Source organism: Amycolatopsis sp. NPDC051371, assembly GCF_040682155.1.
In the GTDB taxonomy this organism is placed as follows: Bacteria; Actinomycetota; Actinomycetes; order Mycobacteriales; family Pseudonocardiaceae; genus Amycolatopsis.
The window spans coordinates 145,487-189,175 of record NZ_JBFBAG010000015.1 but is presented as its reverse complement, the minus strand read 5'-3'; the positions used below and the strand labels follow the sequence as shown (position 1 = coordinate 189,175).

The window sequence follows — 43,689 nt, the reverse complement described above, 5'->3', positions numbered from 1 at the left end:
CGTTCGTCCTGAGCCAGGATCAAACTCTCCAACAATGAATAGTTTGATCGAGACTATGTACTCAATCATTCTCAAAGGAACCTCATACGAGGTTAAATTCAAGCTCTACTGGCTTAGTTCACTAGCACACTGTTGAGTTCTCAAGCAACACACTCTGGACTCGCCGCCTCATCAGCGGCTATATCCTCGGCAGTTGTTCCAAGCGATATTTAAAGCTTTTGGTCGAGCATGCCTCAGCCTACGGTGTTAGTCGTAGGGATTCGGCGGCCGCTCGTGGGCCGACGCTGAACATTACCCGGTCCGATCCGCGGTGTCAACCCGCTCGGCCCGGCCGGATCTTCGGGGCTTGCGGCCCCGGGGCGACCCGGCGTTCCTGGCGACGAAGAGAAGATTACATGCCCTGGAACCGGTCCCGAACAGGGGGGTCACTTAACGCCATTGCCGCAGGTCAGAGCGTATCCGAGCCCTACGACGGCAACGTCGCCAAGTAGCGCGGCGGGACCCGGGCCGGCGCGACCCGTTCGAAGTCGGCCGCGAGCGCGAGCATCCGGGCGTCCGACCACCGGGCGCCCATGAACGAGATGCCCACCGGGAGCGGTCCGGCGAACCCGGCCGGCACGGTCACATCCGGGTAGCCGGCGACCGCGGCCGGCGTCGACGACGGGATCACGTCGTCGTCCCCCACCGCGCAGTCGGTCTTCCACGCGGGCGGGTTCGTCGGCGACGCGATCGCGTCCAGGTGGTACTTCGCGAGTGTCTCGTCCAGGGACCGGCGGGCGAGGTCCGAGAGCTCGGCGCGCCCGGCGAGGTAACCCGGGTCGGTCGGCGGCGGCGCGGCCAGCGCCTGCTCGAACAGCTCCTGACCGGCGAAGCAGGTCTGCTCCAGCGGGTCGGCGCGGTTGTAGGCGATCAGCTCGGCCAGGTTCCGCGGGCCGCGGGGGCGGGTCGCGAGGTAGGCGTCGATGTCGCGGTGGAACTCCGTGAGCAGCGCCGGGAACTCCAGCTCGCCGAGCCGCGCCTGGTACGGCGGGGTCACTTCGACCACCGTCGCGCCGGCCTTGACCAGGGAGTCACGCGCGGAAGTCATGACCGCGTCCGTCGACGGGCCGAGCACCGGCAGCCGCCACAGCCCGATCCGCGCCCCGCGCAGCACACCCGGCCGAAGGAGCTTCGCGTAGTCCGTGGGCTGGGAGTTCGGGTACTGCGACGTGGCCGGGTCCGAGGGGTCCCTCCCCTGCAGGACCGACAGCGTCAGCGCGACGTCGACGACGTTGCGGGCGATCGGGCCGGCGGTGTCCTGCTCGGCGGAGATCGGCACGACGCCCGTGCGGCTGACCAGGCCGAGACTCGGTTTGTGCCCGACCGTCGCCGTCATCCCCGCGGGGCAGACGATCGAGCCGTCGGTCTCGCTGCCGATCGCCACCTGGGCCAGCGACGCGGCGACGCCGGCCGCGGACCCGGCGGACGACCCGCACGGGTTGCGGTCCAGCACGTACGGGTTGTTCGTCTGCCCGCCCACGCCCGACCAGCCGGACGTCGGCTTCGCGGCGCGGAAGTTCGCCCATTCGGAGAGGTTCGCCTTGCCGAGGATCACCGCGCCGGCCGCGCGAAGCCGCGTGATCAGCGTCGCGTCCTTCGCCGGGTAGCTCCGCAGCGCACGAGACCCCGCCGTCGTCCACTGGTCGCGCGTGTCGACGTTGTCCTTGACCAGCACCGGGATGCCGTCGAGAGGCCCGCGCAGGTGGTGCGCGCGCCGCCGGGCGTCACTCTCCCGGGCCTGCCCCAGCGCCGAAGGGTTGAGCGCCAGGACGGCGTTGACCTTGCCGTCGATCCGGTGGATCCGCTCGAGATAAGTGCTGGTCAGGCCCACGGCGGTGAGCCGGCCGGACGTCATCCGCGCCTGCAGCGCCGGGATGTCGGCGGAGTCGAGGTCGAACTTCGACGGAGGAGACGCCGATGCAGCCGGTGCCGTGGGGACGAGCACGAGTGCGGCGGCCAGGATCGCGAGGAACACCGGCCGCCGCCCCATCAGAGCACCGGCAGGAGGGTTCGGAGCTCGTACGGGGTGACCGCGCTGCGGTAGTTGTCCCACTCCACCCGTTTGTTCCGGAGGAAGAAGTCGTAGACGTGCTCGCCGAGCGCTTCCGGCAGGAGCTCGGACTTCTCCATCTCGGCCAGCGCCTCTCCCAGGTTCTGGGGCAGCTGCGCGTACCCGGCGGCGCGCCGTTCGGAGTCGCTCAGCTGCCAGATGTTGTCCTCGGCGGGTGGCGGCAGCTCGTAGCCCTTCTCGATCCCCTTGAGCCCGGCGGCCAGGATGACCGAGTACGCCAGGTACGGGTTGCACGCCGAGTCCAGGGTACGGATCTCCACCCGTCGGGATGACGCCTTTCCGGGTGAATACATCGGGACGCGGACGAGCGCGGAGCGGTTCGCCCGGCCCCACGAGACCGTCGTCGGCGCTTCACTGCCGCTGATCAGGCGTTTGTAGGAGTTCACCCACTGGTTGGTGACCGCGGAGATCTCCTTGGCGTGGTGCAGCAGGCCGGCGACGAACGCCTTGCCGGTCTCCGACAGCTCGTGCGGGTCCTCGGCGTCGTAGAAGGCGTTGCGATCGCCTTCGAACAGGCTGATGTGGGTGTGCATCCCGGAACCCGGCTGGTCCGTGAACGGCTTCGGCATGAACGACGCGCGCACGCCCTGGGTCAGCGCGACCTCCTTGACGACGTAGCGGAACGTCATCACGTTGTCGGCCATCGTCAGCGCATCGGCGTAACGGAGGTCGATCTCCTGCTGACCCGGTGCCCCTTCGTGGTGGCTGAACTCGACCGAGATGCCCATCGCCTCGAGGGTCTCGATGGCGTGCCGGCGGAAGTGCGTCGCCGTGGCGTGGCTGGCCTGGTCGAAGTAGCCGCCGTTGTCCGCGGGCTCTGGTTCGCTGCCGTCGTCCGGCAGGGTCGAGAGCAGGAAGAACTCAATCTCGGGGTGCACGTAGCAGGTGAAGCCCGCTTCAGCGGCCTTCGACAGCTGACGCCGCAGGACGTGGCGCGGGTCGGCCCACGACGGCGAGCCGTCCGGCATCGCGATGTCGCAGAACATGCGGGCCGAGTACGGGCCGCCGTCCGGGGTCTCCCACGGCAGGACCTGGAAGGTGGCCGGGTCGGGTTTGGCGACCATGTCCGATTCGTAGACGCGGGCGAAGCCCTCGATGGCCGAACCGTCGAAGCCGATTCCCTCGGTGAAAGCGCCTTCGAGCTCCGCCGGCGCGACCGCGACGGACTTGAGGAACCCCAGCACATCGGTGAACCAGAGACGGACGAAACGGATGTCGCGCTCCTCGAGCGTGCGGAGCACGAATTCCTGCTGGCGATCCATGGCCGCACCCTAACGACAGCGTGTTAACGGGATGTTTCACGACGCGCCGAGGGTGACGAAGTCACGTCGCGAGCACCGGGGCCGGGGCGGTCGAGCCGCGGGCGGGGGTGGCGTCCTGAATGAGTCATTCAGGTCTTGGGAGGTCCTGAATGACTCATTCAAGACCTTTGGCGAGCCACGGGCACCCGGGCCGTGACGACTTCGCCCCTGGGTCCCGGGCGCGCCGAGGGTGACGAAGTCACGTCGCGAGCACCGGGACGGACTTCTTCGCCCGTGTGATGGCCAGGGACGCGATCGACGCGAACACCGCCAGGACCGCGGCCGAGTACCAGGCCAGGTTGTAGTTCCCGAGCTGGTCGCGGACCAGGCCGGCGGCCGACGCGGCGAACGCGGCGCCGAGCTGGTGGCAGGCGAAGACCCAGCCGAACACGATCGGGCCGGCGTCGCCGAACGCGCGGACGCAGAGCGCGACCGTCGGCGGGACCGTGGCCACCCAGTCGAGGCCGTAGAAGAGGATGAACGCCCACATGCTCGGCTGGACCGAGTTCGTGAACAGCTGCGGGAGCAGGGCCAGCGAGAGGCCGCGAAGCGCGTAGTAGACGCCGAGCAGGATCCGCGGGTCGACGCGATCGGTGAGCCAGCCGGAGAAGATCGTGCCGACGACGTCGAAGACGCCGACCAGCGCGAGCAGGCCCGCCGCCGTCGTCTGCGGCATGCCGTGGTCGTGCGCGGCGGGGACGAAGTGGGTGCCGACCAGGCCGTTCGTCGTCGCGCCGCAGATCGCGAAGCCGACCGCGAGCAGCCAGAACGTCCGAGTCTTCGCCGCCTGGCCGAGCACACCCAGCGCGCGGCGGGCCGAGCCGGTCTTCGACGCCGGGCGCGCGACCTCGGCGTCGGCGGGCGCGCCGTAAGCCGTGGTGCCGACGTCGGCGGGGTGGTCGCGGATGACCAGCAGGACAACCGGGACGACGGCCAGCGCGGCGATCGCGATCACCAGCGACGCCGTCCGCCAGCCCGAGCCGACGGCGAGGTTCGCGATCAGCGGGAGGAAGATCAGCTGGCCGGTGGCGCCCGCCGCGGTCAGGACGCCGGTGACGACGCCGCGGCTGCGGACGAACCACCGGGCCGCGACGGTCGCGGCGAAGCTCATCGCCATCGAGCCCGTGCCCGCGCCGATCAGCACGCCCCAGCACAGGACCAGCTGCCAGCTCGCGCTCATGAAGACCGTGCCGGCCGCGCCGAGGGCGATGACGAACAACGCCGTCGCCGAGACGCGGCGGATGCCGAACCGCTCCATCAACGCGGCCGCGAAGGGCGCGAAGAGGCCGTAGAGCACGAGGTTGACCGAGACGGCCGAGCTGATCGTGGCCGTGGACCAGCCGAACTCCTGGTGCAGCGGGTCGATGAGGACGCCGGGGGCCGAGCGGAAGCCGGCGGAGGCGAGCAGCGCGACGAAGGCGGCACCGGCGATCAGCCAGGCGCGGTGCAGCTTCGGGGCAGGGCGGGTCTCGACAGTCACCCCAGCAGTCTCATCGCGCGCGTGACGAGCCGAAAGTGGCTTGAAGGACATCGTCCGCAAGAATCGGGCCACGCCGTCGTGCTCAGTAGGCTCAAGGCATGTCCCGCTTCACCCTCCTGCTCGTGCTCCTGCTGACGGCCGGCTGCACCGGATCGCCGGACACGCGGGGGCCGTTCCCGGCCGGCGCCGAGCTGGTCCGCGACGCGGCGGCGTCGTTCGCCTCGGTGCGGAGCGTGCACTTCGCGGCCGGCGTCAACGGCGTGCTGCCGGGCTTCCCGCTCCGGCTCATCGAGGGCGACGCGACCCTCGACGACGGCGGGACCGCGACCGGCACGGCCGACCTCCAGTTCGGCGACGACCACACGAAGTTCCGCTTCACCGTCCAGGACGGCGAAGTCACCACGGACCCCGACGTCGCGCGCGGCCGGATCCCGCCGATGTACGACGTCGGCACGTTCCTCGGCCCGTCCGCCGGGCTGAAACGCCTGCTGGACGGGGTCACCGACGCGAAGACCGAAGGCAAGGAGAACGTCGACGGCGCCGCGGCCCTGCGTGTCGGCGGCCGGGTGCCCGCGGCCGTCGCGCACAGCGTGCTGCCGCAGGTCACCGACGACATCATCGTCAAGGTGTGGGTCTCCGCGGACGGGCCGCGGCGGTTCGCCCGGCTCTGGGTGCAGGTGCCCTCGGCCGGCGACCACCTCAGCCCCGTCATGTTCGAACTGTCGCTGACCAAGCAGAACGAGCCCGTGGACCTCGGTTAGCAGCGGGTGCCGGCGGCCGGCGACGTCCCGTCGACGAGGTACGCGATCCCGGCGCGGTCGACGCAGGCGTCGCCTTGCAGGAACACCGTGTGCTGCACGCCTTCGTAGGTCAGCAGGACGCCGCCGAGGTCCTTCGCCAGGTCGATGCCCTGCTGGTGAGGCGTCGCCGGGTCGTGCGTCGTCGAGACGACCAGGGTCTTCGGCAGCCCGGCCGGGTGCGGCGCGTGCTCGGCCGACGTCGGCGGGACCGGCCAGGTCGAGCAGATGTCCAGCTCGCTCGTGTCGGGCGTGCCGCCGGCCAGGAAGGGCGCGCCGGCCAGCATCTTTTCGTGGGCTCGGTCGATCGCGGCCCGGTCGGTGACGCGGGTGTGGTCGGCGCAGCGGACGGCGAAGTACCCGTCGATCGCGCCGCTGTACTTGCCGTCGCGGTCGCGCTGGTAGTAGTCGTCGGCGAACGCCAGCAGCGTGCGGCCGTTGCCCTGGGCGACCTGGGCGAGTGCGGCTTTCAGGGCGGGCCAGTCGCCGCGTGAATAGAGCCCGGCGAAAGTGCCCGTGATCGCGTCCTCGAACGACAGCTTCCGGGTCCCGGCCGGGATGGGCTTCGTGATCAGCGGACGCATGAGCCGCTGAAACGCCGGGGTGCTGCCGGCGAACGGGCACGCGCACCACTTGCCGAACTCGTTCAGCGCGTCCTGGAAGCCCGCGGCCTGTGTGACCAGCGAGTCCACCAGGCCCTGCGCGGGGTCGATGGCGCCGTCGAGCAGCAGCGCGCGGACGTTCCGCGGGTACGCCTCGGCGTAGGCCGCGCCGATCTGCGTCCCGTACGAGTAGCCGAGGTAGGTCAGCTTCTCGTCGCCGAGCGCGGCGCGAAGGACGTCGAGGTCGCGTACGACGTCTCGGGTGCCGACGTTCGCGAGAAGCGTCTTGCCGTACTTCGACGCTTCGGCGCACTTCGCGCCGTACGCGGTCGTCTCGGCGAGCTGCTTCTTCACCCCTTCGGGCGACATGTTGCTTTCGACGTCGGACGCGCGGTCGGCGTCCTGCTCGGCGTCGGTGCGGCAGGTGATCCGCGGCTCGCTCGTGCCGACCCCGCGCGGGTCGAAGCCGACCAGGTCGAAGCGGTCGAGCAGGGGCGCGGCGGCCGGCGTCTTCGCCAGCGCCGCCGCGGTCGAGGTGCCCCGGCCGCCGGGTCCGCCGGGGTTCACGACCAGCGAGCCGATCCGCTGTTTCGTGGCCTTGTGCCGCAGCAGGCCGACGGTGATCGCCGGCCCGTCCGGCGCGGCGTAGTCCAGCGGCACGCTCAGGTGCGCGCAGTCCAAAGCCTCCCCGCATGGGCTCCAGGCGAGCTTCTGCGTGGTGAATTTCCCCAGGTCAGGAGGGCGGGACGACGACGATGACACCGGCGGCGGCACGGGCGCCGGAGTACCCGTGCACGCCGCCAGCAGCACCGCGCACGCGGCGAGGCCTACTGCCCGGTGCACCGGGTCCCCTCCGGCGGCAGCGTGCCGTCGACGAGGTAGTCCGTGCCCGCCTGGTCCACGCACTTCACGCCCTGCAGGAACACCGTGTGCTGCGTGCCTTCGAAGGTGAGCAGCGAGCCCTTCAGGCCCTTCGCGAGGTTGACGCCGGCCTGGTACGGCGTCGCCGGGTCGTTCGTCGTCGAGATGACCAGCGTCTTCGCCAGGCCTTCGACGTTCGGGACGTGCGGCTCGGAGGTGTTCGGCACGGGCCAGAACGCGCAGGCGTCACGGGCCGCCGAAGCGGGGCGGCCGTCGTCGAGGAACGGCGCCACCTTCACGTACTCCTCCTGCGCCTTGAGGATCACGGCCGGGTCGGTGACGCGCGGGTCGTCGACGCAGCGGATCGCCGTGAACGCGTCCTGCGTGGTGCCGTAGCGGCCGTCGGAGTCGCGCTCGTTGTAGATGTCGGCGAGCTTCTCCAGCGTCACGCCGCGCTGCTGCCGCAGCTCGTTCAGGCCCGAGTTGAGCGTGTCCCAGAGGGTCTCCTGGTAGAGCGCCTGGATGACGCCGGTGGTCGCGTCCTCGTAGGAGAGCTTGCGGCCGTCGCCGACCGGCACCGGGAAGTCGATCAGCGGGCGGACGAGGTCCTGGAACGCCTTGACCGCGGTGTTCGCGTCCTGGCCGAGCGCGCAGTCCTGCTGGGCGGTGCACCACTTCGCGAACTGGTCGAACGCCGTCCCGAAGCCCTGGCCCTGGGCGACCAGCGACTCGACCGCGTCCTGCTCGGGGTCGACCGCGCCGTCGAGGATCATCGCGCGGACGTTCTTCGGGAACGCCTCGGCGTAGGCCGACCCGATCCGGGTGCCGTACGAGTAGCCCAGATAGGTGAGCTTTTCGTCGCCGATGACCGAGCGGAGGACGTCCAGGTCCTTCACGACGTCCCGCGTGCCGGCGTTGGCCAGCATCCCGGTGCCGTCGTCGGTGCGCTGGGCGCACTTCGCGGCGAAGTCCTTCTCCTGCGACTCCTGCTTGAGCACGCCCGCCGGCGAGCCGTCCGTTTCGCTGTCGTCCGCGCGGTCGGCGTCGCGCTCCTGGTCGGTGAGGCAGTGGATGGCCGGCTGGCTGGCGCCGATCCCCCGCGGGTCGAACCCGACCAGGTCGAAGCGCTTGGCGAGGCCGGTGCTCGTCGTCGGCTTGACCAGCCCGGCGGCCGCGACCATGCCCGACGCGCCCGGGCCGCCGGGGTTGACCACCAGCGACCCGATCCGGGAGCCCTGCTCCGTCGCCTGGTGCCGGAGCAGGCCCAGCGTGATCGTGTCGCCGGCCGGCTTGGCGTAGTCCAGCGGCACGGTCAGCCGGGCGCACTGGACGTCCTTCGCCTGGAACGCCGACCGCGCGTCTTCCGACGTCGCGTAAGGTGCGCAGTCGCCCCAGCTCAGGCTCTGGCCGTAGAACCGCTCCAGACCGGCGGGGACCGGCCCGGACGGCGGGTGCGACTCGGTCGTGGGCGCGACCGGTGCCGGCTTGCCGGTGGACGTGCAAGCGGCCAGCGAGGCCGCGATCAGCACGGATGTCGCAATTGCGGTGATCCGGCGACGACCGGACCTGGCGCTGGGATGAGGGAACACGGTTGGATCGTCCCATCCGGCCGCGGAACTCGAACGCACCACCGCCACGTTGGGTGGGGCAGGCCGGTCGAGCGAGAGAGAACGGGAGACCAGGGGTGGCAGCACTGATCAGCCGGGTGGGCAAGAAGCTCCGCCGGATCATCCAGCGGCCGGGCAGCGTCGAGCTGACCCGCTACGAAGCACTGCTGCCCGCGGTCGAGAAGCTCGAACCCGAGCTCGAGAAGCTCTCCGACGCGGAGCTGACCGAGCGGGCGGGCAAGCTCCGCGAGACGCTGAAGGACACCGCGTTCGGCGACAACCAGCTGATCGAGGTGTGCGCGCTGGGCCGTGAGGCCGCGCGGCGCGCCCTCGGCGAGCGCGCGTTCGACGTCCAGATCCTCGGCACGATGGGCCTGCTCAGCAAGCACGTCGTGCAGATGGAGACCGGTGAGGGCAAGACGCTCGCCGGTGCGCTGGCCGCGGCCGGGTACGCGCTGCGCGGCAAGCGTGCCCACGTCGTCACGGTCAACGACTACCTGGCGCGACGCGACGCCGAGTGGATGGGCCCGGTGTACGCCCTGCTCGGCGTGTCGGTCGGCTGGGTCGAGCCCGCGCACTCCCAGGCGGAGCGCAAGGAGGCCTACGCCAAGGACGTCACGTACGGCGCGGTCGCCGAAATCGGCTTCGACGTGCTGCGCGACCGTCTGGTCTCGAAGGTCGACGACCTGGTCCAGCCGGACCCCGAGGTGGCGATCGTCGACGAGGCGGACTCCGTGCTGGTCGACGAGGCCCGCGTCCCGCTGGTGATGGCCGGCTCGATCGACCACACCGACGCCGACGACGAGGTCGCGAAGGTCGTCCGGCGGCTGCGGCTCAACCTGCACTACGAGACCGACAGCGAGGGCCGCAACGCCTGGCTGACCGACGCCGGCGCGTCCGTCGTCGCGAAGTCGCTCGGCCTGGAGGTCGACGACCTCTACGACGAGACCGCGTCCGACCGGCTCCCCGCGGTGAACGTCGCGCTGCACGCGCACGCGCTGCTCACCCGCGACGTCGACTACCTCGTCCGCGACGGCAAGGTGCAGCTCATCAACGCCGCCCGCGGCCGCGTCGCCGAGCTGCAGCGCTGGCCGGACGGCCTGCAGGCTGCCGTCGAGGCGAAGGAGCAGGTCACCGCGACCGACCGCGGCGAGATCCTGGACTCGATCACCGTCCAGGCACTGCTCGCGCGCTACCCCGAGGTCGCCGGCATGACCGGTACCGCGGTCGCCGTCGCCGAGCAGCTGCGGGAGTTCTACGAGCTCGAGGTCGCGGTCATCCCGCCGAACACCCCGAACATCCGCGAAGACCAGGAAGACCGGGTCTTCGCGTCGCCGTCGCAGAAGCTGCGGGCGATCGAGGAGGAGATCCGCACGGTCCACGAGACCGGGCGGCCGATCCTCGTCGGCACCCAGGACGTCGCCGAGTCCGAGGAGCTGGCCGAGAAGCTGGCGAAGGTGGACCTCGAGTGCGTCGTCCTCAACGCGCGCAACGACGCCGAAGAGGCGTCGATCATCGCCGAAGCGGGCAAAAAGGGCGCGGTCACCGTGTCCACGCAGATGGCCGGCCGCGGTACCGACATCCGGCTGGGCGGCACCGACGGTGCGTCCCGCGACGAGGTCGTCGAGCTGGGCGGGCTGCACGTCATCGGCACCGCGCGGTACCCGTCGAGCCGGCTCGACGGCCAGCTGCGCGGCCGCTCCGGCCGCCAGGGCGACCCGGGCAGCGCGATCTTCTTCGCGAGCCTGAACGACGAGCTCGTGCTGTCGAACGCGCCGGACGTGCCCGAGGGCATCGTCGACGACGAAGAGACCGGCGAGATCACCGACAACGCGGCGTTGCGGCAGCTCAACCACGCCCAGCGCGTCGCCGAGGGTGTCGACCTGGAGATCCACCGCAACACCTGGCGCTACACGCGGCTGATCGAGCGGCAGCGGCGTGACCTGCTGGTGCACCGCGACAAGGTGCTTCGCACCGCGTACGCGGCGGAGCAGCTGGAGAAGGCGCACAAGGAGAAGTTCGGCGAGCTGAAGGAGAAGCTGGGCGACGACCAGGAGAAGCTGGAGCAGCTGTGCCGCGAGGTGCTGCTGTTCCACATCGACCAGCTCTGGTCCGACCACCTGGCGTTCCTGACCGACGTCCGCGAGAGCATCCACCTCCGGGCGCTGGCGCGGGAGACGCCGCTGGACGAGTTCCACCGCGCGGCGATCCCGGAGTTCCACAAGATCATCGCCGAGGCCGACTCCCGGGCGGCGAAGACGCTCGAAGAGGCCGAGCTGACCGACGACGGCATCGACCTCGGCGAGGCCGGCGTCCGGCGGGCGAACACGACGTGGACCTACCTGGTGCACGACAACCCGTTCGACTCGGACTTCGAGCAGACCATCAAGAAGGTCCGGAGCATGATCAAGCGGAAGTAGCTTCTTTCTCGGAAAACCCCCGTCCGGTTCGTCCGGGCGGGGGTTTTCTCGTTTGCGCCAGCCGGAAGAATCGGGGCATGCGCAAGATCCCGACTCTGTTCCGCCGCGACCCCGAAGACCTCCGGCGCGTCACCCGTGAAGTACACCCCGCGTGCCAGTGGGTGCTCGACGGCGAGGGCGTGCCCACCCGCAAGTACGACGGCACCTGCGTCCGGCTCGACGAGTCCGGGAACTGGTGGGCCCGGCGCGAGGTCAAGCCGGACAAGACGGCGCCGGCCGGGTTCGAGGCCGTGCAGACCGACCCGGAGACGGGGAAGACCGTCGGCTGGGAGCCGGTCGGGCAGTCGGCGTTCGCGAAGTTCTTCGAGGAGGCCCTCGATGGGCTTTTCGGTGCGGTGCCCGGCACCTACGAACTGTGCGGGCCAAAGGTCAACGGCAATCCGGAGAAGCTCGGCGCGCACCGGCTGGTCCCGCACGCCACCGCGCAGGAGTTCGCCGGCGTCCCGCGCGACTTCGACGGGCTGATGGCGTGGCTGCTCGCGCACCCGGAGTTCGAGGGCATCGTCTGGCACCGCCGGGACGGGCGGATGGCGAAGCTCAAGCACCGGGATGCGGTCGCGTCGACCTAGCGTGGCATTTCGCCCACATTCGCTCGGCTGCGCGGGTGGCCGTGGGACAGAATGGCGGTATGCCGCAACTGCGCATCGCGCTCGCCCAGGTCAACCCCACCGTCGGTGATCTCGACGGGAACGCCGACCTGCACGTCGCCTGGACCCGCCGGGCCGCCGAGGCCGGCGCCCACGTCGTGGTCTTCCCCGAGATGTCCCTGACCGGCTACCCCGTCGAGGACCTTTCGCTGCGCAAGACCTTCGCCGCCGCTTCCCGGCAGGCCGTCGAGTCGCTGGCGCGCCGCCTCGACGAAGCCGGCTGCGGCGAAGTGCTGACCTACGTCGGCTACCTAGACCTCGACGAGGTCGGCCCGCGCGACGCGGCGGCGGCGCTCTACCGCGGCGAGGTCGTCGCGCGGCAGTTCAAGCACCACCTCCCCAACTACGGCGTGTTCGACGAGCACCGCTGGTTCAAGCCGGGCACCACGCTCGACGTCGTCCGGTTCCACGGGCTCGACATCGGCATGGTCGTCTGCGAGGACATCTGGCAGGACGGCGGCCCGATCTCGGCGCTGGGCCGCGCCGGCGTCGACCTCGTGGTGGCGCCGAACGCGTCGCCGTACGAGCGGTCGAAGGACGAGCAGCGGCTGCCGCTCATCGCGCGCCGCGCCGCCGAAGCGGGCGCGCCGCTGGTCTACGCCAACCAGATCGGTGGCCAGGACGACCTCGTCTTCGACGGCGACTCGCTCGTCGTCGCCGCGGACGGCACGGTGCTGGCGCGCGCGCCGCAGTTCGTCGAGCACCTGCTCGTGCTGGACATGGACCTCACCGCGGGCGGGCACGCCGGCGACGGCGAACTCGAAGGCCTGCACGTCCGGCGGCGCGTGCTGAGTTCGGACCCGCTGCCCTCCTACGAGCCGACCGCCGAGGCGGTCATCAGCGAGCCGCTGTCGGACGAGGCCGAGGTGTGGCACGCGCTGGTCATCGGGCTGCGGGACTACGTGCACAAGAACGGTTTCTCTTCGGTCGTCTTCGGGTTCTCCGGCGGCATCGACTCGGCCGTCTGCGCGTCGCTGGCGGCCGACGCCTTGGGCGGCGACAACGTCTACGGCGTCTCGATGCCGTCGAAGTACTCGTCGGGTCACTCGAAGGACGACGCCGAAGACCTCGCGCGGCGGATCGGGGCGCACTACCGCGTCGAGCCGGTCGAGGACATGGTCCGGGTGTACGTCGAGCAGCTTTCGCTGACGGGTCTCGCCGAGGAGAACATCCAGGCGCGGACGCGGGGCATGCTCCTCATGGCACTGTCCAATCTGGACGGTCATCTGGTGCTGGCCACAGGCAACAAGACCGAGCTGGCCGTCGGGTACTCGACGATCTACGGGGACGCGGTCGGCGCGTTCGCGCCGATCAAGGACGTCTTCAAGACACACGTCTGGCAGCTGGCGCGGTGGCGCAACGCCGAAGCGGTGAAGCGGGGCGAGACGCCGCCGATCCCGGAGAACTCGATCTCGAAGCCGCCGTCGGCCGAGCTGCGGCCGGGCCAGGTCGACACGGACTCGCTGCCGGACTACGCGCTGCTCGACGACATCCTCGACGACTACGTCGAGGGCGACCGCGGCTACGCGGACCTGGTGTCCGCGGGGTTCGAGCCGGAGACGATCGACCGCGTCGTGCGGATGGTCGACAAGGCCGAGTACAAGCGGCGCCAGTACCCGCCGGGCACGAAGATCACGTTCAAGGCGTTCGGCCGTGACCGGCGGCTGCCGATGACCAACCTGTGGCGCGAGGGCAAGGCCTAGCTCAAGGCGACCTGACGGCCTTCTCTTGAACTGAGGGCCGCCGTCAGGCTGGCTTTGTCGGTGCGGCGGACCAGGAATTCCAGGCCGAGCGCGTCGGTGGCTTCACGCACCGATTCCGGGTCCGGGTGGGTGCCGGTGACCATCAGGAGCGGGATCGACGGCAGGCCGCGCGTGGTCGGGTGCGGGGTGCTGCCCCAGTCGATGAGGAACGGGCGGAGCGTGCCCGGGGCGCTCGGCGGGGTCAGGCGCCAGCGCAGGAGTTCGCCGTCGCCGGTCTCGCGGGACATCTCCCTGGCGTCGCCGGGATCGAAGCCGTGGGCTCTTGCCTGGGCGATGGTCGCGTCGAGGTCGGTGGTGCGGACCGCCCAGGCGACGAGCGCCGGCTCGGTCAGGTCGTCGATGCCGAAGGGGCGCGGGTTCGCGGGTTCCGGCTGCGCGGGGTCGGGGCCGATGACCTCCAGGTACATGCCGGCGCCGAGGTCGGCGAGGTGGTTGGCGGTGCCGAGGCCGACGTGGCTGCCGCCGGGAGCGGGCGTGACGCCGGTGAGCGCGGTGACGCGGGCGACGGCCTCGGCGAGGTCCGGGCCGGCGTAGACGAGGTGATCGAGCACGGGCCTATTTTGTCGTACCCCGGCCGTAGGCTGGCAAGATGACGATGGGGTTCACGGTGTTCGACACGGCGATCGGCGCGTGCGGGCTCGCGTGGCGCGAGGACGTCGTGGTCGGGGCGTCGCTGCCTTCGGCCGCTTTGCACGCGTGGTTCGCGCGGCAGTACCCGGAGGCGGTTCCCGGGACGCCGGGTCCGCGGGTGCGGGAGGCGATCGACGGGATCGTGGCGCTGCTGAGCGGCGAGCGGGTCGATCTGGCTTCGGTCCCGCTGGACTTCTCGGGCGTGCCTTCGTTCAACCGGCGCGCGTACGAGGTGGCGCGGACGATCCCGCCGGGCAAGACGCTGACGTACGGCGACATCGCGCACCGGCTGGGGATGCCGGGCTCGGCGCAGGCTGTCGGGCAGGCGATGGGGCACAACCCGTTCCCGCCGATCGTGCCGTGCCATCGGGTTTTGGCTGCCGGTGGGAAGGATGGCGGGTTTTCGGCTCGGGGTGGGGTCGAGACGAAGCGGCGGATGCTGGTGATCGAGGGGGCGCTGGCGGACGAGCCGACGTTGTTCTGACGGCCGTGGTGGGTTCGCGGCCTGCTCGCCGGGCGGCTGAGCGGGCTGCGAACGGACGACACACGTGCCTGGGCGTTCGGCTCACGTGCCTGGAGCGTCGGCTCGCGTGATTGCGGATTCGACACGGCCCGGCGGAAGGCCGCCGGGCCGTGAGGAGCCTCAGGCGGGTTGGCTTTCCGGGCTCCAGGGCTTCATCCATGGGGTCTCCGGCCAGCCTTCCGCCGCCGCCATCAGGGGGATCGCCGTGGCGCCGTCGACGTGCTCGCGGATGATGTCCGCGTGGCCCGCGTGGCGGGCCGTCTCCTCGATCAGGTGCAGGAGCACCCAGCGGACCGACCACGCCTCGACGTCCTGCGGGTACCACGGCACGCCCTTCGGCACCGGGACCGGCTGCCCGAGGTCCTCGATCCCCGCGATCACCTCCGCCGTGCGCGCGGCCACCTCGTCGTAGCGGGTCAGCACGCTCGCCAGCGTCTCCGAGGGTCCCAGGCTGTACGCCGCCTGGTACTCCGCCATCGCCTGGTCGAACGGCTTCTGGGGCAGCCGCAGCAGGATGTCGATCCAGCCGTCCTCCGTCGACACCACGTGCTTGACCAGGCCGCCCACCGACAGGGAGCTCTTCGTCGGCGTGAGCCGCGCCTGCTCGTCCGTCAGCCCGTGGGCCGCCACCTTCAGCACGTGCCGCTGCTGCTCCAGGTACCGCAGCAGCCCGTCACGCTCGTCGGCCACCGGGGGCACGTTTCCCGCCATCGAGATCAGCTCCTTCGCGTTCGTCCCCGGAATCGTGCCACCGACCACCGACATTTCCGGCACAAACGGCCACCAGCAGCGCCGCCGCGATCGCAAGCGCCCCGCGGTTGCCCGACCACGCCGCCAATGGGCCCGCCAGCGCCGTGCCCGCCGGGGTCAGCCCGAACCCGGCCAGCGACTGGTACGCCGAGACCCGCGACAGCCGGTCGTGCCGGACGTGCCGCTGCAGCAACGTCATCAGCCCGACGCCGAACACCTCGACCCCCACCCCGGCCAGCGCCGCCGCGAGGCACACCCCGAAGACCGGGGCGCCGAAAGTCATCGCGACCAGTGGCGCGGCTGTGAGCGCGCCGCCGCCGACCGCCCAGCGCCGGGACGGCGTCCAGGTCAGCAAAAGCATGCCGCCCAGCACCATCCCGGTGGCGTCGCACGCCATGATCAGCCCCCACGCGGCCGCGTCCGCCGCCACGACCGGCCCGAGCACCAGCTCGTACGCCCCGACCGCCAGCGCGTTGACCGCCGCGAACTGGACGATCATCGGCGCCAGCCAGCGGTGCGACCGGAACTCCGTCCACCCCTCGCGCAGCGAACGCCCGACTCCGGTCCGCGCGCTGAAGGTGCCTTCGATCCGGATCGCCAGCCCGAGGACGATCGCGACGACGAACGTCAGCGCGTCCGCCAGCAGGGTCCAGCCGGGCCCGGTGGCCGCGACCACCCAGCCGCCGAGGGACGCACCGCCGATCTGGGCCAGGTTCAGGGCAGCCGGAACGCGGCGAACGCGCGCGGCCCGTGTTCCCGGCCCAGGTCGCGCAGCAGCAGACCCTGCGCCGCCGGACGAGCGAACGCCGTCGCGACGCCGGTCAACGCGGCCGCGACGGCGACGTGCGCGAGCCGGGCCTGGCCGGTCAGGACGGAAACCCCGAGCCCGGCCTGGACCACCGCCGAGACGAGGCTCGTACCGACCAGCACGCGGTTGCGCGGCCACCGGTCGGCGACCACCCCGCCGGCCAGGAAGAACACCAGGGCCGGCACGAGCCCGCAGACGCCGACCACCCCGACGTCCCCCGCCGAGCCACCCATCCCCAGCACCGTGAACACGATCGCGACCTGGGCACCCGCGGTGCCCAGCGCCGAGATGGTCACCGACGTCGTGTGCAGCACGAACGTCCGATTCCGCCACAAGGACAAGACTTCCCCAGAGTTAGATGCAAGGTAGTTAGTGTCAATTTCGTATATATACTTTGCGGGTAGAGTCGCGGACGTGTCAACCGAAAACATCCCCACCGGGGCGGAGCTGGCCGACGCCCTGCGGCGCATCACGCACGTCCTGCGCCGGTACGCGGGGGCGCCCTACGCCAAGCGCGGCTGGCCGACGGCCCAGGTCCAGCTGCTGCTGATGGTCGACCTGCTCGGCGACCGGCCGCGGATGGGCGAGGTCAAGCGCCGCCTGGGCGTCACCGGCCGGGCGATCACTTCAGCCGTCGACGCGCTGGAGCGGGACGGGCTGCTGCGGCGCGAACCGGACCCGACCGACCGGCGCGCGAGCCTGCTGGCCGTCACCGAAGCCGGCCGCACGCGGCTCGCGGAGATCGAGGAGATCCAGCACGGGCACGCCGACGACACGTTCAGCGTGCTCGACCCGGCCGAGCGCAAGACGCTGCTGGAGCTGCTCAGCCGCCTCGAGGCGCATGTCGGGGCGCGGGCTTGATGAAGGCGTACGCCCCGCCGACGCCGTACAGGACGGCGCGCACCACCTGCTGAACCCGGCTGACCACACCTTCGGCGGTGTCCAGCTGCCGCGCGAGCACGAGGGCGGCCCAGGCGACCAGCACGACCACGAGCCCGGTGACGGCGAGCGCGCGCCAGCCCGGCGGCCACCAGAGGATCAGGCTGACCACTCCGACGACGAGCACGACGGTCGCCAGGAACGAGAGCACGCCGCTCTGCTCCGGGTACGCGGCCTGCAGGAGCGCGACCAAGCCGAACACGCTCACCGAGATCGAGCTGAGCCGCGCCGTCCAGTGAACCGGGCCGAGCCGGTGCAACGGGGGCCCGGCGAGCAGGAACGCGACCCCCGAGACGGCCAGCAGCACGCGAAACACCGGCGGACCGGTCAGCAGCGCCTCGACCGGGTCGTGCACCGGCGAGACGTCCGTCGGGAGGAAGAACTCCAGGAGCCATCCCGAATACGCGAGGACGGCCAGTCCCATGAGGAGGGCCGAGGCGATCCGAGCCGTGCGCACGAGGCACACATTAAGCGACCCCCGGCGCCACGGCCGCATCACCGTGATCACGTCGACCGAGTCGTTATGCCTGCGGACGGACGAAGGGGAAGAGGACCGTCTGGCGGATCGAGGCTCCGGTGAGCATCATGAGCAGCCGGTCAACGCCCAGGCCGAGCCCGCCGGTGGGCGGCATCCCGTGCTCCAGGGCCAGCAAAAAGTCGTCGTCCAGCTCCATCGCTTCGACGTCTCCGCTCGCCGCGCGCAGCGACTGCGCCTCCAACCGCCGCCGTTGTTCGATCGGGTCGGTCAGCTCGGTGTAGGCGGTGCCGACCTCGGAGCCGAACGCGATGAGGTCCCAGCGCTCGGCCAGCTGCGGGTCCTCGCGGTGCTGGCGGGTAAGCGGCGAGACGTCGGTCGGGTAGTCCGTGTAGAAGGTCGGCAGCACGGTCGCGCCCTCGACGAGGTGCTCGAACGCCTTGAGCACGAGGTCGCCGTGGCTCGGCTCCTCCCCCACCGGCACACCCGCGGCGAGGCACAGCCGGCGCAGGTCGGCCACCGACGTCCCCGAGTCGACCTGCTCCCCGAAGGCCGCCGAAACGGCGTCGTGCACGGTGATCACGGGCCAGTCGCCGGAGATGTCGTGGTCGACGACCTTGCCGTCGGCGCCGGGCCGGCGCACGACCTGAGCGCCGTACGCCGCCTCGGCCGCGTGCTGGACGAGCTCGCGCGTCAGCGTCCGCATCGTGTCGTAGTCGGCGTACGCCTGGTACGCCTCGAGCATCGTGAACTCGGGGTTGTGCGTCGCGTCGACGCCTTCGTTGCGGAAGTTCCGGTTCAGCTCGAAGACGCGCTCCACGCCGGCGACGCACAGCCGCTTGAGGTACAGCTCCGGCGCGATCCGCAGGTACATCCGCATGTCGTAGGCGTTGATGTGCGTGACGAACGGCCGGGCGTTGGCGCCGCCGTGGACCGTCTGCAGCATCGGCGTCTCGACCTCGAGGTAGTCGGCGTGGTGCAGCCGGTCGCGCACCGCGCGGACCACCGTGGACCGCAGGCGCAGCATGTTCGTCGAGTCCGGGTTGACCGCGAGGTCGAGGTAGCGCTGCCGCACCCGCGTCTCCGGGTCGGTGAGGCCCTTCCGCTTGTCCGGCAACGGGTGCAGGCACTTGGCGGTGACCGTCCACTCGTCGACGAGCACCGAGAGCTCACCGCGCTTCGATGTGACGACCTGGCCGCTGACGCCGACGTGGTCGCCGAGGTCGACGCCGGTCCGCCAGCCCGTGAGGTCGAGCTCGCCGGCCTCCAGCATCAGCTGGATCTCGCCGCTGAAGTCCTTGACGCGCGCGAAGCACAGCCCACCGAGCGTGCGCATCGCCAGCACGCGCCCGGCGATCCGGACGCGGTGGCCGGTGCCGCTGTCCGGTTGCAGGTCCCCGAACTTCTTCACGACGTCGCCGATGTGGTCGTCCCGGCGGAACCCGACCGGGTACGGGTCGATCCCGGCCTCGCGCAGCTTGGCGAGCTTGGCCATGCGGACGCGGACCTGTTCCGGCCGCCGGGCCGGCTTCGCCGCCGGGACCGCCGCGGACTCCTCGATCTCCCGGACGCGCGCGACGAACTCGTCGCTGACCGTCTCCAGCCGCAGCGCCCGCGACCGTCCGGTCGGGACGAATCCTTCGAGCGCGCCCGCGACGATGCCGACACGCGGGAGGCGCCGCGCCGAGGAGTAGCAGAGGAACCGCGGCTCCCAGTCCGGCCCGTACTTGGCGTTGGACCGGTACAGCGACTCCAGCTGGAAGAACCGTGACGCGAGGCTGAGGATCCCGCGCCACAACCGCAGCACCGGGCCGGCGCCGATCCGCTCGCCCTCGGAGAAGACCGCGCGGAACATCGCGAAGTTGAGCGAGATCCGCTGCGCGCCCAAGTGCTGCCCGGCCGCGACGACCTCGGCGATCATGTACTCGTTGAGGCCGTTCTCGGCGTCGCGGTCGCGGCGCATGAGGTCCAGCGAAAGGCCGCGCCGGCCCCACGGCACGAACGACAGCAGGCCGCGCAGGTCGCCGCGGGCGTCGTAGGCCTCGACCATGACGCTGCGGCCGTCGCTCGGGTCGCCGAGCCGGCCCAGGGCCATCGAGAACCCGCGTTCGGTCTCGGCGCCGCGCCAGGCCTGGGCGCGGGCGAGCAGCTCGACCATCTCGTCGTCGGGGATCTCGCCGTGGCGGCGCACGCGGGAGGTGTAGCCGGCACGCTCGATGCGTTTGACGGCTTGGCGCACCGAGCGCCGCTCCGGCCCGGCGAGGCTGAACTCGCGGATGTCGAGCACCGCTTCGTCGCCGATCTCCAGGGCGCGCAGGCCCGCGTCGGTGTACGCCTTCGCGCCGCGCTCGCTCGCCCCGAGCACGCCCGGCGTCCAGCCGTACGTCCGCGTCTCGTCGAGCCACGCGCGGACGGCGTCCGGCCACGCCTCGGGGTCGCCGATCGGGTCGGCGCTGGCGACGCTGGTGCCGCCGAGGACGCGGTAGGTCACGGCCGCGCGGCCGTTCGGCGCGAAGACGACGCTCTTGTCGCGCCGGGTGGCGAAGTAGCCGAGAGAGTCGTCCTCGCCGTGCTCGGCGAGCAGCCGGCGCACCCGAAGCTCCTCTTCGTCCGTGCGCAGGCGACGGCTGCGCACACCGCGGAACAGCATGTACAGCGCGGCGGTGGCGACGGCGGTCGCGCTCAGGTCGATGAGCACGTCCAGCCAGGCCGGCCCCTCGCCGACGCCGATCCGGCGCAGCTGCAGGTTCTCACCGGTGGCGTGGTTGACGACCCAGGCGAAGCGCTCCCACGAGTCGCCGAGGTGGCCGGGAAACGCTTCCGCCAGCCCCCAGCCGACCAGGATGACCGCGGCGAGCCCGCCGAAAAGCATGGTCAGGCCGTCGCGCCAAGCGCTCGGCGCGAGCCGGGCGGGGAACGCCCTGCGCAGCATGAGCAGGAAGCCGATCAGGGCGACCGACAGCACGTCGGCCGCGGTGAGGGCCCACAGCTGGACGGGGATGTGCCGGACCTGCTTCGACCCCAACGAGAGCAGTTCGGGCGACCACAGCAGCGTCGCCTGCAGGGCCAGGGTGAGCACCAGCCCGACGACCTGGAACAGCACGAGCGTGTACAGCGCGGCCTTCTTGCGGCGGCGCAGCGCGGCGCCCAGCACCACCAGCAGCAGCACCATCACCAGGCTCGCGCTGGTCGGCACGCTCAGGCTCGAGAACGCCATGTCGATGCCGTTGAGCAGGTGCCCGTGCGGGCCGTTCGTGAACAGGAGGAGCACCGAGAAGACCGCGGCCAGCTGGACCACGGTCGCGACGATGCCGCCCGCTCTCGCCTTCCAGGCGGGGAGGCGCGGGCGTGTGCTCGCGAGGGTTCCCATCGTTGCTTTCGTCGCCTTTCGCGGCCGATCGGTGCTCATGCCCTCTTCTTGACGTCAGTGAACCCGGGTTGGTTGTCCACGGACATCAACCTGAAGGCTGACGGCGAGTGGTCCCCGAGGGTGTGAAGCTTGTCGCACGCGGTTGGGGCCCGTCCGGGGGCGTGTCACGCTTTGAGACGCCTCTGCTCCACGACCCGGGGACCTCACCGAGGCCTCGAGGGAAGGACGGTCGACGACGATGTCTGCCACCGAGAACGGGCCCGCCGAAGAGGCGGCCCCCTACGGCACCGGATCCGCGCCCAAGCCGGCTTCGGGCCGGAAGGTCCGCGTCCACCACCTGCGCGAGCTCAAGGAACGCGGCGAGCCGTGGCCCATGCTCACCGCGTACGACATGTACACCGCCGCGCTGTTCGACGAGGCCGGGATCCCCGTGCTGCTCGTCGGCGACTCCGCGGCCAACAACGTCTTCGGTTACGACACGTCGCTGCCGGTGACGGTCGACGAGCTGCTGCCGCTGGTCCGGGCGGTCACCCGGTCGGTCAAGCGGGCTCTCGTCGTCGCCGACCTGCCGTTCGGCTCCTACCAGCTCTCGCCGCAGCAGGCGCTGGAGACGTCGGTGCGGTTCATGAAGGAGGGCCGCGCGCACGCCGTGAAGCTCGAAGGCGGGCGGCGGTTCGCCGCGCACGTCGAGGCCCTGACGTCGGCGGGCGTGCCGGTGATGGGCCACATCGGGTTCACCCCGCAGAGTGAGCACAACCTCGGCGGCTACCGGGTGCAGGGGCGCGGCGAAGCGGCGGACGTGCTGCTCGCCGACGCGCTGGCGCTGCAGGAGGCCGGGGCGTTCGCGGTGGTGATGGAGATGGTGCCCGCCGAAGCCGCGAAGCGCGTCACGGCGGAGCTGAAGATCCCGACAGTCGGCATCGGCGCGGGTCCGGACTGCGACGCGCAGGTGCTCGTCTGGCAGGACATGGCCGGGCTGCGGCGCGGGAAGGCACCGCGGTTCGTCAAGCGCTACGCCGACGTCGCGACGGTGCTGCAGAACGCGGCGACGGCGTTCGCGGAGGACGTCCGGCGCGGCGAGTTCCCGGCACCGGAGCACGCTTTCCACGACTAACCCCGCTCCCTGAACCGCTCGGCGAGCTCCGGGTCGTTCTCCCACCACAGCCCCGACGTCGATGCGGCGCCCGAAGCGGCTTCCTCGTCCAACTGGACGTCGATCTGCTTCGCGCGCCGCTCGTCGTCGCGGGCCCAGCGGATGAACAGCGCCACCACGAACGGCAGGCCGGCGACGTCACCGCCGATCCAGAGCACGCCCGCGCCGATGATCTGGTCGGTGCGGGGATCCGGCCCAAGCCCCGGGTGCGCGGCCGCGTAGTGCGCCGGCGCGAGCAGCGGCCCGAGCCACAGCACCAGGCCGAGCGCGCCGTCGAAGACGACCTCGGTGAACGCGATCCACACCGACACCAGGTGCGGGTCCGTGCGCGGGGTCGGGTCCAGTCCCAGCCGCGTCCAGAAGTACGTGAAGCCGGACAGGACGAGCGCGAGCCGGACCAGGCCGTCCGCCACCGGCGAGCGCAGCGTGAGGTCGTAGAGCGGGGTCAGGTAGAGCACCAGTACCGGCACGACCAGGGTGAGGGTGACGACCGGCGGGAACGTCAGCGCGCGGGCCACCTTGCCGCGGCCGTGCCGCCGCAGCCAGGTCGCGGGCCGCGTGTCCAGCAGGAGCCGGATCGGGGCGCCCAGGGCGAGCAGCAGTGGCGTGATCATCAGCAGCGTCGTGGTCTGGACCGCGCGGACCCAGAAGAACGTCGTGTCGTAGACGGCCAGCGGCGAGCAGGTGACGACCACGATGGTCCCGAGCCCGGCGAGGAACGCCGTCATCCGGCCCGGTGGCCACCCGCGGTGGCGGGCGGCGCGGAGGTAGAGCCCGCCCAGGGCGAGCACCAGGAGCACCGCGGGGACGTCGAAGGTCAGCGGCACCTCACACCGCGAAGAAGATCAGGCTGCCGATTCCGGCAACGACGCAGTAAATGGCGAACGGGGTCAGGGTGCGCGTTTCGAAGTAACCGGTGAGGAACCGGACAGAAATGTACGAAGCGACCCCGGCGATGACACTCCCGACGAGCGCCGGGCCGAGGGAGGCGTGGTTCTCCGGGGCGAACAACGTCGGCATCTTCAGCACGCCGGCGGCGAGGATCACCGGCGTGGCGAGCAGGAACGCGAAGCGCGCGGCGTCTTCGTGGCCCAGTCCGCGGCGCAGCCCCGCGACCATCGTGATGCCCGAGCGGCTGATGCCCGGCAGCAGCGCGAGGATCTGCGCCGCACCGATCAGGACGGCTTCGCCGACCCTCAGCTTCGCCAGCCGGACGTCGGTCCTCTCGTCGACCGTGACCGCCCGCATGACGAGGGTCTCCTCGGTCGAGAAGTCCACAGTGTCCGCTTCTTCGGCGGGCTTCCCCCGCGAGAACTTCTCGGCGGCGTAAAGGACTCCGCCGTTGAGCGCGAGGAAGATCGCCGACGGCACCGGCTTGCCGAGGTAGTCGCGCAGCAGACCTTCGAGCAGCAGCCCGGCCAGCCCGACCGGGATCGTGGCGAGCACGAGCAGCCACGCGAGCCGCTGGTCGGGGGTGCGGACCTCGCGGTGGCGGATCGACGTCCACAGGCCGCGGATGATCCGCACCCAGTCCTTCCGGAAGAACAGCACGAGGGCCAGCGCGGTGGCGACGTGCATCGCCACGAGCACCGCCAGGTAGGGCGAATCCTTGCCGATGCTCAGGTCCCGCTGCCATTGCCCGCCGACCCAGGCGGGCAGCAGGATGCTGTGGCCGAGACTGGACACCGGAAACAATTCCGACACCCCTTGCAAGGCGCCGACGACAATCGCCTCGACGTAGGTCACCGCGGACATTCCGAGCCTTTCCGTACCACTTTTCGAAACCCCGACACCGGAACGTACCGGCCCATTCGTTAACCCCGGGCAAGGGGCACGGCCGCGCTCAGCGTCCTCTCAGCGGGCGTTCACGTATATGAACTTCAATCATGTTCTTGACTGACGTTCGGGCCTTGGCTTAGCGTTTAGCCCGTCGCCGCCACGACGAAGATTCGAACCCTCGACGAGGAGGACGGGAATGCGTGTGCGGACTGCCAGCCGTCGTGACCACCCCGACGGCGTCGTTTCTCCGAACCCGGACGTCGCCCCCGCAACGGGCGGCTGACCACTCAGACCGGGAGCCCGCTCAGCCCGGCGGCGGGGGCGGGCTCCCACTTTTCTTGGTCGTCGTCCCGCTCTCGGCGGCGGGGTGTCGGGGCGACGGCCAGGACCCTCGGGCAGAGTGTCGGGCATGGACGAGCTCTACCCGCCGATTCCTCCGCGTGCCGAAGGATTCCTGGACACCGGCGACGGGCACCGCATCCGGTGCCAGGAGGCGGGGAACCCGGCCGGGAAGCCGGTCGTGGTGCTCCACGGCGGACCCGGCAGCGGGATCGCGCCGATGGCGCGGCGGCACTTCGACCCCGCAGCCTACCGGATCGTCCTGTTCGACCAGCGCGGCTCGGGACAGTCGACGCCGGGCGCCGAAGACTTGCGCGCCAACACCCTCTGGCACCTGGTTTCCGACATGGAGGCCCTGCGCGAGCGGCTCGGCATCGAGCGCTGGCAGCTCTTCGGGGGCTCGTGGGGCGCGACCCTCGCGCTCGCCTACGCGCAGACGCACCCTTCGCGCGTCAGCGAAATCGTCCTGCGGGGCGTGTTCACGGTGCGGCAGAGCGAACTGGACTGGATCTACCGCGGCGGCGCCGCGAACGTGTTCCCGCGCGAGTGGGAGGCCTTCCTCGCCCCGATCCCGGCTTCCCGGCGCGACGACCCCCTCGCCGCGTACAGCGATCTTTTGGCCCATCCGGACGAGGAGGTCCGGCACCGAGCGGCGGTCGCTTGGAGCACGTGGGAAGGCGCGACGGTTTCCGTGCAGCCCCAGGAGTCCTTCGTCCGGCAGTACGCGGAGCCGGCGTTCGCGCTGACGTTCGCGCGGCTCGCGGTCCACTACTTCTCGCACGGCGCGTGGCTCGAGGAGGGACAGCTGATCCGCGACGCGGGCAAGCTGGCCGGCATCCCGGGCGTGATCGTGCAGGGCCGCTACGACACGGTGTGCCCGCCGACCACGGCGTACGAGCTGCACCGGGCTTGGCCGGGGTCGGAGCTGAAGCTGCTGGAGGGTGCCGGGCACGCGGTGACGGACCCGGGGGTGCTGGCGGCCTTGCGCGCGGCGACGGACTCATTCCGCCAGTAGCACCGCGAACACCTTCTCGAGCTTGGCTTCGAGGACACCCTCGTCGGCACGGGCGAGCTCGGTGCTGCCGATGAGCGTGCGCATCACCCAGAAGCCGGCGATCACCGCGAGCGCCAGCGCCGGGCCCTCGGTGTTCCTCTTGTCCGGGAGGACGTCGGTGAGGTGCTTCTCGACGTGCCGCTCGATGCCCGCGCGCAGGATCTCCGCGGCGCGCGGGTTGGGCGCGGACCGCAGCATCAGCAGGAACGGGTCGAGCCGCCCGGCATCCGGGGCGGTCCGGCGCACCAGGACGGCCGCGATGTCCGCGGCGAGCGTCGCCGGATCGTCGGTGAGCACGGTCCGCTCGGCCATCGCCGCCTCGACGACCTCGGCGAAGAGTCCTTCCTTCGAGCCGAAGTAGCGGTTGACGAGCATCGCGGTGACCCCGGCGGACTCGGCGATCTCGCGCACGCCGACGGCGTCGTACCCGGCTCGGGTGAAGGCTTCGAGCGCCGAGTTCAGGATCGCTTCCCTGGTCGCGGCGGCGTTGCGGGGTCTCATGTATACGAGTGTAGACTTGAGCTAAGTCTACAGGTGTATACCTCTTGGGAAGGTGCTTCATGGATCTCGAACTCACTGGTAAACGAGCACTTGTCACCGGCTCCAGCGCCGGTCTCGGCGAGGCGATCGCGCGGCTCCTGGCCGCCGAAGGTGCCGCGGTGGTCGTCCACGGCCGGGACGTCTCCCGCGCCGGGCGGGTCGCCGAGTCGATCGGCGCGACGGGCGTCGCGATCGGCGACTTGTCGACCGACGCGGGTGCGGACGCGGTGGCGTCCGCGGCCGGGAACATCGACATCCTGGTGAACAACGCCGGCTCGTACGACCACCTGGGGTGGGCCGAAGCGACGCCGGACGTCTGGGCGTCTGCCTACGAAGCGAACGTCGTGTCGGCGGTCCGGATGATCCACCGGTTCGTCCCGGGCATGCGCTCCCGCGGCTGGGGCCGGGTGGTCCAGATCGGCGGCGGACTCGCGATCCAGCCGATGGCGATGCAGCCCCACTACACGGCGACACTCGCGGCGCGGCACAACCTGGCGGTGTCGCTGGCGCGCGACCTCGCCGGGACGGGCGTGACGTCGAACGTCGTGTCCCCGGGCGCGATCCTCGTGGACTCGGTGCGGTCATTGCTGACATCGATCGCGCCGGACCACGGCTGGGGCACGTCGTGGGAGGAGATCGAGCACGCCGCGGCCCGCGAGCTGGTCCCGAACGACGTCGGCCGACTGGGCCGTCCCGAGGAGATCGCGGCGGCGGTCGGGTATCTGGTGAGCCCGGCGGCGGCTTACGTCAGCGGCGCGACGATCCGGGTGGACGGTGGCACGATCCGGTCAGCGCACTGACGTTGGCCGGTAGGGGCCGAGCGGTGCGAAGCACTCGGGTTTTCCGGCTATGGTCGGCCCGATCCGTTCACGGCTTTGGGGAGGAACGATGCGGGCCAAGGCATTCCTGTGCGCGGTGCTGAGCGCCGCCGGACTGGCCGTCGCTCCGGGGCCGGCGTCGGCCGCGGCTGCCGAGTGCAGCATCGACTTCGACCACATCTGCCTGTGGTCGGACATCAACTACCACAACGGCTACGGCGCTTGGGCGGGTTCGGTGCCGAAGCTTCCGACGGCCCTGAACGGCAAGGTGTCCAGCCTCAAGAACATCATGCCCGGGGCGGTCTTCTTCTATTCCAGCGAGAACTACGGCGGCAGCTCCTTCTGCATCAACCCGGGCGATGTGGACCACGACCTGACCGCCCGGTACGGCGGCGGCATCAGCTGGAACGACCGCATCAGGTCGTTCCGCTACTACCCGGGCGGCTTCTGCACTCTTCCGTGAGTCAGAGCCGGCCGCCCGACGCCGTGTCCCCCGACAGCCGCTGCGCCAAGTACACCGGCACCGTCGAAACCACGATCAGCACCGCCGCCACCACGTTCACGATCGGCGCCTGGTTCGGCCGGAACAGGTTGTTGTAGATCCAGATCGGCAGCGTCTCCATGCCCGTGCCCAGCGTGAACGTCGTCACGATGATCTCGTCGAACGACAGCGCGAACGCCAGCAGCCCGCCCGCCAGCAACGCCGACCGCAGCATCGGGAACGTCACCAGCCGGAACGTCGTGAAGCCCGTCGCGCCGAGGTCCATCGACGCCTCCTCCAGGTTTCCGCCCATCCGGCGCAGGCGCGCGACGACGTTGTTGAACACCACCACGATGCAGAACGTCGCGTGCGCGATGATCGCCGTCAGCAGGCCCAGGTCGATGCCCAAGATCGTCCGGAACGCGTTGTTCAGCGCGATGCCCGTCACGATCCCCGGCAGCGCGATCGGCAGGATGATCAGCAGCGACACCGGGTTGCGCCCGAAGAACCGGTAGCGCTGCAACGCGAACGCCGCCATCGTGCCCAGCAGCAGCGCGATCGCCGTCGCCGCCAGCCCGGCTTCGACGCTCGTCCAGAGCGCGTGCAACGCCCCTTCGTTCGACGACGCGCGGCTCCACCACTCGAGCGTGAACCGGGACGGCGGCCAGCCGAACGTCGTGTCGGCGTTGAACGAGTTGAGCAGCACCACCAGCAAGGGGAAGTAGATCACCGCCAGGCCCAGGCCCAGCGCTGTCCACAAGAGCGCCCGAGACGTCCGCACCGAGACTCCTAGAGGTTGTCCAGCGCGCCGGTGCGGCGCACCGCGGCCAAGTACACGAGCATGATCACGACCGGCACCGTCGCCACCGTCGCCGCGAACGGCAGGTTGTTCGCCGCGCCGATGTTGTCGTAGACGACGTTGCCGAGCATCTGGGACGTGCCGCCGACGATCTTCACCGCGATGTAGTCGCCCAAGGACAGCGAGAACGTGAAGATCGAGCCCGCCACGATCGCCGGGAACGTCAGCGGCAGGATCACCGAGCGGAACGTCCTCAGTGAGCGAGCCCCTAGGTCGCCGGAAGCGTCCACCAGCGAGTCCGGCAGCCGGTCGAGCCCCGCGTAGATCGGCAGGATCATGTACGGCAGCCACAGGTACGAGAGCGTGATGATCGTGGCTGTTGTGCCGTAGCCGGGGGAAAGCCAGTTCAAAGCGCCGTTGCCGGACAGCATCGACCGCCACGCGTACGCCTTCACCAGGTAGCTCGCCCACAACGGCGTCATCACCGCGATCACCAGGATCCGCTGGGCGCGCGGCGAAGCCAGCTTGGCCATCGCGAACGCCATCGGGAACGCGATGACCGCGTCGATCACCGTGACCAGCGCCGCGATCCCGACCGTGCGAAAGGTGATCGTGCGGTAGACCGCGTCGCTGAACAGCGTCTTGAAGTTGTCCAGCGACCACTCGATGGCGACCTGGCCGGTGAACGCGTCCGTGTGCCAGAACGCCGTGACGAACAACGCGGCGAGCGCGCCCAGGTAGGCCAGGCCGAGCCAGAGCAGCGGTGCCGAGAGCAGGAAACCCAGGCGCAGCTTGGGCTTCCGGTAGAAGAAGGCCGAGAGCGCGGTCATGTCACCCCTTGATCTCGGTCCAGGCCTTCGTCCACTCGCCGTAGTCCTTGCACTTGACGTCCGTGCGGCCGTCGAGGCACTGCGGGATCGGCGTGGTCCAGTACGCGATCTTCGACGCGTAGGCCGCGTCGCTGGCGTGGTAGGTGTCGCAGAGCGTCTTGTCCGTCATCTCCGCGCACGCCTTCGTGTTCGCCGGCGCCTCGCCGAAGTACTCCGCGACCTGGGCGTTCACCTTGGGGCTGATGATGTAGTCGAGCCACTTGTACGCGCACGTCTTGTGCGCCGACTTCGCCGCGACCATCCAGGTGTCCGACCAGCCCGTCGCGCCTTCGCTCGGAACAGCCGACTCGAGCGGCGCGCCCTCGCCCTTGGTCAGGTTGACCGTGACCTGCCAGGCGGTGCCGACGACGGCGTCGGCGTTCTTCAGCGCCTGGGACTCCTTGAGGTAGTCCGACCAGTACTCGCTCACCAGCGGACGCTGCTGCTTGAGCAGGTTGACCGCCGCGGTGAACTGCTTGTCGTCGAGGGAGTACGGGTTCTTGATGCCCAGGTCCGGCTGGTGCGCCATCAGGTACAGCGCGGCGTCGGCGATGTAGATCGGAGAGTCGTAGGCGATCACCTTGCCCTTGTAGGGCGAGTTCGCGTCGAACATCACCGACCACGACGTCGGCGCCGGCGTCACCTTGTCGGTGCGCCAGGTCAGCAGGTTCGCGCCCCAGCCGTGCGGGATGCCGTAGGAGACGCCGCCGACGCTGTTCCACGACTTGTCCTTGAGGAACGGCTGGACGTCGGCGTAGTTCGGCACCAGCGCGGTGTTCACCGGCTCGGCGTCCCCGGAGGCGACCAGCCGCAGCGACGCGTCACCCGAGGCGGAGACGACGTCGTACTGCCCGGTCTTCATGAGCGTCACGGCCTCGTCGGACGTGCCGAACGGCTTGACGTTGACCTTGCAGCCGGTCTGCTGCTCGAACGGCGTGACCCAGTTGACCTTCGGGTCGTTGGAGCCGTTCTCGGCGTACCCCGGCCAGGCCAGCACGTTCAGCTGGCCCTCCGGCTGCCCGAGCGCCTTCAGCGCTTCGAGCTTCGGCGGGGTGAACCCCTGCGCGCCGGGCGGCGCGGCGGAGTTCGAACCCGATGTGCCACATGCAGCCAACAGCAGGCTGGCGCCGAGGATCCCGGTCAGCCGCGTCTTCCTGTTCTTCATGGCATCCCTTCGAGGACTACTGGACCTGGAAGCTGTGTTCGTGACGCCAGCTGAGCCGGACGCGCCCGTCCGCGAAGGCGCCGTCGGTGTTCTGCCGGACGACCGAAAGCTGGCCGCCGGCGTCGAGCGCGACGGCGTACCGCACGGTCGCCCCCGCGTACACGACGTCGGTGACCGTGCCGGTCGCGCTGGTCTCCCCCGCGGCGGCGGGCTCGGACAGCTCGCCGTCGATGCGGATCTTCTCCGGCCGGATGCTGAACAGCCCCGGCCGGCCGATCACGGACTCGGCGCCGCGCCCGCCCAGCAGGTTGGACGTGCCGACGAACCCGGCGACGAACGCGCTGGCGGGGCGTTCGTAGACCTCTTCCGGCGGCCCGACCTGCTCGATCTTGCCGTCGTTGAACACCGCGATGCGGTCGCTCATGGTGAGGGCTTCGTCCTGGTCGTGGGTGACGAAGACGAAGGTGATGCCGACGTCGCGCTGGATCTGCTTGAGCTCGAGCTGCATCGCCTGCCGCAGCTTGAGGTCCAATGCGCCGAGCGGTTCGTCGAGCAGCAGCACCTTGGGCCGGTTGACCAGCGCGCGGGCGAGCGCGACGCGCTGGCGCTGGCCGCCGGACAGCTGCGCGGGCTTGCGCGAGCCGTAGTCGTCCAGCCGCACGGTCTTCAGCGCCTCGGCCGCGCGCTCGCGGCGTTGCTGCTTCGGGACGCGCTTGACGCGCAGGCCGTACTCGACGTTCTGCTGCACGGACATGTGCGGGAACAGCGCGTAGTCCTGGAAGACCGTGTTGACGTCCCGCTCGAACGGCGCCAGGCGGCTGACGTCCCGGCCGTCCAGCTCGATCGTGCCCTCGGTGGGCAGCTCGAAACCGGCGATCATGCGCAGCACGGTCGTCTTGCCGGAGCCGGACGGGCCGAGCATCGAGAAGAACTCGCCGGGCGGGATGTCGAGGTCGACGCCGTCGACCGCGTGGATGTCGCCGAAGTGCTTGCGCAGCCCGGAAAGCCGGATGGCCGGCCCTTCGGTCTCGCTCGACGGCGCGGGGTCCTCGCGCGTCTCGGTGGGTGCTTGGTTGGGCATCGCCAGCCTCACAGTGCGCTCATCACGTGCTTGACGCGGGTGTAGTCCTCCAGGCCGTACAGCGAGAGGTCCTTGCCGTAGCCGGACTTCTTGAAGCCGCCGTGGGGCATCTCGGCGACCAGCGGGATGTGGGTGTTGATCCAGACGCAGCCGAAGTCGAGCTTCGCGGCGAGGCGCATCGCGCGCTGGTGGTCGCGGGTCCAGACCGAGGACGCGAGGGCGTACTGGACACCGTTCGCGGACTTCAGGGCCTCGGCTTCGTCCTCGAAGCGCTGCACGGTGATGACCGGGCCGAAGATCTCGTTCTGGCTCATCTCGTCGTCCTGCTTCAGGCCGGAGACGACGGTGGCCTCGTAGAAATAGCCTTCGTCGCCGACGCGGTGGCCTCCACAGTGGACGGTCGCGTGCTCCGGCAGCCGGTCGATGAACCCGGACACCTTCGCCAGCTGGGCCGCGTTGTTGAGCGGGCCGTACGCGACGTCTTCGTCGTCCGGCTTGCCGGTCTTGTTGTTCGCGGCCTGCCGGGCGAGCGCCGCGACGAAGGTGTCGTGCACCCCGTCGGCGACCAGCACGCGGGTGGCGGCCGTGCAGTCCTGGCCCGCGTTGAAGTAGCCCGCGACGGCGATGGCCTCGGCGGCGGCTTCGAGGTCGGCGTCGGCGAAGACGATGACCGGCGCCTTGCCGCCCAGCTCCAGGTGCACGCGCTTGACGTCGTCGGCCGCGGACTTCGCGACCTCGATGCCGGCCCGGACCGAGCCGGTGATCGACACCATCGCGGGGATGTCGTGCTCGACCAGCGCGCGGCCGGTGTCGCGGTCGCCGCAGACGACGTTGAACACGCCCGGCGGCAGGAACTCGCCGGCGATCTCGGCGAGCAGCAGCGAGGACGCCGGGGTCGTGTCGGACGGTTTCAGCACGACCGTGTTGCCGGCGGCGAGCGCGGGCGCGATCTTCCAGATGGCCATCAGCAGCGGGTAGTTCCACGGCGTGACCTGCGCGCAGACGCCGACCGGCTCGCGGCGGACGAAGGAGGTGTGCCCTTCCATGTACTCGCCCGCCGAACGGCCTTCCAGCACGCGCGCGGCCCCGGCGAAGAAGCGGATCTGGTCGAGGACCATCGGCATCTCTTCGGCCAGGGTGAGCGCGATCGGCTTGCCGGTGTTCGCCGACTCGACGCGGACGACCTCGTCGGCGCGGGCTTCGAGGGCGTCGGCGATCTTCAGCAGCGCGAGCTGGCGCCGGGCGGGCGTCGTCGCGCGCCAGGTCTCGAACGCGGTCGCGGCGACCTGCAGCGCGTTGTCGACGTCCTCGGGCCCGGCGATCGGCGCAGTGCAGTAGGCGCGGCCGGTGACCGGGTCGACGATCTCCGCAGTCCGGCCCGACTTGGACTCGACGTACGCGCCGCCGACGTAGTGCTTCAGCTCGTGCACGGTGGACTCCTCCAGCGATCGGGGCTAAAACATATAAGTCCATATGTAATAGGACAAGAGGATCAGGCAAGATTGGTGCGAACGGGTACTCGGGCGGACGAAGGGTCACGATGCGCAAGGGCATGTCGCACAGCGCGCGGTCCGCCATGTTCGCGCCGCTCGGCCAGGTCGGCCGGGCGGAAGCGGTGACGGCCCGGCTGGTCGACGCCATCACGCTCGGCCTGCTCGCCAACGAGGAGCAGCTACCCAGCGAAGCCGATCTGGCCGCGCAGTTCGGCGTCTCGACTGTGACGGTCCGGGAGGCGCTGGTGGCGTTGCGGCAGCAGGGGCTGGTCGAGACGCGGCGGGGGCGCAGCGGCGGCAGCTTCGTCCGCGCGCCGGCCAACCCGCCCCCGGACGAGTGGCGCTCGCGGCTGCGCGAGGTGTCCTTGTCCGATCTGCGCGACGTCGGCGACCACTACCTGGCGATCGCCGGGGCCGCCGCGAAGCTCGCCGCCGAACGCAGCTCGCCCGAGGACGTCGCCCGGCTGCGGCTGGCGACCGACGACCTCCGCACGGCGCACGGTATCGACTTCACGCGGGCCGAGCGGCAGTTCCACCTGGAGGTCGCGGCGGCCGCGCAGTCGCCGCGGCTGACGCACGAGGAGCTCCACCTGCAGAGCGAGCGCGGCGGGCTGTTGTGGCTGCCGCTCGGCGCCCATCCGCACGAGGAGCACGCGGCGATCACCACGGCGATCGCCTCCGCGGACGGCGAGCTGGCCCGCAAGCTCACCGAGGAACACATCCTCGGGGCGCTCGACCGGCTCGCGGACGTGCACCTCGACCTGCTCGCCCCCTAAACTCTGCCGATGGTGACTGATCCGACCACAGTCACGGCCGAAGACTTCGCGGCGACAGTCGCGTATTGCGCGACGGCGGCCTGCTTTTGGCCGAATCAGTCACGCCGCATTACTCCGCGCATCGAGGTGAGCACCGTGAACGACACCCGCACGCTGACCGGCGACGAGGTCGTCGAGCAGGTCTCGGCGTTGGTGGAGGGGGTCTTCGAGCGGCTGAAGCCCCCGCTGGCGGCGGCCGAGTCGGTGCTGGCGGACGCCCCTTCCGCGGCGGCGCTGCACCGGATCCGCCCGCAGGTCACCGAGGCGCTCGGCGGGTTGATCGTCGGCGCGGGCTTCGTCAGCGCGCCGCACGTGCTGTCGGACTCGGAGTTCGGCTTCGAGTGGTGGACGGGCTCGGCCGCCGAGCCGTCGCAGCTGTTCATCAGCCTCGACCCGGCCGCGGAGAACTTCCTGGACTACACACGCCAGTCGTGGTTCACGGTCCCCCGCGACACCGGGCGGCGGCACATCAACGGGCCGTACGTGGATTACCTGTGCACCGACGAGTACACGCTGACGTTCACGATCCCGGTCTTTTTGGGCGGCGCTTTCGCCGGCGTGGTCGGCGCGGATGTGTATGTGCGCGAGTTCGAGCGGGCGGTGCGTCCCCGGTTGCGGTCGTTGGGGCGTGGCGCGGCGTTGCTGAACGCGCAGGGGCGCGTGATCGTGTCCAACAGCGTCCGGCAGCCGACGGGGTCGCTGGTGCGGGAGGCGGACGTCCCGGCGTGGTGGTCGGCGGGCGCGGCGCCCAGTCCGGTCCTGCGGCGCTGCGGGGATTCGCCGATCGTGCTGGTGACCGGGGCCTAGCGCCCCAATGTGGCCTTCGGTGCGTCAGACGCACCGAAGGGCCCCTTGGGTGCGTCAGACGCAACCAAGGCCACATTGGGGCGCTGGAGCCTAAGCCTGCAGCGCGACCCACAGTTCGGCGCGGACGCCGGGTGAGTCGAGGTCGCGGCCGAGCAGCTCCTCCGCCTTGCGAATCCGGTTCCGCAGCGTGTGCCGGTGGACGCCGAGGCGCGCGGCGGCGACGTCCCAGTGGCCGTGGTGTTCCAGCCAGCAGCGCAGCGACGTCTCCAAGTCGCCTCGGCCTGCCAGGTCGTGGGCGCGCAGCGGCGTGAGCAAGCCGCGCGCAAACGCTTGCGCCACCGTGGGTTCGATCAGCGACAGCAGACCGCGGCCCAGGTGCTCCGCCGCCGACACCAGGGCCTTGCCCTCCGTCAGTGCGGCCTGGGCGGCCAGCTCCGCCTGCTCCAGACCGGCCGCGAAGTCCGTTGTGGACACCGGGCCCGCCAGCCCGCCGTGCAGGCCGCCGATCCGCGCCGCCGCCTCCGCCGCCGGCTCGGCCGGCCCGATCGCGACCACCGACGAGCCACGCCGCGCGGCGAACATCGGCTCGCTCTCCAGCGCCCCGAGCAGCTTGCGCCGCGCGGCGGGCGCGCCGGCGAACACCAGCACCGACCACGGTGCGCGCGGCGGCTCGCCGCCGGTCTCGGCCAGCACCCGCAACGCCAGCTCCGCCTGACCACCCACCAGCAGCTCCAGCAGCCCGGACCGCAGCGCCTGCCGCGCCGCCGCCTGCGCGCGATCCTGTTCCAGCGCCAGGGAAAGCACCGAGACCGCCGTGTTGACGACGTGGCGCCCCGCGGTGTCGAGCGACGCCCCGACGGCGAGCACCCGGCGTGCGCTGGTGTCGAGGGTCTGCAGCACGACTTCCTGCTCGTCGAGCGCGACCACCCGCGTGCCGGTGCGAAGGCGCTCCAGCTCTTCGCGCAGCGAAGCGCCGTACGCGCGTGCGCTCGCCGGAGCCGCTTCGGTGACAGTGGTGCGGTCGAAGAGCAGCACCCAGCCGTCGACGAGCTTCGCCAGCTTGCGCAGCACCCCCGCCGGCCCGCCCTTGCCGACCGCCGTGCGCGTCAGCTCCTGCTGGGCCTTGCCGATCCGGACCGTCGTGGCGTACTCGTCCGCCGCCACCGCCCGCGAGACCGCGCGGGTGATCGCGATGAACGGCGTCTCGCGCGGCACCTCCAGCACCGGCAACCCCACCGAAGCCGCGGTCGACACGAGCGAGCGCGGGACGAAGTCGTGGCTCAGCCCGATGCCGAAGCCGAGCCCCGCGACGCCGGCGTCGACCAGCCGTCGCACGTAAGCCGGCGACGTCTCTTCGTCCAGGGCCAGCCCGGTCGTCAGCAGCAGCTCGTCGCCTTCGAGGAACGCCTGCGGATCCGTCAACTCGGTCGGGTGCACCCAGCCGATCGGCCGAGCGAGGAGGTCGTCGCCGGTCAGCACGCGCAGTCCGAGCGGGCGGTCGGCGACCAGTCCCGCCAGCGTGAGTGCCATAACGGCACATTCTACGCCCCTTGTTGTACGGAAAGGCCAGCTGACGGCCACCGCGCGCGGACTCATCCTGAGGACGTCCACCCGCCCGCGTCCGCAGGAGCACGCCGTGACCGCAAGCACCGCCGCCGAGCCGCAGGCCCCGGCGCCCCGCCAGCGCAGGCTGCACACCGAGATCCCCGGCCCCGTCTCGCGCGAGCTGCAGAAGCGCCGCGCGAACGCCGTCGCCGCCGGAGTCAGCTCGGTGCTGCCCGTCTACGTCACCTCCGCCAGCGGCGGCCTGCTCACCGACGCCGACGGCAACGTCCTGATCGACTTCGGCTCCGGCATCGCGGTGACCAACGTCGGGCACTCCGCGCCGGCCGTCGTCGACCGCGTTCGCAAGCAGGCGTGCTGGTTCACCCACACCTGTTTCATGGTCACGCCGTACGAGGGGTACGTCGAGGTCTGCGAAGCGCTGGCCGAGCTGACGCCGGGCGACCACGCGAAGAAGTCGGTGCTGTTCAACTCCGGCGCCGAAGCCGTCGAGAACGCCGTGAAGATCGCGCGCACGGCGACCGGGCGCCAGGCGGTCGTCGTGTTCGACCACGCCTACCACGGCCGCACCAACCTGACGATGGGCATGACCGCGAAGTCAGTGCCCTACAAGCACGGCTTCGGCCCGTTCGCGCCCGAGGTCTACCGCGTGCCGGGCTCGTACCCGTACCGCGACGGCCTGTCCGGCCCCGAAGCGGCCGCGCTGGCCATCGACCGGATCGAGAAGCAGATCGGCGGCGACCAGGTGGCCGCGGTCGTCCTGGAGCCGATCCAGGGCGAGGGCGGGTTCATCGAGCCCGCTCGCGGCTTCCTGCCCGCGATTTCCGCGTGGTGCCGCGAAAACGGCGTCGTGTTCGTCGCCGACGAGGTCCAGACGGGCTTCTGCCGCACCGGTTCCTGGTTCGCGTCGACCGACGAGGACGTCGTCCCGGACCTGATCGCGACGGCCAAGGGCATCGCGGGCGGCCTCCCGCTGTCGGCGGTCACCGGCCGCGCCGAGCTGCTCGACTCCGTCGGCCCGGGCGGGCTGGGCGGCACGTACGGCGGCAACCCGATCGCCTGCGCCGCCGCGCTCGGCTCGATCGAGACGATGAAGACCGAGGACTTGGCCGCGTCGGCGAAGCGGATCGAAGGCGTTGTCCTGCCGCGGCTGCGCGCACTGGCGTCGGAGACCGGCGTGATCGGCGACGTCCGCGGGCGCGGCGCGATGCTGGCCGCGGAGTTCGTGAAGCCCGGGACCACCGAGCCCGACGCCGACCTGACGAAGCGCGTCGCGGCGGCCTGCCACCGGGCCGGCGTCGTCGTGCTGACCTGCGGCACGTACGGCAACGTCGTCCGGCTGCTGCCGCCCCTGTCCCTGTCCAACGACCTGCTCGACGAGGGCCTCGCGGTCCTCGAGCACGCTGTCCGCACGGAGGCTCGCGCATGACTTTCCCCTTCTGGGTAGCCGGAAAGCCGGTGACCGGCGGCTCGACGGCCGTCGTCCGCCACTCCTACGACGGTTCTTCCGCCGGCTCGCACTTCGTACCTTCGGCTGAGGACGTCGAGGCCGCGGTGCAGGCCGCGCACGACGTCGCCGACGAGTTCGCGACGCTGCCCGCGCACGTCCGCGCCGGGGCGTTGGACCACGTGTCCCGAGCGTTGGGTGAGCGGTCCGAAGAGATCGCTTCGCTCATCACGGCCGAGTCGGGCAAGCCGCTGAAGTGGGCGCGCGGCGAGGTCGGCCGCGCGGTTTCGACGTTCCGCTGGGCCGCCGAGGAGGCGCGGCGCTTCTCGGGCGAGTTGCAGCGGCTCGACACCGACCCGGGCGGCACCGGCCGGCTGGCCCTGGTCCGGCGGGTCCCGCCCGGACCCGTCCTCGGCATCACGCCGTTCAACTTCCCGCTGAACCTGGTGGCGCACAAGGTGGCCCCGGCGATCGCGGTCGGCGCGCCGATCGTGCTCAAGCCCGCGCCGGCGACGCCGCTGACGGCGTTGCTGCTGGGCGAGATCCTGGCTGAAACGGACCTTCCGGCGGGGTCGTGGTCGATCCTGCCGGTGGACAACGAGACGTCGTCGAAGCTGGTCGAGGACCCGCGCCTGCCGGTGGTGTCGTTCACCGGCTCGGTCCCGGTCGGCTGGGCCATCCGCGACCGCGTCCCGCGCAAGCACGTGGCCCTGGAGCTGGGCGGCAACGGCGCGGTCCTCGTCTGTCCGGATTGGACGGACCTCGACTTCGCGGCGCAGCGGATCGCGACGTTCGCGATGTACCAGGCGGGGCAGTCGTGCATTTCGGTGCAGCGGGTGTACGTGCACACAACGGTTTACGACGCTTTGGTCGAGAAGGTCCTTTCGCAGGTCGAGGCTCTGCGCACGGGCGACCCGCGCGCTGACGGCGTGGACGTCGGACCGCTGATCAACGAGGACGCGGCTTCCCGCGTGGAGTCCTGGGTTTCCGACGCGGTTTCGGCCGGCGCGCGGTTGCTGACCGGGGGTGGGCGATCGGGCGCCACGGTGGAGCCGACGGTGCTGGCGGACGTCCCCGAGGACGCCGCGGTGATGGCCGAGGAGGTGTTCGGGCCGGTGGTCTCACTGGTCCGGGTGGATTCGGTGACCGAGGGGATCGAGCGGATCAACGCGTCGCGCTTCGGCCTGCAGGCGGGCGTGTTCACGCGCGATCTGCCGACGGCGTTCGAGGTGTCGGCGGCCCTTCGCGTGGGCGGCGTGCTGGTCGGCGATGTGCCGAGCTTCCGAGCCGATCAGATGCCGTACGGCGGGGTGAAGGACTCCGGTGTCGGGCGCGAGGGCCCGGCGTCGGCGATGGCGGACTTCACCGAGGAGCGCGTCACAGTCCTGACGGGATTGACGCTGTAAGGGCGGCGTGCGCCTCGACGAGTGACGGTCCGTACCACGTGAGGTGGCGACCCGAAACCAGGACGTACCGCGCGTCCGGGAAGTGGTCCGGGCCGTCCTCCTCCGTGAACAGGTACGGCTCGTCCGGCAGCACCAGCAGATCCGCGTCCGCCGCGAAGTGCGCCCGCAGCTCCTCGACATCCGGCCGCGGATACCGCTCCTCCGACGACGCGTAGACGTTCGCCACGCCGACGCGGCGCAGGACGTCACCGCCGAAGGTCTCGCGGCCCAGGACGATCCACGGCTTGCGCCACACCGGGACCACCGCGTGGAACCGCACCGGCCGGACCTCGCGCCAAACTTCCTCCGCCGACACCAGCCACTCCGGCTCCTCCAGCTCGTACGCCTGCGTGAGGATCCGCCGGAGTGACCCCAACGCGGCCGGGACCGTGGCCGATGCCGCCATCACCCACACCGGGATCCCGTTGGCGCGCAAGCGTTCCACGTCCTCCGGACGATTCTCCTCCGAATTGGCCAGCACCAGGTCGGGCGCCAAGTCCAACACGCGGTCCAGCTTCGGGTACTTCGACCCGCCGACCCGCGGCACGTCCAGATCGGCCGGATGCGTGCAGTAGTCGGTCGCACCGGCGAGCCGGCCGGGCGCGCTGACCTCGACCGCTTCGGTCAGCGACGGCACCAGGGAAACCACGCGCGAAGCCGGGCCGCTCAGCGGCACCGGCTCCCCGAGATCGTCGATCCAGGTCATGCGCGTTCGAACGACACCTTTCGCTTTTCGACGTCGACCGCGGTCAGCCGGACCCCGATCCGCTCCCCCGCCGTCAGCTTCTCCCCCGCGCACTTCGCCATCACCGTCGGGTCCTCGACCAGGATCTCCGCCTTGTTGTCGTCCGCGCGCAGCACCACCGCGCTGAACTCGCCGCCGATGTGCTCGGCCAGCACCCACGCTTCGACCTGGTCGATGCACGCCCGCTCGACCTTCGCGGCGAGCGTGTCCGACGCCGTCATGCGCTCCGGGACGTCCGCGAGCGCCGCCCGCACCCACTCCGGCACCTCGCGCCCGGCCGAAACGGCGAGGCAGATCTCCGTCGCGAACCGGTCGACCAGCCGCCGGATGGGCGCCGTGACGTGCGCGTACGCGCCGCCGATGCCCGCGTGCGTCGTCAACGCCGGCAGCTCGCCGTCGAACGCCGTGTAGCCCGCGCCGCGCAGGAGCCGCGTCGTGTCGGCGTAGAGCGCCATCGACGCCGGCTGCCCGGGGTCCAGCCGGGACAGGAACTCCGAAACCGTCGCGCCCGGCGTCCAGGCGATGCCCAGCGCTTCAGCCGAGCGACGCAGCCAGTCGACGGCTTCGGGCTCCGGGTCGGGCAGCGTGCGCAGGACGCCGACCCGCGCGTCGATCATGATCCGGGCCGCGGCCATCCCGGTGAGCAGCGAGATCTCGGCGTTCCAGGCGTCGACGGCGGTGCGCGGCCGGCGGGCGAGCACCCAGCCTCCGTCCGGGTCGCCGCTGATCTCCTGCTCCGGCAGCTGCAGTTCGACGGCGCCGCGCCGGACGGCCAGCTCGCGCCGCCGCCGTCCCAGCTCGGGCAACGCCGCCACCGACGGGTGCGGGTTCCCGGCGTCGAGCGCCGCCTGCACCGTCTCGTAGTCGAACTGCTCGGTGGAGCGGACCAGCGCGCGGCGCACCCGCGTCGCGGTGGGCTCGCCCGCCTCGTCGGTCTCGATGGTCCAGAGCACCGCGGGCCGGATCTCGCCGGGCAGCAGGCTCGCCGCGCCTTCGGACAGGACCGGCGGATGCAGCGGGACGTTCCCGTCGGGCAGGTAGAGCGTCTGCCCGCGCGAGCGCGACTCGCGGTCGAGCGCGCCGCCGGGCGGGACGAACGCGGCCAGGTCGGCGATCGCGTAGTGCACGCGAAAGCCGTGTGACGTCTTCTCGACGACCATCGCCTGGTCGAGGTCCTTGGAGCCCGGCGGGTCGATGGTGACGAACGGCAGGTCCGTCGCGTCTTCGCGCGGGCCGGCGCTCGCGAGGGGGTCGAGCACCGCGGCTTCCGCTTCGGCCAGCACCTCGGGCCCGAACGACTCCGGCAGCGAAAACTCGGCACGCAGGGGGCCGAAGTCCCCGCCCGCCGAGTGTGTCCTGATCACGAGGGGAGGCACCCCCCAACCCTAACCCTCGAAGGGCCCGATGATCGCCCGATCGGGCGCGGGCCGGTCGGGTGTACGTTGACTTCCACAATAATGAAAACCGTCTTCATTTCCAGAAAGGGCTCCGACCGTGAAGATCGCGTTCGTCGGCAAGGGCGGCAGCGGGAAGACCACGCTGTCATCGCTGTTCGTCGCGTACCTCGCCGACGCCGGTGCGCCGGTGCTGGCCATCGACGCCGACATCAACCAGCACCTCGCGGTGGCGCTCGGCGCGCCCGAGGAGGAAGCGCTCGCCTGGCCGACGCTCGGCGACAACATGGCCCTGATCAAGGACTACCTGCGCGGCGACAACCCGCGGATCGCCGACGCCGCGTCGATGATCAAGACGACGCCGCCGGGGCGCGGGTCGCGGCTGGTCCGGCCGTTCGAGGACAACCCGGTGTTCGACGCGTGCTTCCGTCAGCTGGGCGGCGTGCGGCTCGGCGTCACCGGGCAGTTCGACGAGGACGACCTGGGCGTCAAGTGCTACCACTCGAAGGTGGGCGCCGCGGAGCTGCTGCTGAACCACCTGGTCGACGTCGAGGGCGAGTACGTCGTCATGGACATGACCGCGGGTGCGGACGCGTTCGCGTCGGGGCTGTTCACGCGGTTCGACGTGACGTTCCTGGTGTGCGAGCCGACGGTGCGCAGCGTGGGCGTGTACCGGCAGTACGCGGACTACGCGCGCGACTACGGCGTGCGGCTCGTGGTGGTGGGCAACAAGGTCACCGACGCCGAGGACGTCGAGTTCCTGCAGGACCAGGTCGGCGGGGCGCTGCTGGGGTGGATGTCGGCTTCCCGCCACGTACGCGCGGCGGAGCGCGGCACGGCCCGGCCGATCACCGAGCTCGAGCAGCGCAACCTCGAGACGCTGGGCTTGATGCACGCGACGGTCGACGCCGAGCAGCGCGACTGGGCGCGCTACCAGCGTCAAGCCGTCGAGTTCCACCTGCGCAACGCGGCCGCGTGGGCGGGCGACAGCCTGGCCGCGCAGGTGGACCCGGAGTTCGTGCTGGGCCCGGAGTTGTCGGTCTAGTCGTCGGCGTCCTCGGCATCGGCCCGCCGGGTCCGTTCCCGCGCGATGTCGAGGGCCCGCCGGGCGGTGGCCTCGTCGGGGTACGGACCGAGCAGGTCGATGCCGCGGCTGCGTTCGAGGTGCTCGACCTGGTTCGTCCGGGTGTTGTAGTACCAGCCCTGGTCCGGGTTCGGATCTTTCGCCATGGTCCTAGGTTCGCACCAGCGGGCCGGGTTGTCAGCGCTTGTACCGATAGGGGATCTCGGTCGGCTGCCCGGTGGGGCCGAAGTCCTGGTTTTCCTCGCCGTTTTCCGGCGCGGCGGGCTGGTCGGTGAACTCGTCGAACCAGCCGCGAGGGGTGCCTCGCGGCGGGGTCGGGGGTTCCTGGCGGGAGGGTTGCGGAAGGGCGGTGTCCCGGCCGGGGAAGACCGGGGGCGCCGTGTTCGGGGGGACGGGCGGCATCGCGTTGGGGCCCGGGAAGACGGGACGTGCTGGGGCCGCGTGGCGGGTCGGGAAGGGTTGGGGGGTCGACTCCGGGCCTGGGAAGACCGGCTTGGAACGGGCTGGGGGGTTGGGCGGAGTGGCCCAGGGAGGGGTCGCTGCTGGTGGGGGCTGCGGGGGGTTGGGGTGTTGGGGGCCGGTGGGTGGCTGCTGGGCCGCGGGCGGCTGGTGCTGAGCCGGCGGCTGCTGCGCTGTGGGCTGCTGGGCCGGCCCCTGTGGGCCGGCAGGTTGCTGCGCGGCGGGTGATTGCTGCTGGACCGGCGACTGTGGCTGCTGCGCGGCAGGCGGTTGCGGCTGAGCCGGCGCCTGCCGCTGCGCGGCGGGCGGTTGCGGCTGCTGCGCCGCGGACGGTTGCTGGGTCGGCGCGTGCGGCAACTGCTGCTGCGCCGCGGCCGGTTGCGGCTGAGCCGGGTGCTGCTGATCCGGCGCCTGCGGACCGGCAAGCTGCTGCGCGGCGGGAGATTCCGGGGCCGGCGTTTGCTCCTGCGCGACCGGCGGTTGTTGCTGGCCAGATGCCTGCGAACCAGCAGATTGCTGCACAGCAGGCGACTGCTGGTGGGGCAGTGGCTGCGCGGCGACCGCCGGCTGGGCCAGCCCCTGCTCCTGCCCAGCTGGCGGTTGGTGCCGGTCCGATGCCTGCGAACCAGCAGATTGCTGCACAGCAGGCGACTGCTGCTGCGCTGCGGCAGGCTGCTGCTGGTCCAGTGGCTGCGGGTCGGCAGCGGGCTGCTGCCAGGCCGGCGTTTGTGAGCTAGACGGTTGCTGCTGGCCAGACGCCTGCGGATCGGCGGGCGGAGATTGCTGAGCTGCCGTCAGCGGCTGCTGAGCGGACGACGGCGATGCCGTCTGCTGCGGCTCCGCCGCAGCAGACGGTTGCGGCACGGCCGGCGGCTGTTGCTGGTTCGGTGACTGCGGCACGGCAGGTTGTGGGGCCGCGATTGACGGCTGCGGCTGCAGCGCAGCGGGCGATTGTGACTGCCCGACGGCAGGCGGCTGCTGCTCCGAAGGCGACTGCACCTGCGACGAGGACGGCGCAGCCGACTGCTGCGGCTGCGAGACAGCAGGCGGTTGCTCCACCACGCCAGCCGACTGAGGTTCCGCCGGCGCTTGCTCAGCGGGCACCGCCGCAGCCTCGGACTCCGCAACATCCCGCGGCTCAGGCTCGGCCCGTGAAGACGCAGCCGTTTCGGGCTCAACCGCATCCCGCGGCTCAGGCTCGACCGGCGAAGACGAA

At 71.1% G+C, this 43,689-nt stretch carries 40 protein-coding genes; 16 read left to right on the top strand and 24 right to left on the bottom strand.

Features of this window, described 5'->3' with window-relative positions; translation table 11 throughout:
- Positions 1–466: 466 nt before the first annotated feature.
- The 3 genes from AB0M59_RS20510 to AB0M59_RS20500 all read right to left on the bottom strand — a co-directional run bounded on the left by AB0M59_RS20510 (position 467) and on the right by AB0M59_RS20500 (position 4,891).
- Complete coding sequence (locus AB0M59_RS20510; RefSeq protein WP_364617130.1) at positions 467–2,029, bottom strand: amidase; 1,563 nt, start codon at positions 2,027–2,029, stop codon at positions 467–469.
- The gene (gene glnA, locus AB0M59_RS20505; RefSeq protein ID WP_364617129.1) at positions 2,029–3,372 is read right to left on the bottom strand and encodes a type I glutamate--ammonia ligase; all 1,344 of its coding nucleotides are present in this window, start codon (positions 3,370–3,372) and stop codon (positions 2,029–2,031) included. Before glnA ends, AB0M59_RS20510 begins: the two co-directional genes overlap by 1 nt.
- Positions 3,373–3,610: 238 nt before the next feature.
- Positions 3,611–4,891 (bottom strand): MFS transporter, encoded by a 1,281-nt coding sequence (locus AB0M59_RS20500; RefSeq protein ID WP_364617127.1) that lies wholly within the window; start codon positions 4,889–4,891, stop codon positions 3,611–3,613.
- A 98-nt stretch (positions 4,892–4,989) separates the two neighbouring features.
- Here AB0M59_RS20500 and AB0M59_RS20495 point away from each other — a divergent pair, with 98 nt between their 5' ends.
- Positions 4,990–5,652 (top strand): LppX_LprAFG lipoprotein, encoded by a 663-nt coding sequence (locus tag AB0M59_RS20495; RefSeq protein ID WP_364617125.1) that lies wholly within the window; start codon positions 4,990–4,992, stop codon positions 5,650–5,652.
- Here AB0M59_RS20495 and AB0M59_RS20490 read toward each other — a convergent pair.
- Positions 5,649–7,133 (bottom strand): alpha/beta hydrolase, encoded by a 1,485-nt coding sequence (locus AB0M59_RS20490; RefSeq protein ID WP_364617123.1) that lies wholly within the window; start codon positions 7,131–7,133, stop codon positions 5,649–5,651. The two genes, AB0M59_RS20495 and AB0M59_RS20490, sit on opposite strands and share 4 nt — an antisense overlap.
- Positions 7,118–8,680: an alpha/beta hydrolase gene (locus AB0M59_RS20485; RefSeq protein ID WP_364617121.1), complete on the bottom strand. Its 1,563-nt coding sequence runs from the start codon at positions 8,678–8,680 to the stop codon at positions 7,118–7,120. Before AB0M59_RS20485 ends, AB0M59_RS20490 begins: the two co-directional genes overlap by 16 nt.
- A gap of 155 nt (positions 8,681–8,835) precedes the next feature.
- On the opposite strand from AB0M59_RS20485, the gene secA2 reads away from it, so the two are divergent.
- The 3 genes from secA2 to AB0M59_RS20470 all read left to right on the top strand — a co-directional run bounded on the left by secA2 (position 8,836) and on the right by AB0M59_RS20470 (position 13,588).
- Complete coding sequence (gene secA2 / locus AB0M59_RS20480) at positions 8,836–11,178, top strand: accessory Sec system translocase SecA2 (RefSeq protein ID WP_364617119.1); 2,343 nt, start codon at positions 8,836–8,838, stop codon at positions 11,176–11,178.
- 77 nt (positions 11,179–11,255) lie between these two features.
- Positions 11,256–11,807 carry a DUF5565 family protein gene (locus tag AB0M59_RS20475; RefSeq protein WP_364617117.1) on the top strand — a complete coding sequence of 184 codons (552 nt, stop codon included), beginning with the start codon at positions 11,256–11,258 and terminating at the stop codon, positions 11,805–11,807.
- A gap of 59 nt (positions 11,808–11,866) precedes the next feature.
- Entirely contained in the window at positions 11,867–13,588 is a 1,722-nt protein-coding gene (locus AB0M59_RS20470; RefSeq protein WP_364617115.1) for an NAD+ synthase, read from the top strand.
- On the opposite strand, the gene AB0M59_RS20465 is transcribed toward AB0M59_RS20470, so the two are convergent.
- Positions 13,585–14,199: a VOC family protein gene (locus AB0M59_RS20465; protein WP_364617113.1), complete on the bottom strand. Its 615-nt coding sequence runs from the start codon at positions 14,197–14,199 to the stop codon at positions 13,585–13,587. The two genes, AB0M59_RS20470 and AB0M59_RS20465, sit on opposite strands and share 4 nt — an antisense overlap.
- Before the next feature lie 38 nt (positions 14,200–14,237).
- Between AB0M59_RS20465 and AB0M59_RS20460 the strand changes: the two genes are divergently transcribed.
- Positions 14,238–14,762 carry a methylated-DNA--[protein]-cysteine S-methyltransferase gene (locus AB0M59_RS20460; RefSeq protein ID WP_364617111.1) on the top strand — a complete coding sequence of 175 codons (525 nt, stop codon included), beginning with the start codon at positions 14,238–14,240 and terminating at the stop codon, positions 14,760–14,762.
- 159 nt (positions 14,763–14,921) lie between these two features.
- Here the strand turns inward: AB0M59_RS20460 and AB0M59_RS20455 are convergent, their stop codons facing one another.
- The 3 genes from AB0M59_RS20455 to AB0M59_RS20445 are packed head-to-tail and all read right to left on the bottom strand — an operon-like array spanning position 14,922 to position 16,694.
- A complete protein-coding gene (locus AB0M59_RS20455; protein ID WP_364617109.1) occupies positions 14,922–15,512 on the bottom strand; it encodes a DinB family protein in 591 nt (196 codons plus the stop codon).
- Positions 15,475–16,227, bottom strand: a complete 753-nt coding sequence (locus tag AB0M59_RS20450; RefSeq protein ID WP_364617107.1) for a hypothetical protein — start codon at positions 16,225–16,227, stop codon at positions 15,475–15,477. The genes AB0M59_RS20455 and AB0M59_RS20450 overlap by 38 nt, the downstream gene beginning before the upstream one ends.
- 38 nt (positions 16,228–16,265) lie before the next feature.
- Positions 16,266–16,694 carry an MFS transporter gene (locus AB0M59_RS20445; protein WP_364617105.1) on the bottom strand — a complete coding sequence of 143 codons (429 nt, stop codon included), beginning with the start codon at positions 16,692–16,694 and terminating at the stop codon, positions 16,266–16,268.
- 79 nt (positions 16,695–16,773) lie between these two features.
- Between AB0M59_RS20445 and AB0M59_RS20440 the strand changes: the two genes are divergently transcribed.
- Positions 16,774–17,220 carry a MarR family transcriptional regulator gene (locus tag AB0M59_RS20440; RefSeq protein WP_364617103.1) on the top strand — a complete coding sequence of 149 codons (447 nt, stop codon included), beginning with the start codon at positions 16,774–16,776 and terminating at the stop codon, positions 17,218–17,220.
- On the opposite strand, the gene AB0M59_RS20435 is transcribed toward AB0M59_RS20440, so the two are convergent.
- The gene (locus AB0M59_RS20435) at positions 17,183–17,755 is read right to left on the bottom strand and encodes a hypothetical protein (RefSeq protein WP_364617101.1); all 573 of its coding nucleotides are present in this window, start codon (positions 17,753–17,755) and stop codon (positions 17,183–17,185) included. The two genes, AB0M59_RS20440 and AB0M59_RS20435, sit on opposite strands and share 38 nt — an antisense overlap.
- A gap of 64 nt (positions 17,756–17,819) precedes the next feature.
- Positions 17,820–21,143 (bottom strand): bifunctional lysylphosphatidylglycerol synthetase/lysine--tRNA ligase LysX, encoded by a 3,324-nt coding sequence (gene lysX / locus AB0M59_RS20430; protein ID WP_364617144.1) that lies wholly within the window; start codon positions 21,141–21,143, stop codon positions 17,820–17,822.
- A gap of 238 nt (positions 21,144–21,381) precedes the next feature.
- Here lysX and panB point away from each other — a divergent pair, with 238 nt between their 5' ends.
- Positions 21,382–22,257 carry a 3-methyl-2-oxobutanoate hydroxymethyltransferase gene (gene panB, locus AB0M59_RS20425; RefSeq protein WP_364617099.1) on the top strand — a complete coding sequence of 292 codons (876 nt, stop codon included), beginning with the start codon at positions 21,382–21,384 and terminating at the stop codon, positions 22,255–22,257.
- On the opposite strand, the gene AB0M59_RS20420 is transcribed toward panB, so the two are convergent.
- Positions 22,254–23,123, bottom strand: a complete 870-nt coding sequence (locus AB0M59_RS20420) for a cytochrome c oxidase assembly protein (protein WP_364617098.1) — start codon at positions 23,121–23,123, stop codon at positions 22,254–22,256. The genes panB and AB0M59_RS20420 overlap by 4 nt on opposite strands.
- Before the next feature lies 1 nt (position 23,124).
- The gene (locus AB0M59_RS20415) at positions 23,125–24,051 is read right to left on the bottom strand and encodes an undecaprenyl-diphosphate phosphatase (RefSeq protein ID WP_364617096.1); all 927 of its coding nucleotides are present in this window, start codon (positions 24,049–24,051) and stop codon (positions 23,125–23,127) included.
- Between the two features lie 433 nt (positions 24,052–24,484).
- Here AB0M59_RS20415 and pip point away from each other — a divergent pair, with 433 nt between their 5' ends.
- On the top strand, positions 24,485–25,429 hold the full coding sequence (gene pip / locus AB0M59_RS20410) for a prolyl aminopeptidase (protein WP_364617094.1): 945 nt from the start codon (positions 24,485–24,487) through the stop codon (positions 25,427–25,429).
- Here the strand turns inward: pip and AB0M59_RS20405 are convergent.
- Positions 25,415–25,969, bottom strand: coding sequence for a TetR family transcriptional regulator (locus tag AB0M59_RS20405; RefSeq protein WP_364617093.1), 555 nt, complete (start codon positions 25,967–25,969; stop codon positions 25,415–25,417). The two genes, pip and AB0M59_RS20405, sit on opposite strands and share 15 nt — an antisense overlap.
- 59 nt (positions 25,970–26,028) lie before the next feature.
- On the opposite strand from AB0M59_RS20405, the gene AB0M59_RS20400 reads away from it, so the two are divergent.
- Both AB0M59_RS20400 and AB0M59_RS20395 read left to right on the top strand, forming a co-directional pair.
- Complete coding sequence (locus AB0M59_RS20400; RefSeq protein WP_364617091.1) at positions 26,029–26,808, top strand: SDR family NAD(P)-dependent oxidoreductase; 780 nt, start codon at positions 26,029–26,031, stop codon at positions 26,806–26,808.
- Between the two features lie 88 nt (positions 26,809–26,896).
- Complete coding sequence (locus AB0M59_RS20395) at positions 26,897–27,289, top strand: peptidase inhibitor family I36 protein (RefSeq protein ID WP_364617089.1); 393 nt, start codon at positions 26,897–26,899, stop codon at positions 27,287–27,289.
- Between the two features lies 1 nt (position 27,290).
- Here AB0M59_RS20395 and AB0M59_RS20390 read toward each other — a convergent pair whose 3' ends face one another.
- From AB0M59_RS20390 to AB0M59_RS20370, 5 genes are read right to left on the bottom strand one after another with little or no spacing between them, the layout of a single operon-like run.
- Positions 27,291–28,088, bottom strand: coding sequence for an ABC transporter permease (locus AB0M59_RS20390; protein ID WP_364617087.1), 798 nt, complete (start codon positions 28,086–28,088; stop codon positions 27,291–27,293).
- Between the two features lie 8 nt (positions 28,089–28,096).
- Positions 28,097–28,936, bottom strand: a complete 840-nt coding sequence (locus tag AB0M59_RS20385) for an ABC transporter permease (protein ID WP_364617085.1) — start codon at positions 28,934–28,936, stop codon at positions 28,097–28,099.
- A gap of 1 nt (position 28,937) precedes the next feature.
- Positions 28,938–30,140: an ABC transporter substrate-binding protein gene (locus AB0M59_RS20380; protein WP_364617083.1), complete on the bottom strand. Its 1,203-nt coding sequence runs from the start codon at positions 30,138–30,140 to the stop codon at positions 28,938–28,940.
- Between the two features lie 16 nt (positions 30,141–30,156).
- Positions 30,157–31,221 (bottom strand): ABC transporter ATP-binding protein, encoded by a 1,065-nt coding sequence (locus tag AB0M59_RS20375; RefSeq protein ID WP_364617081.1) that lies wholly within the window; start codon positions 31,219–31,221, stop codon positions 30,157–30,159.
- Positions 31,222–31,229: 8 nt separating this feature from the next.
- Positions 31,230–32,651: a gamma-aminobutyraldehyde dehydrogenase gene (locus AB0M59_RS20370; protein WP_364617079.1), complete on the bottom strand. Its 1,422-nt coding sequence runs from the start codon at positions 32,649–32,651 to the stop codon at positions 31,230–31,232.
- A 110-nt stretch (positions 32,652–32,761) separates the two neighbouring features.
- Between AB0M59_RS20370 and AB0M59_RS20365 the strand changes: the two genes are divergently transcribed.
- Both AB0M59_RS20365 and AB0M59_RS20360 read left to right on the top strand, forming a co-directional pair.
- Positions 32,762–33,490: a GntR family transcriptional regulator gene (locus AB0M59_RS20365; protein WP_364617078.1), complete on the top strand. Its 729-nt coding sequence runs from the start codon at positions 32,762–32,764 to the stop codon at positions 33,488–33,490.
- Positions 33,491–33,625: 135 nt separating this feature from the next.
- Positions 33,626–34,336, top strand: coding sequence for a hypothetical protein (locus tag AB0M59_RS20360; RefSeq protein ID WP_364617076.1), 711 nt, complete (start codon positions 33,626–33,628; stop codon positions 34,334–34,336).
- A 90-nt stretch (positions 34,337–34,426) separates the two neighbouring features.
- Here AB0M59_RS20360 and AB0M59_RS20355 read toward each other — a convergent pair whose 3' ends face one another.
- Positions 34,427–35,866 carry a PucR family transcriptional regulator gene (locus tag AB0M59_RS20355; RefSeq protein ID WP_364617074.1) on the bottom strand — a complete coding sequence of 480 codons (1,440 nt, stop codon included), beginning with the start codon at positions 35,864–35,866 and terminating at the stop codon, positions 34,427–34,429.
- A gap of 106 nt (positions 35,867–35,972) precedes the next feature.
- Between AB0M59_RS20355 and gabT the strand changes: the two genes are divergently transcribed.
- Both gabT and AB0M59_RS20345 read left to right on the top strand, forming a co-directional pair.
- Positions 35,973–37,328 carry a 4-aminobutyrate--2-oxoglutarate transaminase gene (gene gabT, locus AB0M59_RS20350; protein WP_364617073.1) on the top strand — a complete coding sequence of 452 codons (1,356 nt, stop codon included), beginning with the start codon at positions 35,973–35,975 and terminating at the stop codon, positions 37,326–37,328.
- Positions 37,325–38,752, top strand: a complete 1,428-nt coding sequence (locus AB0M59_RS20345) for an aldehyde dehydrogenase family protein (protein ID WP_364617071.1) — start codon at positions 37,325–37,327, stop codon at positions 38,750–38,752. Before gabT ends, AB0M59_RS20345 begins: the two co-directional genes overlap by 4 nt.
- Here the strand turns inward: AB0M59_RS20345 and AB0M59_RS20340 are convergent.
- Together AB0M59_RS20340 and AB0M59_RS20335 are read right to left on the bottom strand one after the other, a co-directional pair.
- Complete coding sequence (locus tag AB0M59_RS20340; protein ID WP_364617070.1) at positions 38,724–39,497, bottom strand: helical backbone metal receptor; 774 nt, start codon at positions 39,495–39,497, stop codon at positions 38,724–38,726. The two genes, AB0M59_RS20345 and AB0M59_RS20340, sit on opposite strands and share 29 nt — an antisense overlap.
- Positions 39,494–40,900, bottom strand: coding sequence for an RNB domain-containing ribonuclease (locus AB0M59_RS20335; protein ID WP_364617142.1), 1,407 nt, complete (start codon positions 40,898–40,900; stop codon positions 39,494–39,496). Before AB0M59_RS20335 ends, AB0M59_RS20340 begins: the two co-directional genes overlap by 4 nt.
- A 130-nt stretch (positions 40,901–41,030) precedes the next feature.
- On the opposite strand from AB0M59_RS20335, the gene AB0M59_RS20330 reads away from it, so the two are divergent.
- The gene (locus AB0M59_RS20330) at positions 41,031–41,975 is read left to right on the top strand and encodes an ATP-binding protein (protein ID WP_364617068.1); all 945 of its coding nucleotides are present in this window, start codon (positions 41,031–41,033) and stop codon (positions 41,973–41,975) included.
- On the opposite strand, the gene AB0M59_RS20325 is transcribed toward AB0M59_RS20330, so the two are convergent.
- Together AB0M59_RS20325 and AB0M59_RS20320 are read right to left on the bottom strand one after the other, a co-directional pair.
- The gene (locus AB0M59_RS20325; RefSeq protein WP_364617066.1) at positions 41,972–42,160 is read right to left on the bottom strand and encodes a hypothetical protein; all 189 of its coding nucleotides are present in this window, start codon (positions 42,158–42,160) and stop codon (positions 41,972–41,974) included. The genes AB0M59_RS20330 and AB0M59_RS20325 overlap by 4 nt on opposite strands.
- A gap of 31 nt (positions 42,161–42,191) precedes the next feature.
- Entirely contained in the window at positions 42,192–42,416 is a 225-nt protein-coding gene (locus tag AB0M59_RS20320) for a hypothetical protein (protein ID WP_364617064.1), read from the bottom strand.
- Between the two features lie 285 nt (positions 42,417–42,701).
- On the opposite strand from AB0M59_RS20320, the gene AB0M59_RS20315 reads away from it, so the two are divergent.
- On the top strand, positions 42,702–43,205 hold the full coding sequence (locus AB0M59_RS20315) for a hypothetical protein (RefSeq protein WP_364617062.1): 504 nt from the start codon (positions 42,702–42,704) through the stop codon (positions 43,203–43,205).
- The last annotated feature ends 484 nt before the right edge of the window (positions 43,206–43,689 follow it).

Bases quoted from the DNA above. Each gene is read 5' to 3' on its own strand.
- AB0M59_RS20510 (WP_364617130.1), bottom strand. From the start codon at position 2,029: ATGGGGCGGCGGCCGGTGTTCCTCGCGATCCTGGCCGCCGCACTCGTG.
- glnA (WP_364617129.1), bottom strand. From the start codon at position 3,372: ATGGATCGCCAGCAGGAATTCGTGCTCCGCACGCTCGAGGAGCGCGAC.
- AB0M59_RS20495 (WP_364617125.1), top strand. From the start codon at position 4,990: ATGTCCCGCTTCACCCTCCTGCTCGTGCTCCTGCTGACGGCCGGCTGC.
- AB0M59_RS20475 (WP_364617117.1), top strand. From the start codon at position 11,256: ATGCGCAAGATCCCGACTCTGTTCCGCCGCGACCCCGAAGACCTCCGG.
- AB0M59_RS20470 (WP_364617115.1), top strand. From the start codon at position 11,867: ATGCCGCAACTGCGCATCGCGCTCGCCCAGGTCAACCCCACCGTCGGT.
- AB0M59_RS20460 (WP_364617111.1), top strand. From the start codon at position 14,238: ATGACGATGGGGTTCACGGTGTTCGACACGGCGATCGGCGCGTGCGGG.
- AB0M59_RS20455 (WP_364617109.1), bottom strand. From the start codon at position 15,512: ATGGCGGGAAACGTGCCCCCGGTGGCCGACGAGCGTGACGGGCTGCTG.
- lysX (WP_364617144.1), bottom strand. From the start codon at position 21,143: ATGGGAACCCTCGCGAGCACACGCCCGCGCCTCCCCGCCTGGAAGGCG.
- panB (WP_364617099.1), top strand. From the start codon at position 21,382: ATGTCTGCCACCGAGAACGGGCCCGCCGAAGAGGCGGCCCCCTACGGC.
- AB0M59_RS20415 (WP_364617096.1), bottom strand. From the start codon at position 24,051: ATGTCCGCGGTGACCTACGTCGAGGCGATTGTCGTCGGCGCCTTGCAA.
- pip (WP_364617094.1), top strand. From the start codon at position 24,485: ATGGACGAGCTCTACCCGCCGATTCCTCCGCGTGCCGAAGGATTCCTG.
- AB0M59_RS20405 (WP_364617093.1), bottom strand. From the start codon at position 25,969: ATGAGACCCCGCAACGCCGCCGCGACCAGGGAAGCGATCCTGAACTCG.
- AB0M59_RS20400 (WP_364617091.1), top strand. From the start codon at position 26,029: ATGGATCTCGAACTCACTGGTAAACGAGCACTTGTCACCGGCTCCAGC.
- AB0M59_RS20395 (WP_364617089.1), top strand. From the start codon at position 26,897: ATGCGGGCCAAGGCATTCCTGTGCGCGGTGCTGAGCGCCGCCGGACTG.
- AB0M59_RS20385 (WP_364617085.1), bottom strand. From the start codon at position 28,936: ATGACCGCGCTCTCGGCCTTCTTCTACCGGAAGCCCAAGCTGCGCCTG.
- AB0M59_RS20380 (WP_364617083.1), bottom strand. From the start codon at position 30,140: ATGAAGAACAGGAAGACGCGGCTGACCGGGATCCTCGGCGCCAGCCTG.
- AB0M59_RS20375 (WP_364617081.1), bottom strand. From the start codon at position 31,221: ATGCCCAACCAAGCACCCACCGAGACGCGCGAGGACCCCGCGCCGTCG.
- AB0M59_RS20365 (WP_364617078.1), top strand. From the start codon at position 32,762: ATGCGCAAGGGCATGTCGCACAGCGCGCGGTCCGCCATGTTCGCGCCG.
- AB0M59_RS20355 (WP_364617074.1), bottom strand. From the start codon at position 35,866: ATGGCACTCACGCTGGCGGGACTGGTCGCCGACCGCCCGCTCGGACTG.
- AB0M59_RS20345 (WP_364617071.1), top strand. From the start codon at position 37,325: ATGACTTTCCCCTTCTGGGTAGCCGGAAAGCCGGTGACCGGCGGCTCG.
- AB0M59_RS20340 (WP_364617070.1), bottom strand. From the start codon at position 39,497: ATGACCTGGATCGACGATCTCGGGGAGCCGGTGCCGCTGAGCGGCCCG.
- AB0M59_RS20325 (WP_364617066.1), bottom strand. From the start codon at position 42,160: ATGGCGAAAGATCCGAACCCGGACCAGGGCTGGTACTACAACACCCGG.
- AB0M59_RS20320 (WP_364617064.1), bottom strand. From the start codon at position 42,416: ATGCCGCCCGTCCCCCCGAACACGGCGCCCCCGGTCTTCCCCGGCCGG.